Annotated in this window: 49 protein-coding genes, 2 pseudogenes, 1 riboswitch and 1 other annotated feature; of the genes and pseudogenes, 17 read left to right on the top strand and 34 right to left on the bottom strand. The window is 40.4% G+C overall.

Going from position 1 to position 55,742, the window contains the following annotated elements; genetic code table 11:
- Both IEX12_RS16345 and IEX12_RS16340 read right to left on the bottom strand, forming a co-directional pair.
- Positions 1–275: pseudogene (locus tag IEX12_RS16345) on the bottom strand (hypothetical protein); the annotation flags it as partial.
- 276 nt (positions 276–551) lie between these two features.
- On the bottom strand, positions 552–1,964 hold the full coding sequence (locus IEX12_RS16340) for a glycoside hydrolase family 18 protein (RefSeq protein WP_188725497.1): 1,413 nt from the start codon (positions 1,962–1,964) through the stop codon (positions 552–554).
- A 204-nt stretch (positions 1,965–2,168) separates the two neighbouring features.
- Here IEX12_RS16340 and IEX12_RS16335 point away from each other — a divergent pair, with 204 nt between their 5' ends.
- Complete coding sequence (locus IEX12_RS16335; RefSeq protein ID WP_088051316.1) at positions 2,169–3,407, top strand: Nramp family divalent metal transporter; 1,239 nt, start codon at positions 2,169–2,171, stop codon at positions 3,405–3,407.
- Between the two features lie 38 nt (positions 3,408–3,445).
- Here IEX12_RS16335 and htpX read toward each other — a convergent pair whose 3' ends face one another.
- The 4 genes from htpX to IEX12_RS16315 form a co-directional block, all read right to left on the bottom strand.
- Complete coding sequence (gene htpX / locus IEX12_RS16330) at positions 3,446–4,339, bottom strand: zinc metalloprotease HtpX (RefSeq protein WP_102416055.1); 894 nt, start codon at positions 4,337–4,339, stop codon at positions 3,446–3,448.
- 12 nt (positions 4,340–4,351) lie between these two features.
- Entirely contained in the window at positions 4,352–4,900 is a 549-nt protein-coding gene (locus IEX12_RS16325; RefSeq protein WP_088051317.1) for a LemA family protein, read from the bottom strand.
- Positions 4,901–5,054: 154 nt separating this feature from the next.
- On the bottom strand, positions 5,055–6,485 hold the full coding sequence (locus IEX12_RS16320; RefSeq protein ID WP_088051318.1) for an aldehyde dehydrogenase family protein: 1,431 nt from the start codon (positions 6,483–6,485) through the stop codon (positions 5,055–5,057).
- A gap of 73 nt (positions 6,486–6,558) precedes the next feature.
- Entirely contained in the window at positions 6,559–8,193 is a 1,635-nt protein-coding gene (locus IEX12_RS16315) for an acetolactate synthase large subunit (RefSeq protein WP_102416057.1), read from the bottom strand.
- 228 nt (positions 8,194–8,421) lie between these two features.
- Between IEX12_RS16315 and IEX12_RS16310 the strand changes: the two genes are divergently transcribed.
- Both IEX12_RS16310 and IEX12_RS16305 read left to right on the top strand, forming a co-directional pair.
- Positions 8,422–9,201: a DUF3891 family protein gene (locus IEX12_RS16310; RefSeq protein WP_230856137.1), complete on the top strand. Its 780-nt coding sequence runs from the start codon at positions 8,422–8,424 to the stop codon at positions 9,199–9,201.
- A gap of 231 nt (positions 9,202–9,432) precedes the next feature.
- Positions 9,433–10,191: a TerC family protein gene (locus IEX12_RS16305; protein WP_088051321.1), complete on the top strand. Its 759-nt coding sequence runs from the start codon at positions 9,433–9,435 to the stop codon at positions 10,189–10,191.
- Positions 10,192–10,247: 56 nt separating this feature from the next.
- Here IEX12_RS16305 and IEX12_RS16300 read toward each other — a convergent pair whose 3' ends face one another.
- The gene (locus IEX12_RS16300) at positions 10,248–10,844 is read right to left on the bottom strand and encodes a lysophospholipid acyltransferase family protein (RefSeq protein ID WP_088051322.1); all 597 of its coding nucleotides are present in this window, start codon (positions 10,842–10,844) and stop codon (positions 10,248–10,250) included.
- A 169-nt stretch (positions 10,845–11,013) separates the two neighbouring features.
- Positions 11,014–11,058, top strand: a riboswitch (PreQ1 riboswitch).
- Between the two features lie 6 nt (positions 11,059–11,064).
- Here IEX12_RS16300 and IEX12_RS16295 point away from each other — a divergent pair.
- Together IEX12_RS16295 and IEX12_RS16290 are read left to right on the top strand one after the other, a co-directional pair.
- The gene (locus IEX12_RS16295; protein ID WP_088051323.1) at positions 11,065–11,556 is read left to right on the top strand and encodes a QueT transporter family protein; all 492 of its coding nucleotides are present in this window, start codon (positions 11,065–11,067) and stop codon (positions 11,554–11,556) included.
- Positions 11,557–11,645: 89 nt separating this feature from the next.
- The gene (locus IEX12_RS16290) at positions 11,646–12,248 is read left to right on the top strand and encodes a YgaN family protein (RefSeq protein WP_088051324.1); all 603 of its coding nucleotides are present in this window, start codon (positions 11,646–11,648) and stop codon (positions 12,246–12,248) included.
- 20 nt (positions 12,249–12,268) lie between these two features.
- Here IEX12_RS16290 and IEX12_RS16285 read toward each other — a convergent pair whose 3' ends face one another.
- Both IEX12_RS16285 and IEX12_RS16280 read right to left on the bottom strand, forming a co-directional pair.
- Positions 12,269–12,754 carry an NUDIX hydrolase gene (locus IEX12_RS16285; RefSeq protein ID WP_088051325.1) on the bottom strand — a complete coding sequence of 162 codons (486 nt, stop codon included), beginning with the start codon at positions 12,752–12,754 and terminating at the stop codon, positions 12,269–12,271.
- A 140-nt stretch (positions 12,755–12,894) separates the two neighbouring features.
- Positions 12,895–13,821, bottom strand: coding sequence for a S66 peptidase family protein (locus IEX12_RS16280; protein WP_102416058.1), 927 nt, complete (start codon positions 13,819–13,821; stop codon positions 12,895–12,897).
- A 159-nt stretch (positions 13,822–13,980) separates the two neighbouring features.
- Between IEX12_RS16280 and IEX12_RS16275 the strand changes: the two genes are divergently transcribed.
- On the top strand, positions 13,981–14,619 hold the full coding sequence (locus IEX12_RS16275) for a pentapeptide repeat-containing protein (protein ID WP_088051327.1): 639 nt from the start codon (positions 13,981–13,983) through the stop codon (positions 14,617–14,619).
- Between the two features lie 41 nt (positions 14,620–14,660).
- On the opposite strand, the gene IEX12_RS16270 is transcribed toward IEX12_RS16275, so the two are convergent.
- From IEX12_RS16270 to IEX12_RS16250, 5 genes are all read right to left on the bottom strand, one after another.
- The gene (locus IEX12_RS16270) at positions 14,661–15,386 is read right to left on the bottom strand and encodes an EcsC family protein (protein WP_088051328.1); all 726 of its coding nucleotides are present in this window, start codon (positions 15,384–15,386) and stop codon (positions 14,661–14,663) included.
- A 37-nt stretch (positions 15,387–15,423) separates the two neighbouring features.
- Positions 15,424–16,347 (bottom strand): DUF4097 family beta strand repeat-containing protein, encoded by a 924-nt coding sequence (locus tag IEX12_RS16265; protein ID WP_102416059.1) that lies wholly within the window; start codon positions 16,345–16,347, stop codon positions 15,424–15,426.
- The gene (locus IEX12_RS16260) at positions 16,340–16,900 is read right to left on the bottom strand and encodes an HAAS signaling domain-containing protein (RefSeq protein ID WP_088051330.1); all 561 of its coding nucleotides are present in this window, start codon (positions 16,898–16,900) and stop codon (positions 16,340–16,342) included. Before IEX12_RS16260 ends, IEX12_RS16265 begins: the two co-directional genes overlap by 8 nt.
- Positions 16,893–17,219, bottom strand: coding sequence for a PadR family transcriptional regulator (locus IEX12_RS16255; RefSeq protein ID WP_088051331.1), 327 nt, complete (start codon positions 17,217–17,219; stop codon positions 16,893–16,895). The genes IEX12_RS16260 and IEX12_RS16255 overlap by 8 nt, the downstream gene beginning before the upstream one ends.
- Positions 17,220–17,352: 133 nt before the next feature.
- Positions 17,353–18,123, bottom strand: coding sequence for an arginase family protein (locus IEX12_RS16250; protein WP_088051332.1), 771 nt, complete (start codon positions 18,121–18,123; stop codon positions 17,353–17,355).
- A gap of 162 nt (positions 18,124–18,285) precedes the next feature.
- Here IEX12_RS16250 and IEX12_RS16245 point away from each other — a divergent pair, with 162 nt between their 5' ends.
- Entirely contained in the window at positions 18,286–18,996 is a 711-nt protein-coding gene (locus IEX12_RS16245) for a phosphatase PAP2 family protein (RefSeq protein WP_088051333.1), read from the top strand.
- 105 nt (positions 18,997–19,101) lie between these two features.
- Here the strand turns inward: IEX12_RS16245 and IEX12_RS16240 are convergent, their stop codons facing one another.
- Positions 19,102–19,272, bottom strand: coding sequence for a hypothetical protein (locus IEX12_RS16240; RefSeq protein ID WP_155555031.1), 171 nt, complete (start codon positions 19,270–19,272; stop codon positions 19,102–19,104).
- A gap of 407 nt (positions 19,273–19,679) precedes the next feature.
- Between IEX12_RS16240 and IEX12_RS16235 the strand changes: the two genes are divergently transcribed.
- Together IEX12_RS16235 and IEX12_RS16230 are read left to right on the top strand one after the other, a co-directional pair.
- Complete coding sequence (locus tag IEX12_RS16235; RefSeq protein WP_088053447.1) at positions 19,680–21,278, top strand: catalase; 1,599 nt, start codon at positions 19,680–19,682, stop codon at positions 21,276–21,278.
- 235 nt (positions 21,279–21,513) lie between these two features.
- Positions 21,514–22,137 (top strand): DUF3298 and DUF4163 domain-containing protein, encoded by a 624-nt coding sequence (locus IEX12_RS16230; protein ID WP_088051335.1) that lies wholly within the window; start codon positions 21,514–21,516, stop codon positions 22,135–22,137.
- Positions 22,138–22,218: 81 nt separating this feature from the next.
- Here the strand turns inward: IEX12_RS16230 and htpG are convergent, their stop codons facing one another.
- The gene (gene htpG, locus IEX12_RS16225; RefSeq protein ID WP_088051336.1) at positions 22,219–24,102 is read right to left on the bottom strand and encodes a molecular chaperone HtpG; all 1,884 of its coding nucleotides are present in this window, start codon (positions 24,100–24,102) and stop codon (positions 22,219–22,221) included.
- A 237-nt stretch (positions 24,103–24,339) separates the two neighbouring features.
- Here htpG and IEX12_RS16220 point away from each other — a divergent pair, with 237 nt between their 5' ends.
- On the top strand, positions 24,340–25,002 hold the full coding sequence (locus IEX12_RS16220) for a GntR family transcriptional regulator (protein WP_088051337.1): 663 nt from the start codon (positions 24,340–24,342) through the stop codon (positions 25,000–25,002).
- Between the two features lie 202 nt (positions 25,003–25,204).
- On the opposite strand, the gene brnQ is transcribed toward IEX12_RS16220, so the two are convergent.
- Positions 25,205–26,560 carry a branched-chain amino acid transport system II carrier protein gene (gene brnQ / locus IEX12_RS16215; protein WP_088051338.1) on the bottom strand — a complete coding sequence of 452 codons (1,356 nt, stop codon included), beginning with the start codon at positions 26,558–26,560 and terminating at the stop codon, positions 25,205–25,207.
- A 229-nt stretch (positions 26,561–26,789) separates the two neighbouring features.
- Between brnQ and pdxK the strand changes: the two genes are divergently transcribed.
- Entirely contained in the window at positions 26,790–27,605 is an 816-nt protein-coding gene (gene pdxK / locus IEX12_RS16210; RefSeq protein WP_188725496.1) for a pyridoxine/pyridoxal/pyridoxamine kinase, read from the top strand.
- A 197-nt stretch (positions 27,606–27,802) separates the two neighbouring features.
- Here pdxK and IEX12_RS16205 read toward each other — a convergent pair whose 3' ends face one another.
- From IEX12_RS16205 to csaA, 6 genes are all read right to left on the bottom strand, one after another.
- Complete coding sequence (locus IEX12_RS16205) at positions 27,803–30,487, bottom strand: UPF0182 family membrane protein (protein WP_088053448.1); 2,685 nt, start codon at positions 30,485–30,487, stop codon at positions 27,803–27,805.
- 198 nt (positions 30,488–30,685) lie between these two features.
- Complete coding sequence (gene cydC / locus IEX12_RS16200) at positions 30,686–32,404, bottom strand: thiol reductant ABC exporter subunit CydC (protein ID WP_088051340.1); 1,719 nt, start codon at positions 32,402–32,404, stop codon at positions 30,686–30,688.
- Positions 32,404–34,137, bottom strand: coding sequence for a thiol reductant ABC exporter subunit CydD (gene cydD, locus IEX12_RS16195; RefSeq protein WP_102416376.1), 1,734 nt, complete (start codon positions 34,135–34,137; stop codon positions 32,404–32,406). The genes cydC and cydD overlap by 1 nt, the downstream gene beginning before the upstream one ends.
- Before the next feature lie 48 nt (positions 34,138–34,185).
- Complete coding sequence (locus tag IEX12_RS16190; protein ID WP_102416062.1) at positions 34,186–35,199, bottom strand: cytochrome d ubiquinol oxidase subunit II; 1,014 nt, start codon at positions 35,197–35,199, stop codon at positions 34,186–34,188.
- Positions 35,196–36,545 (bottom strand): cytochrome ubiquinol oxidase subunit I, encoded by a 1,350-nt coding sequence (locus IEX12_RS16185; protein ID WP_188725498.1) that lies wholly within the window; start codon positions 36,543–36,545, stop codon positions 35,196–35,198. Before IEX12_RS16185 ends, IEX12_RS16190 begins: the two co-directional genes overlap by 4 nt.
- Positions 36,546–36,844: 299 nt before the next feature.
- The gene (gene csaA / locus IEX12_RS16180) at positions 36,845–37,174 is read right to left on the bottom strand and encodes a chaperone CsaA (RefSeq protein WP_088051343.1); all 330 of its coding nucleotides are present in this window, start codon (positions 37,172–37,174) and stop codon (positions 36,845–36,847) included.
- Positions 37,175–37,685: 511 nt separating this feature from the next.
- Here csaA and IEX12_RS16175 point away from each other — a divergent pair.
- A complete protein-coding gene (locus IEX12_RS16175; protein ID WP_088051344.1) occupies positions 37,686–38,534 on the top strand; it encodes a serine/threonine protein kinase in 849 nt (282 codons plus the stop codon).
- A gap of 174 nt (positions 38,535–38,708) precedes the next feature.
- Here IEX12_RS16175 and IEX12_RS16170 read toward each other — a convergent pair whose 3' ends face one another.
- From IEX12_RS16170 to IEX12_RS16155, 4 genes are read right to left on the bottom strand one after another with little or no spacing between them, the layout of a single operon-like run.
- On the bottom strand, positions 38,709–39,206 hold the full coding sequence (locus IEX12_RS16170; protein WP_088051345.1) for a PadR family transcriptional regulator: 498 nt from the start codon (positions 39,204–39,206) through the stop codon (positions 38,709–38,711).
- A 12-nt stretch (positions 39,207–39,218) separates the two neighbouring features.
- Complete coding sequence (locus IEX12_RS16165) at positions 39,219–41,690, bottom strand: ABC transporter permease (protein WP_159457791.1); 2,472 nt, start codon at positions 41,688–41,690, stop codon at positions 39,219–39,221.
- Positions 41,659–42,372 (bottom strand): ABC transporter ATP-binding protein, encoded by a 714-nt coding sequence (locus IEX12_RS16160; RefSeq protein ID WP_088051347.1) that lies wholly within the window; start codon positions 42,370–42,372, stop codon positions 41,659–41,661. Before IEX12_RS16160 ends, IEX12_RS16165 begins: the two co-directional genes overlap by 32 nt.
- A gap of 5 nt (positions 42,373–42,377) precedes the next feature.
- A complete protein-coding gene (locus tag IEX12_RS16155; protein WP_088051348.1) occupies positions 42,378–43,025 on the bottom strand; it encodes a hypothetical protein in 648 nt (215 codons plus the stop codon).
- A gap of 746 nt (positions 43,026–43,771) precedes the next feature.
- Here IEX12_RS16155 and IEX12_RS16150 point away from each other — a divergent pair.
- Complete coding sequence (locus IEX12_RS16150; protein WP_088051350.1) at positions 43,772–43,981, top strand: hypothetical protein; 210 nt, start codon at positions 43,772–43,774, stop codon at positions 43,979–43,981.
- Positions 43,982–44,168: 187 nt separating this feature from the next.
- Positions 44,169–44,519: a VOC family protein gene (locus IEX12_RS16145; RefSeq protein ID WP_088051351.1), complete on the top strand. Its 351-nt coding sequence runs from the start codon at positions 44,169–44,171 to the stop codon at positions 44,517–44,519.
- 113 nt (positions 44,520–44,632) lie between these two features.
- Here the strand turns inward: IEX12_RS16145 and IEX12_RS16140 are convergent, their stop codons facing one another.
- The 5 genes and pseudogenes from IEX12_RS16140 to IEX12_RS23500 form a co-directional block, all read right to left on the bottom strand.
- Positions 44,633–45,391 carry a class I SAM-dependent methyltransferase gene (locus tag IEX12_RS16140; protein WP_088051352.1) on the bottom strand — a complete coding sequence of 253 codons (759 nt, stop codon included), beginning with the start codon at positions 45,389–45,391 and terminating at the stop codon, positions 44,633–44,635.
- 40 nt (positions 45,392–45,431) lie between these two features.
- Complete coding sequence (locus tag IEX12_RS16135) at positions 45,432–46,154, bottom strand: hypothetical protein (RefSeq protein WP_088051353.1); 723 nt, start codon at positions 46,152–46,154, stop codon at positions 45,432–45,434.
- Positions 46,154–46,971 (bottom strand): annotated as a pseudogene (locus IEX12_RS16130) (ATP-binding cassette domain-containing protein); the annotation flags it as partial. The pseudogene IEX12_RS16130 and the gene IEX12_RS16135, both read right to left, overlap by 1 nt.
- A 215-nt stretch (positions 46,972–47,186) precedes the next feature.
- The gene (gene ileS, locus IEX12_RS16120; RefSeq protein WP_088051356.1) at positions 47,187–50,279 is read right to left on the bottom strand and encodes an isoleucine--tRNA ligase; all 3,093 of its coding nucleotides are present in this window, start codon (positions 50,277–50,279) and stop codon (positions 47,187–47,189) included.
- Between the two features lie 52 nt (positions 50,280–50,331).
- Positions 50,332–50,584, bottom strand: a binding site (T-box leader).
- A complete protein-coding gene (locus IEX12_RS23500; RefSeq protein WP_268811324.1) occupies positions 50,553–50,684 on the bottom strand; it encodes a hypothetical protein in 132 nt (43 codons plus the stop codon). (Overlaps the previous feature by 32 nt.)
- A 123-nt stretch (positions 50,685–50,807) precedes the next feature.
- Here IEX12_RS23500 and IEX12_RS16115 point away from each other — a divergent pair, with 123 nt between their 5' ends.
- Both IEX12_RS16115 and IEX12_RS16110 read left to right on the top strand, forming a co-directional pair.
- Positions 50,808–53,057, top strand: a complete 2,250-nt coding sequence (locus IEX12_RS16115; protein WP_188725495.1) for a bifunctional 2',3'-cyclic-nucleotide 2'-phosphodiesterase/3'-nucleotidase — start codon at positions 50,808–50,810, stop codon at positions 53,055–53,057.
- 97 nt (positions 53,058–53,154) lie between these two features.
- On the top strand, positions 53,155–53,505 hold the full coding sequence (locus IEX12_RS16110) for a DnaJ family domain-containing protein (RefSeq protein WP_088053451.1): 351 nt from the start codon (positions 53,155–53,157) through the stop codon (positions 53,503–53,505).
- Between the two features lie 33 nt (positions 53,506–53,538).
- On the opposite strand, the gene IEX12_RS16105 is transcribed toward IEX12_RS16110, so the two are convergent.
- Together IEX12_RS16105 and IEX12_RS16100 are read right to left on the bottom strand one after the other, a co-directional pair.
- Entirely contained in the window at positions 53,539–54,390 is an 852-nt protein-coding gene (locus tag IEX12_RS16105; protein WP_155555642.1) for a DUF72 domain-containing protein, read from the bottom strand.
- 161 nt (positions 54,391–54,551) lie between these two features.
- Positions 54,552–55,133, bottom strand: coding sequence for an LOG family protein (locus IEX12_RS16100; protein ID WP_088051358.1), 582 nt, complete (start codon positions 55,131–55,133; stop codon positions 54,552–54,554).
- An 85-nt stretch (positions 55,134–55,218) separates the two neighbouring features.
- Between IEX12_RS16100 and IEX12_RS16095 the strand changes: the two genes are divergently transcribed.
- Positions 55,219–55,536 carry a MazG nucleotide pyrophosphohydrolase domain-containing protein gene (locus IEX12_RS16095; RefSeq protein WP_102416065.1) on the top strand — a complete coding sequence of 106 codons (318 nt, stop codon included), beginning with the start codon at positions 55,219–55,221 and terminating at the stop codon, positions 55,534–55,536.
- Positions 55,537–55,742 lie beyond the last annotated feature (206 nt).

The raw sequence follows: 55,742 nt of genomic DNA, 5'->3' as shown, positions 1-55,742 counted from the left end.
ATTTTTTTCAGTTCGTCCAGACTTTTTAATTGAGCCTTGGCAGCTTGAACAGCACTATTAGCGTAATAGTCGTCCAATTGATATTTTTCCTTGACGTTTACATGGATCGATTTTTCCCGTCTACTCTGGCCCGAACGCTTTTCCTTGACCAAGGTATTCAAGACGAACTGTTTTGCACGGTTGAAGCAGGATAAGCAATCGCGAATAGCTCCAACAACTGAATTGGAAAGTGTATTTTTATAGATTCGATTAGAGAAATATGCCTTTGTGCTCATCCCTTAAAAGCCCCCTTTTCTACCATCTATGCCTATTATCACTCGAATACACGTTCTTGTCAACTTCAAAAAATCTCTCTTGGAGAGGCGATTCATCCCCTACCTACTCATTGGATTTCACCCTATACATTCCTTGAGGAAGGGGTCTTCTCGCCAATGGAAGATAAAATGATGCTACTAATCCTATATACTTTGGCTATATTTGAAAGCAGCGTACACTTAAGGACCCCTATATCACAGTTATACAGGGGCATTTTGTAAATAATATCATATTTATTACAACTTCCTCACTCTAAAATTATCCCCCAAAACCGCCCAGTTTTGCGGGAATGGGTTTCCTAACACCCAGTAGCTTGCTCCTCTTAGACCATATTCCTTTAACACATCGTATTTTGCTTGAACACTGCGGGCATCTTCAAACCATACTTCATGCTGCTGACCAGTCTCATCAGTATAGCGGAAAAATGGCGACTGGTAGGTTGTATTATACTGAATACTGGCGCCATAGTTTGCTGCCATCTGGACGGCTTCTTTCGGGCTGATCGTTCGAGCGATTGTCCCCTCTTGCCACGGAATTTTCCAATCACGGCCGTATAATGGTATCCCCATCATAATTTTATTGCGGGGAATGACGGTAACAGCAAAATCCAATACTTCACGAACTCTATTAATTGGTGCAATAGCTAATGGTCTGCCACCGGCCCAGCCCCATTCGTATGTCATAATGATAACGAAATCAACAATCTCTCCATGTGCAGCATAATCATGTGCTTCGTACAGTAATCCTGGTTGATCTGCACTGATTTTTGGTGCAACGGCTGTTGAAACAAGCAATCCTTCAGGACGCAGCCTTGTCACTACTCGGCGTAAGAATGCGTTATAATTTTCTCTGTCTTCCGGATAAACGTATTCAAAGTCAAAGTTTACTCCTGCATATCCTTTTGCCCTTATGGTTTCTAAAAGATTTGCAATTATCCTTTCCTGCAGGTCTGGATTTCTTAAAATCGTGGCAGCCAAGTCTGAATCAAAGTTTCCCCCGGAAAAGTTTGTTAAAACAAGGAGTGGGGAAACACCGTGCACTCGGGCTGCCTCCAGCAAGGCGCCTTCCTGCATTTGCGTAATTGTCCCGTCTTCTCTCATACTGTACATAAATGGGGAAAGATAGGTGAAATTTCTCCCTAACGCCAGTACCTCCGCTCTCCCTTGTTCATTTATTTGTGTAATATAAGCATTTATTTCTGTTACCGGCCGATTGCTGTGAGGAATTCGCAATGTTTGGCCTGGGTGTAGCACAGATGTTGGTGTGATATTATTCGCCTGTGTAATTTGATTTACGGTTACACCATACTTCCTGGCAATTGACCAAAGCGTATCACCTGCTTGTATCGTATAGGAAAAATAAGGAAGTACAAGCATTTCACCTACATAGATGAGTGATGGATTTGTAATATTGTTTACCGCGGCAAGCTCTTGGACAGTTACACCATGCCTATCCGCGATTGACCACAATTGATCACCAGGCTGCACCACATATTCACGATAAGGAATCGGAACAACCAGTGTCTGCCCAACGACTAAGACATTTGGATTATCTAACTGATTTACTAATACAATTTGGTAGATATTTGCATCATAGCTTTGTGCTATCCCCCATAACGTTTCCCCCTGCTTAACCACATGAATTTGCATCGTTATTTCCTCCAATTTTCATTTCTATATCCATGCTATTCATGTGACATCCGTCCTGTTAATGACTAGTTGAAGTGTCAAACGAGGGTTGACATTTATGCCAATTTGGGATAAACTAATTTCGAAAGTTGCATTAGGTAAACTATATTTTATTAATCCATATAACTGGTTGGAGGAAAACAATTAGAAAAGAAGGAAAAAATTATGGGAGCAACTGAAAATATTTTTAACGGGAAAACAAGAGGATTCAAGCGGATATTACCCTTTTTAGGGCCTGCCTTTATAGCGTCCGTTGCCTATATTGACCCAGGTAACTTTGCGACAAATATTACTGCCGGATCAAAATATGGTTATATGCTGTTATGGGTTATTGCAGCTTCTAATTTAATGGCGGTATTAATACAAACCCTGTCTGCAAAATTAGGGATTGCAACTGGAAAGAACTTGCCTGAGATAGCACGACAGCGGTTTCCAAAAGGGATTTCCTATTTTTTGTGGGTACAAAGTGAACTAGTGATTATGGCGACGGATTTAGCCGAATTTATAGGTGCTGCATTAGGTCTTTACTTGCTTTTTGGAATACCAATGCTACCCGCTGCACTGATAACGGCGATTGTCTCATTTGCCATACTGGAGTTGCAGCGCCGGGGCTATCGTTCACTTGAAATAGGAATTGCAGCAATGGTTATGATGGTTGTACTTGCTTTTGCATTTCAAACATTTTTAGCAAAACCGGATGCACTTCAAGTTTTAAATGGAATGGTCATACCGCGTTTTGATGGAGTAGAAAGTATCTTGCTCGCAACAGGCATTCTCGGAGCAACGGTAATGCCACACGCGATCTATTTGCATTCATCCCTTATGCAAAACCGGATAGTCGGCAAAAATGATCGGGAGAAAAAACTTATCTTTAAATTTGAATTTACCGATATTGTGGTTGCCATGATAATCGCTGGTGCTATTAACATGGCTATGCTGATTATCGCTGCTGCATTATTTTATAAAGAGGGGTTAGTAGTTGAAGATTTGGATGTAGCGTTTCGTGAGCTAAACCATTTAATCGGGCCATTTGCAGCTGGGGCATTCGGTGCCGGTTTGTTAATCGCTGGGTTGTCCAGTTCTTCAGTTGGTACGTTGTCAGGCGATGTTGTCATGCAAGGGTTTATTAAGAAGCGCATACCCCTATATGTACGACGGTTTGTTACGATGATTCCGCCTTTACTTGTAATTATTTCCGGGGTAAATGCAACATATGCGCTTGTCATAAGCCAGGTGATTCTTTCATTTGGTATTGCATTTGCACTTGTTCCACTAATTATGTTTACAAGTAACCAAACCATTATGGGGGTTCTGGTCAACAAACGTATAACAACTATTGCAGCTTGGATTATCGCTGTTTTAGTTATTTTATTAAACTTGTTTTTGGTGGTCGAGTTAATTTAACTGCAGTACAGGGACAGTCCTAAGACTGTTCCTGTTTTTTACATATTTTCCAGTCGTTCAATTCGACTCTCTATTGGTGGATGAGTAGCCCATAGACTGCCCCGTTTTTTACGCTTATTCCCTAAAGGTCGTGCAATATACATAGATGCTGTTGCCTCTTTCGCGTTTTTAACATCTCGTGGATTCTGGCTGATTTTCGTTAAGGCATTAATCAGCCCCTTAGGATTGCGCGTTATTTCGACTGCAGATGCATCAGCCAAATATTCACGATTTCTGGAAACAGCTAGTTGCACAAATTGAGCCGCAATCGGTGCCAGAATAACAAATACCAGTGCAATAATCATTAGAATAGGGTTGGACTTCTTATTTCCCCCGCCACCCCTTCTGCCACCACTAAAAAATAGCATGCGCGACCCAAAATGGGCAATTAAAACAATAACACCGACTAGTGCTATGCAGAGTGTCATCAGACGAATATCATAATTCCGTATATGTGAAATTTCATGGGCTGCCACACCAGACAACTCTTCACGATTCAACCTGTCCAATAAACCTGTCGTAAATGCAACAGCGCTTTTCTCAGGTTTTATTCCGGTGGCAAATGCATTAGGTGCCGGATCATTCACAATATAAACCTTTGGCACCGGAATCCTGGCAGCCAGTGAGAGTTCCTCCACAACATCGAAAAGTTGTGGATTGTCCTCACGCTTTATTTCCTTCGCCCCGGACATACTCAAAACCTGTGATGTTGCGGACATGTAGGTAATCGGTACATAGAATGCTAGAATGATAAGCGTAATGATTAACCCCGACCAGGAGTCATTATTAAACAGATAGCCGATTGCCCAGCCAATTACCAGCACAAGCACACTAAATACGGTGACCAGCAGGATCGTTTTGCGCTTGTTTTGCAATATTTGTTTATAAAGCATAATTTTCCTCCACTAAAAGGTTACATTTGGTACTTCGCGATCCGCTTCGGGAATCGATAATAGCTGTTCCTTATCAAAACGAAACATTCCAGCCAGTATATTAGTAGGAAAGGATTCCCGTTTAATATTGTAATCAGCTACTGTTTTATTGTATAGCTGCCGTGAATAGGCTACTTTATTTTCCGTCGTTGTCAATTCTTCCTGGAGATTAAGAAAATTCTCGTTCGCCTTCAGATCCGGATATGACTCCGATAATGCAAAAATTGACTTTAATGCTCCTTCAATTTGATTATCTGCCTCAATTCGCTCTTGTGGTGTGCCATTTACTAATTGACTACGGGCCTGTACAACTTTTTCCAATGTTTCCTTTTCATGCTTTGCATATCCTTTAACCGTGTTCACCAGATTAGGGATTAAATCATGACGTCTTTTTAACTGTACGTCAATTTGACTCCATGCCTCTTGTACCCAATTACGGTATTTCACCAACCCGTTATAGGACACAATGGAAAAAATTACAATGATAACCACAACTGCAATCACGATAATAGTCGGTACCATTTCTTCCATCCTCTCTCAAGCAGCTATTTTTTTTCACTATAAGTATATGATTGTACAGATATAGTATAACATAGAAAGTAATCTGTTTTTTGCCTAAAAAACGCAAGTCCCGTGACTTATAAAGCATAAAGTCACCGGGACTGACTTCGCCCAATTATTCACCTGTTTTTATACTGATAAATTTCTGCTCCATCATTTCTTCCATTGCATATTTGACTCCCTCTCTGCCGACACCACTGTCCTTCCAGCCACCGTAAGGCATGTTATCGATTCGGTATGTTGGAATATCATTTACAATAACGCCTCCTGTTTCCAAACGTTCAGCCGCATAAAACGCCCGCTCTAGGCTTGGAGTCATAACGCCTGAATTTAATCCATACCGGGAATCATTGGCTTCATTAATCGCATCGTCCAACGTATCGAACGGAGAAATACAGACAATTGGACCAAAAACTTCAAAGCGGGATACCTTGGAATCACGATTTACATTTGTCAGAACAGTTGGCATCATAACGTTTCCCTTTACATTGCCGCCACATTCAATTTTAGCACCTTCCTCCACAGCTTCGGTCAGCCAGCTTTGCAGGCGTTCCAGCGATTTTTTTGAAATAACTGCTGTTATATTGGTTTTCTCATCAAGCGGTGAACCAACGACCAGCTGTTTCGTTCGGGTGACAAACCGTTCTAAAAAGTCGTGATACAATGATTGGTGAACATAGATTCGCTGAACCGAAATACATACCTGACCATTGTAGGAAAAAGCCCCCATTACACTGCGTTCAGTGATTTTATCAATATCTACCCCTTCGTCAATAATAAAAGGAGAATTCGATCCAAGCTCAAGTGTCAGCTTCCGGAAGCCGGCTTGCTGCTGGATCAGATGCCCAACCTCAACGCTACCGGTAAAGGTTACCTTTTTTACGTGTGGATGGGTGGTTAATGCCTCACTTAGCACATCCCCTTTACCCGGAATAATATTCAAGACCCCATCCGGAAGACCAGCCTCCTTAAATACCTCAGCAAGAAACAATGAACTTAACGGGGTTTGTTCTGCGGGTTTTAACACAATGGAATTCCCAGCAGCGATTGCGGGTCCGACTTTATGGGCAACAAGATTAAATGGAAAATTAAACGGTGTTATCGCTGTTACTACACCGATTGGGGTTCGTTTAGTAAAACCAAAACGGTTTTCGCCACCCTCTGCCGCATCCATGGGAATTCGTTCACCGTAATTGCTCTTGGCCGCCTCTGCGGAAAAACGATAGGTTTGTACAGTACGGCTTATTTCCTCCTGAGCATTGCGGATTGATTTAGCACCCTCCAGCGCAATAATTTTGGCACACTCATCACTGCGCTCTTCCATAATCGTTACAACTTTAGCTAAAATTTTCGCGCGTGCATGTGCAGGGTAGGACCGGAATTTTTGAAAAGCAGCGTGCGCCTCCACAATGGCTTCCACAGCATCCTCCGGTTCCGCTTGTCCAATTTGTGCCAGTTCTTCTTCCGTATGCGGGTTATTTAAAGGTTCATATGCCTTGGCTTCCCGCCATTTCCCGCCAATCCACAATTGCCACTTCTTTGTCATCTTGCGTTCCTCCCATTCTTGAGGTGCTGTCACTTCCCGAATAATATTACGGGGTTTGTGCAGCCTCTTAGCATTATAGTTTACAAATATAATCACCAAGTGTTTTGGTTAGCTCGACATTTTCTGAGTAATCTACATCTACATCAACTAATACAATCGTTTCGCTGGCAAGTGCCTCTTCCAAGGCAGGTAATAGTTCATCTGAATGTTTTACCTTAATCCCCTTACAACCAAAGCTCTTAGCGAACGTTAAAAAGTCTGGATCGGTAAAAGCAATCGCATTTGTCCGGTCATATTTATTCAGCTGCTTCCATTCGATCAATCCATATTTTTCATCGTGGAAAATAACGATTACCATAGCTACCCCGAGCCGCTTTGCTGTTGCTAACTCAACACCATTCATTAGAAAAGCGCCATCACCCGTAACAGCAACTACTGGTTTATCCGGATTCGCAAGTTTTGCTGCAATTGCCCCTGGAACAGCAATACCCATGGCTGCCCAGCCATTCGAAATGATCGTATGATTCGGTTTTTCCGGCTGATACAGACGAGCAACCCATAATTTATGTGCTCCGACATCGGAAATAACAATTGCTTCGCCTTTTTCTGCCTTTTTCAGATCAGCAATAATACGTTGTGGTTTCACAGGACTACTTGATACTTCATCAGATGCATGAAGTTTTTCTACAAGCTGTGATTTCAACGCTTTCACTTCTGGCCAAAGTTCTTTTGCTTTCACATGGGGGCTTAATGCTTTTAACGACTCCCCTACATTTCCTACTAACTCTGCCTCAAGTGGATAATAGGCATCAATTTCTGCAGGTAGACTGTCAATATGAACAATTTTATTCATTGCCTCATCATTCCAGTATTTTGGCAGATACTCGACAAAATCATATCCAACTGTGATAATACAATCGGCAAGATCGAAGCCGCACAGCACATAGTCTTTCGACTGCATCCCAACCGTATACAATGTCAGCGGATGATCGGATGGGAGAATGCCCTTTGCCATAAACGTGTTTACAACTGGAATATTTTTAGCTTCAGCAAATTCTCTTAATGCTTTGGCTGCATCATTGCGAAACACACCGTTTCCAGCCAGGATTATTGGCTTTTTTGCTTGATTGATCTTCTCTGCAGCCTTTCTTACCTCATCCTCTGCCGGTTGTGATATTGGCAATGGTGTGACAGGGAGCACCTCCCCATTCGTGTCCGTCATGGCAATATCCTCGGGAAGCTCAATATGAACGGCACCAGGCTTTTCCAAAACAGCAGTCTTAAATGCTTTCCGAATAATTTCCGGAATGGTGTGGGCAACGCGTATTTGCTGATTCCATTTCGTTATTTCTTCAAAAACACCGATAATATCTACATATTGATGTGATTCCTTATGAATACGTTCAAGCCAGGCCTGTCCTGTAATGGCAACAACTGGCGCATGATCAAGATAAGCATCACCAATTCCTGTCAGCAGATTGGTGGCACCTGGCCCAAGTGTAGCTAAACAAACGCCAGGATTCCCGGTAAGTCGGCCGTAGACATCTGCCATAAACGCTGCTGCTTGTTCATGATGAACAACAATAAATTCAATATTAGAACCAATGAGCGAATCAACCAGATCCGTATTTTCCTCACCAGGAATACCAAAAATATATTTTACGCCCTCATTCTCTAAACACCTTACAAATAAATCCGAAGCCTTCAAGTCGTTTAGCCTCCTCGTTGTTTATTTTTTTATAGTGTTCCGTGACAGTAGAAAAATTATGTAGTAACTAGACTTTTCCGGGTTGGAGCGAGGTTTATAGAAGATTTTGTTGCTGGTTGACTTATAGCTAGCTGTTTTATTAACATCTTCGGTACAGCTTGAACGGTACAAACGCAATGAGCTATAATAATTTAAAATGCGGGGTGGAAAGGGTGGATAAACTTGATTGTGCGGGATCACTCGGATCGTTATATTTTAATCGAACAGGATAACCATGCCCATATATCTGGCAAGCTCGCGGCGAATTGGCAAGAGGCACTTTTTCAGGGAGATAGGGTAAGAAAAGCAGTTGAATTTGCTATTTATCATCATGATCTTGGCTGGAGACTTCTAGACAAACAACCATTCTGGAATGATAAAAGCAACAGGCCATATACATTCTTGGATTTCCCCGAACTTCCGAAAACCGTTTTTTACAAACATGGAATTGATGAGGTTGAACAAAACGATACCTATGCAGGTCTATTATGCAGCCGGCATTACACGCGCTTTTTGGAGAATAGCACACTAGAAGAAGCACGGTTATTTGTTCAGCATGAAAAGAGGCGACAGCAGCGGATCAAACAATCACTACCCGCATTCGACCAAGCAAGCTTCGACTTTCATTACGGGCTGCTGCAATTTTGTGATAATGTATCATTGTATATTTGTTTGAATGAACCTGGAGCTGCCAAAGAACAGGAACACCCTTTTTTTAAGGATGGTATTCCTATCCCCGATTCATTTGCTTTCTTAAAACAGAAAAAGGCAGAAGTCGCTTGGATGAACGATCAGACTATCATGATGGACGTGTTCCCCTTTAACGGTTCTGTAGACGTTATGCTAAAACAAAAAACAGTAACGAAAGAATCTATTTTGGAAAAAGGGGTGATAGAGAGCTATCAAAATGCCCCGTTACAACAAACGACTATTATGATCGAGGCAAAAGAAGGTTACATTACGAATTGACATATTCTCAGAAAAATGGTTAAATAAAAGTAGATTTTCAAAGGGGAGTAGCTTTAACAGTAAAGTCGTCATTACAGAGTGCGTTTTAGACTCTCGGCTTTACCGGCAACTTACGGCGTTGTTAGCAAGACCTTTGCCAATGTGGTAAAGGTCTTGTATTTTTTTTGAGGCCTTTACCATATTAACTGGTAGAAGCCTCTATTTTTTTATTTGGAGAAGGGAGCAGTCGATATGGATTCACTTTGGCTGGAATATGGATGGACATTATTAGTACTAATCGGATTAGAGGGTATATTATCTGCTGACAACGCACTCGTTCTGGCAGTAATTGCTAAACACCTGCCAGATGAACAAAAGAAACGTGCCATAAATTATGGTATTATCGGTGCGTTTATTTTCAGGTTCGCAGCCCTATTTGCGATATCTTTTCTAGTAAATGTGTGGCAGGTCCAAGCAATTGGTGCAGCCTATCTTATTTACTTGGGTTTAAAGCATGTATTTGGAAAGGAAAAGAAGAAAGAAGTATCAACCGGGAATGGTTTTTGGCCTACAGTAGCCAAAATTGGTGTTGCCGATCTTGCCTTTGCAATTGACTCGATTCTTGCAGCTGTTGCACTTGCCGTAGTCCTTCCTGAAACACCGTTACCGACGTTTGGCGGGATGGACGGAGGTCAATTTATAATTGTAGTTATTGCGGGGATTGCTGGTTTAATCTTAATCAAGTTTGCTGCAAACTGGTTTGTTACACTTCTAGACAAGCGCCCCGGGCTGGAAACAACAGCTTATTTAATTGTTGCTTGGGTTGGCGTAAAACTCGCTGTTATTACGCTTGGTCACAAGGATGTAGGCATCCTGGATGAGCACTTTGCCCATAGCACTGGCTGGAAAATTACCTTCTGGGGAATCCTTCTTGCTATAGCAGTCATTGGATGGTTTGTTTCAGGAAAGAGCAGCTCACAGAAAGGTTCCATTGAGGAAGGATCTTCTTAATATAACGATATAACGCCCTGTCGCTTCAGATGGTTTCAAGCGACAGGGCGTTATATTCATCTTGACCCATAAAGTCCCTGTTTCAATTTGTTCAATTCATCATTCAGCTGATGCATCATCGCTTCAGAAGCAACTTTTTTAGGTAGCCCTGTATCTAAAAAGATTGGCTCTCCGAAGATAATACTTGGCTTTTTACGCTTGAACAAATCTTTAAAGTTATTTGGACCGACATAAGCAACAGGTACAATTGGAACCTTTGAATGACTCGCAATGGTTACTGCCCCTCTTTTCAAAGGCACTTCATCACTTGTTCTCGTACCACTTGGAAATATACCGACAACTTCCCCTTCCGCCAGTAATCTACGCGGGATTTTAATGGAGCTCGGACCGGGATTTTCCCGATCCACGGGAAAGGCATTTAACTTTCTCATCAACCAATTTAACAAACCAGCTTGGAATAACTCCTTTTTCGCCATATAATGAATTTTCGTTGGCAATACGGATACTCCTAGCCACAATATATCTACCCAGCCTGTATGTGTGCAAGCTATAACATACCCTCCAGACTGTGGTAAATTTTCCTTATGATAAATTTTTATTCTGCCAAAAATGCTTAATACTATTTTTAAAACATAGGCTGCAAAATAATACATAACGATCCCCCTCTTCTGTAAGAGCTTATCCCTGCTATCACGTACAATATCGACTCAGGAATAACGCTTTTAAACTTATTTTAACACATAGTATTATGATCTGGTACTAATTATTACTATTGCTTTTTTCTTAAAAAGATTTATAATGAAATGGTTTGATAACCGTATCAAACACGTGGTTCGCAACCATCCCACGATAAAAAACTAAGGAGTGACTAAGATGAAATTAAAAACGCTGGTAATAAATGCGGTGATTGCGGCGCTTTATGTTGCGGTCTCATTAGTATTACTAATCTTTCCGCCGCTCGCCTTTTCGAATGTGCAGTTTCGTATCCCGGAGGTGTTCAATCACCTGGTTGTCTTTAATAAAAAGTATTTTGCCGGGATTGTTACAGGTGTCCTGTTAACAAACATCTTTTCCCCGACAGGAGTATTTGATTTGGTGTTTGGTGTGGCCCATTCAGCATTATCATTAGGAATTACCATCTGGCTTGGTAAATTCATTAAAAACCATTTAGCTCTTATGATTGTTAATACACTTGTATTCACATTTAATATGTTTATCATTGCCTTTGAATTGTACGTAGCTTTGGATTTCCCATTCCTGCTCACCTGGCTGACAACTGCTGCAGGAGAAATTGTTGTGATGGCAATCGGAATTCCAATTATGCATGCATTGAATAGGAAAGTACAATTTGGCAAATTGGTTTAATCAACGCAGCCTGCTATCTAAATGAACAGCAGGCTATAATTTTCTTTTTTGTTTGAGATATTTATACTTTTTTATAAGGGGCTGAATACATGAAACGATTTAGCTTAATGGTTATGTTAAGTTTAGTTTTTGTCCTAAACGCATGTGGCAATGATCTAAAAGGGGATGCACAGCTTAATGATGCTGACTTAACCGAATTTGAAAATGGCCTGCTTGATCTGATGAGTGGTGGTGCATTCGCATTTGACCTGGAAGTAAATAACGATGATCTTCAGGAAATACATAGTACAGTTGATTATTATACGAATGGCACATTTAATCGGCACGTACTGGACTTCAATACGGCGATTGATCCATCAAAAGGGCAAGATCCCGTTCGTATCATATTCATTCCACAGCAAATAGACGATCAACATGTACAATGGACTTCCTCGATTATGTCGAATGGGGTAGATACGGCCGAACAATCAACATTTACATCAGAGGCTATTCCTATTGAAACAACGTCTTACGCCTCTGGTCCAACTGGATTACCAGCGCCTCTTGTTATAGACAAGAAGAAAATCGTTGCTTCTACTGTATATTCTGATAAAAATGGAATAACTACCTATCAAAGCATTGAAACTGAGCAAGATATTCAGCAGGCTACCGACTATGAGGATGTTTTTCTGGTTACAATGGAATTGCACTAAAAGGAGGGTTAACCCTCCTTTTAGCTTCGTGACAACAAACTAAAAAAATTTTGCAGAGTAGGAACGATTTCCCCTTTTTGGATCATCTTTTCATATGTATCTTTGCTTACCCATTTAGCATCGATTACTTCGTCAGGTTGAAATTCCAGATCATTAAGCTTAGCGTTGGAGATAAACAGCCAGTTGTCGGAATGGTGATTGCTTCTCACTTCGCTAAAAAGAAGTTGTCCACTTTCTGGATTCAGCTCAATGCCCAGTTCTTCTTTTGTCTCTCTTAAAGCACCTTCCAAGCTGGTTTCCCCGGTCAATACGGAGCCCCCTGTACACTCCCACAGGTTTCCATAATGCTTGTTCGGATGCCGCTTTGATAGCAGGAGTTTCCCCCGATCATTTTGAATCCATACATGAACAACGATATGATAGCATCCTTCAGGCAGTGGCTCACCTCGTGTATGTGTCTTTCCAATCTTATTACGGTCATAATCGTATAGATCCCATTTTTCCAAAAGATCACCTCAGTTTTATTATGCTAATGGATAGGTAGCTTTACCGGTATGATAACAAAGCTTAGTTTATCATGTTTTACCAAAAACCTAAATAAGCATAAAAACTCTGAAAGTATATTTTTTAACCTGCGTTACAGCTACTAAGTCAAACTAATCACAGGCTCCATTACTGTCAACGTATTATTCACCGTATCCAGGTTAACGGTTGCACCAATTGGAATTGCCGCTTTATACGTGCCATGTGCAGTCGTAACATTGGTCATCAATGGTTTACCAAGTGGCACAAGGAAATCATTAATCAGATCTTCATAGGAGGTTCCGTAAGCAACCGGGCATTCCGTACATTCTCCAAGTACAATCCCAATGCAATCCTGAAATTTTCCTGCCAATTTAAGATGGTTAAGATATCTGTAAACCGTGTTAATTGGCTCGTGCGTTTCTTCCAGCAGCAGGATTTTCCCTTTCGTATCAATTTCGTAAGGGGTTCCAAGCGTACCTACAAATGATGTGAGGTTGCCTCCAACAATAGATCCGGTCACATTGCCCGGGACTCTGCTTATTTGCGGGATTCCAGGAGGATTTTGTATTTGTCTTTGTGCGCTTAATACTGATGTTGCAGAAAAAAACTGATTATAATTATAAGCTGGCGTGTTCATGGTAAAATCAATCAGCAACAGACTTTGGAATGTAATTAAATTTGCATACTGGGCCAGGACATTTTGTAAAACGGTAATGTCACTGTAGCCGGTTAGAATTTTTGGGTGGTTTTGGATAAAAGTGAAATCAAGATAAGGAAGTATCCCTGCGACACCAACACCACCTCTTGAAGGCAAGATCATTTTCACTTGGTCATCGGCAAACATATTCATCAAGTCAGAAGCACGTTCTTGATCCGTACCTGCAAGAAAGCCATCTTCCGCATAGACATAGTCACCTAACACAACCTGAAACCCAAGGCTCCTCACCGTTTCAATTCTACTGTTTATTACGCTGGCAGGTAACGGGCTTCCGAGCGTAACAATACCGATCGTATCACCACTTTGCAGTATCGGTGGTTTTATCGCCAACAGAGACACCCCCCTTAGTTAAAAATAAAGATCAATCTAGAATATTCATAAATAGTTGAACGTGTTCCTTTCTATATGTTTTGGCAACAAGCCGTTTTGCAGTTTATGCATTGATATGCAATGATAGTAGTAAATAAAATGATGGGAAGTGCAATGCGGATGACAAAAAAATATACATTACAACAACCAAAACTCCCCCATGAACTACCTGAAGAAACTTTTTCAATTAGCGACGATCCTTTTTTCAAGGGAATTACCATAAAAGATTGCTCCATTACCGGGGAAGAAATGAATCGCTTGGCCTTTGACCAGGTTATATTTAAAAATGTCTTATTTGAAGAAGTGGTATTTCGGGACATTGAATTAACCGACGTCATTTTTACGCACTGCGACCTTTCTAATGCGGACTTCAGTGGCGGAATTATCCATCGGGTAGAGTTTAGAGAATCAAAAATGCTCGGTATTGATCTTTCTGAAGCGACGTTAGGAAATGTCATGTTTACTACGTGTCACGCCAATTTAAGTTCATTTCGATTTGCCAGATTAAAACAAGTACTATTTCAGGAATGCTCTATGGATGCAAGTGACTTTTACGAATGTGCGTTAAAAAATATTCAATTCCAGCAATGTCATTTAAATGAGGCGACGTTTGCGAATGCCCCATTAAACGGAATTGATTTGAGCACCTGTAAATTTGAACGGTTGAATATCACGATAAATGATTTGGAAGGATGCATAGTATCAGCGGATCAAGCAATTGGATTTGCCAGATTACTGGGATTGAGGATCAAGGAATAAGCAGCTCCTATTGCAAATCCAATAGGAGCTGCAATGTTTTCCTAATAGTCCCGGGGCTTTGTTGCTAAAATTCGCATTCGGTATATATTCATCGCCGTTTCCCCCAATTGGTCGAGAAGATTATAGTTTGCATAGGCTCCTACAATCGCTCCGAATCCCGGGACGAGCTGAAGCATTTTTACCAGATCAATATAATCCCGGTATTCTTGCTGAAATGCTCGCCAATCCATATCGACGAGCTTTTCCTTTTCTATCTCCCAATTTTTCAATATATGAAGCGTTTCTCTTCGTTTCTCGTCATTTGAGAAAGCAAGCTGAAACACGTGCAGGATAAACAAGCGTTCTTCATATTTATTCGCATCAAATCCGTATACAGCAGCGGCATCGAACAAAAACTTCATTTTTATCGATAATAAAAGCGGAAAATCGGCAATCCCAAGAAAAATACCACCAGCACCAGTTCCGGCTCCCTCAACAACAGCGGTCTTTCGATAGGTGGCTAACTTTTCCTGAAGAAGTACATCACGTTCCTGCAAGCCCATCCCTGCTGATTGTCCTTTGTTTTGAATCAGGTTAGAACCAAACAGCGTTGCTTTGACCATGTTTTTGATACTCTCCGTTATCACACGATGAACCTTTTCCGGTATCATCCCATTTAACTTTGTCTGCGCTTTTTTTGACAGCCGGTTAAACAGACCCGATTGCTTTACTATTTTTCTTTCCCAGGCTTGAATCTCTTCATATACCTTTCGTTCATATTCAGTCATTTCATGTCATCCTTTGGTTTCTAATCGGTGATCGTTCCTATTTATCACTCACAACTGTAATACTCCCATTATCAGTAGTCAACTTTATGACGTTATCCCCATTGCCAATTATTGTGCTGCCATCGTATTTATTTAATATATTCACTTTACCATTACCCGTTTTCACAATAAACGTTGCATTTTGAGGAGCTTTTTCCGCCGCAACATTGATCCTCCCATTATTCGATTCTAATTCGAGCGGCTGATTCAGATCATGGATGGAAAGTGAAATACGTCCATTATTTGTTTTACCCACAATTTCACCGTTTACATCGTCCATCGTAATTTTTCCATTATCGGTTTCTGAACGAATAATCGATGCCGCAGCTTGCTTTAATTCCACTGTTCCATTATCGGAGTGGACATCCACTTCTTTAACCTCGAGTCCTGTCAGCTTAATTCGTCCATTACTTGTTTTTGCATTTAGCTTGGAGCCAGTGATTTCGTTAAATTCCAGCCGGCCGTTTGATGTCACAGCATTTATTTCATCGGCATTTACATGATTTACAAAAATTTTCCCGTTATCATTCGACACAATTAGCGAATGATATTGTTTTTCCGGTACATATACCTTTAGCGTTAAGGATGGTGAAAAGAAATCAAAGCTAAAAAGTTTGCGTTGTTCATCAGCTAACTTTATGGAAAGTATATGGTTGGTTACATCAACTGTGAATTTTTCTGTACCGTTTTTAAGCCGTTTTCCCGTCAATTCTGCTCTTGGCTCCGAATCGTCGGTAGCAATGAATTCTACTGTAGAATTGTCTGTTTGGATATCGATCGTCTTAAATTGGTCATCCGCTATCATTTTCTTTTCTGAAATAGATTCCTTTTGAAAAGCGGAATGATAGGTTAGGACGACCCCTATAATTCCAACAGCCAAAAGCAGGACACCAATAATAGATAAACCTTTCATGTTAATCATTAGTTAAACCACCTTTCACGAGGGAGGTATTCAGTTTCAGATAGCGGATAAATCCACGCGTTAGTATGTTTGTCAGATGATACATGCCAATTGTAATCAGTAGCCCTAATCCGCATAGCGCTATCGAGGCAAATAAGTCAAAAAGCACAAATGATCCGGGATAAATAACAACATTTATTAAAACAAGAAGCGGTGATAAACTAAAGGCTAATCCAATCACCCAACCGGCAGCAACAACTGCCAGCAAAGCAATAAAAGGCCCAAGTACGATAATTAGATTGAAAAATCCTAGTCCGATTCCTGCCCAAACCGCGCGAAACATATTTCCGGCGGTTACATTCGTCTCCGCCTTTTCCAAGTGATACATTGCAAGCAGTTCTCTGGCTATTTTATTTGGCGAGCCAAGCGCATCGGCAATTTGCTCTTCCGTTTTCCCCTCTGCTTTGCCAATAGCAAAATGCTCTTGATAATCCTGCAAAATATCTTGCTTTTCTTCTGTTGAAAGCTTTTTTAAAGAAGCATTTAATTGATCCATAAATTGCTTTTCAGTCATTGTTTTGCACACCTTCTTCGATTAATTGATTGACAGCATTGGAAAATTCCTTCCACTCCTGCATTTGTTCATGAAGATAATCCTTTCCTTTATCTGTGAGCTTATAATATTTACGCGATGGCCCCTCAGAAGATTCTTGCAAGTAGGTTGTAAAATAACCTTCTTTTGTTAATCTCCGTAGCAGCGGGTACATGGAACCTTCGGCAATTTCAATTTTATCTGAGATCCTTTGTACCAATTCGTAGCCGTAGCAATCCTGTTTCTCTAATAATACAAGGACACAAATTTCCAAAATACCCTTCTTAAATTGTACATTCACTATTGTCACCTCATCTTAACAATCTTCACTACCTTGCTATGAACAGTATCTGTCAAACGTTAATTTATCATATAGTACTGTTTAATGCAAGGTAGTGTGATAAAAATTTTTAAAACTTGCTGATATCCAATACTTACATGCAAGTTTGCTTTAAGCATTCCCAAATAACACGATTCGCATATTCATTTTTGTTTACTGCCTCGATTGTTTGTTGATGATATTCATTAGCTGGGGTAATTGGATATTCACCACAAATGTCAATACCACAAAACGCCTTTTCCCGAATAATTTCTTTCACCATTCCAATAAGCGGTTGCAGTCTCAATGTCCCGTGATCCCAAGCTGTTACCGCATCTCTTGAGTCAAGAACATCCTTATCAACGCTTATATAAACGGAATCTGTAGGTATTTCATCCATGATAGATTTTAAAATAGTGGATTCGCTGGTATGAAGGGATTGTTCCGAATATACCGCTACTTTTTCCACCATAGCAGACGGTATTTGCTGCTTCCAGTCCTCCTTTACACCAATAAGGATGACCTTCTCAAGCAAGGGGAGTTTTTTTACTGATTCGCGCACCCATGATCCGCATGAAATTAAAGATTCATTCGGACTTGGAAACATGTCCGTATGATGATCGAATAAAACTAATGTAAAAGGCTTTTGTATCACTGATAATAACAGGAAGGAAACATAATGGTAATTTCCGCTTCCCAAAAATGTCATCTGATTTATACCGCTCTGCTTGAGTTTCTGTTCAATCAGAAATAAACCATCTTTTTCACAAAACAAATTAGTACCTGGTATCCCTTCAAGGTCAAGCCACTGACAATTTTCTGTTTGAAGAAATGCCTGCTTACGGTACGTCTGGTCAAAATTTAATACTGTCACATGACTACCCATTTTTCTGATACTCCTATCGAAACATATTTAGGTAAGCTACAATAAATATTATAGCATTTCCATTATCAAAATTGTTGGAATTCATTTTGTCGATTGTTTTCCAAACAAAAACTGATAATATAAAATGGTAGCTATTTTCATAGATTAAGAAAGAAGGGCAACATGTTGAAAATAAAAGAACTAACTGCGTATCCATTTATCCTGACGGGAATCGTGTTTTTGTTATTATTCGGCGTTATTAGCTGGGGTGTGTATGTTGATAGCAGCTGGGTTCATACCTTTGATTTAACTTGGATTGACCATTTCCAATCCTACGTATCTAACGGAAAAACATCCTTTATTATGAAAATAACCGAGTTAGGAAATATCAGGCTTGTCATTGCATTGACCATCATCCTCGTTATTGTACTCTTTTTCAAGCGAAAGTATGCGGAAGGTCTTTGGTTAGGCGGGACAATTCTCGTCTGTGCAGCTATTGCAGTTAAACTTCTTAAACATCTGGTTGATCGGGATCGTCCTGAATATCTGCAGCTTATTACAAAGACAAATGAAAGCTTTCCAAGTGGACATGCGACCGCAACGACTATCTTTTATGGTTTAATCGGTTTGCTGCTGTTCCTTGCCGTGAAAAAAGGATGGACAAAATTTATTATAGCTTTTATAACATTGGCATGGATTTTGTTCATCATGGTAACCCGTATTTACCTTGGGGTTCATTATCCAACAGATGTGCTTGCTGGATTTCTTTTCGGCATGGCCTCCGTATTTATTTCGGTAGGGGTTTATTTAATTGCCCGGGATCCACTCCGTAATCTTCTGGGAAAACTAAAATTAAAGGATAAGAGCGAGTTATTGGAAAGAATGAGAGGGTAAATGAATGATCGCCTGCACGAATATGTGCAGGCGATCATTCATTTTATGACTGTCCCTATGATCCTTCGATATCCCGCTTGTTATATCCAATAAATCCGCCAATCACTAAGGCAACAGCATTAAGGTGGTTAATCTGGAGCGTTCCTGTTTTAGCTTCCGTTTGATAGAACGGATTTGTGCTGACTTATTTTCGATATAGATTTTTTTCAGCTCGTCCAGACTTTTTAATTGGGCCTTGGCAGCTTGAATAGCACTGTTGGCGTAATAATCGTCCAATTGAAATTTTTCCTTGATGTCTAAATGGATCGATTTTTCCCGCCTATTCTGGCCCGAACGTTTTTCCTTGACCAAGGTATTCAAGGCGAACTGTTTTGCGCGGTTGAAGCAGGAAAGGGCGTCGCGAATAGCCTTAAAAAGGAAATCACCCGTCTTTTTATTGACCGACTAACCTCACTATTCAGTTGATATTTCCGTTTGGCTAGTCAAGTCCGCTTGATCAGCGGCTTTTTGTGTTTGATCAGTGATTTTTTCTTTTTAATAAGCGGGAATTCCTCTAATTTCTTGTTGATGTTCCGCTTTTTTACTACATCAGAGCAAAAATAAGAATGATTCACCGCCTTTTGGGTAGTATATGGGTGGATATTAGTATTGGAAAAATAGTAACAGAAAGCGAGATGAACATAATGAAAGATCAGCCAAATCATGATAACCATCAGACGAACATCGAGAACAAAGATACGTTAACGAACAGACAGGGACATCCAGTTACGAACAATCAAAATGTCAGGACGGTTGGCAAACGAGGGCCTGCTACATTAGAGAATTATGATTTCATTGAAAAAATCAGCCATTTCGACAGGGAACCCGTTCCTGAACGAGTTGTCCATGCTCGCGGAGCCGGTGCTCATGGTTATTTCGAAACATATGGAACTGTTGGGGATGAACCAGTTGCAAAATATACACGGGCAAAGGTTTTTCAGGAAAAAGGAAAACAAACTCCTGTCTTCGTACGTTTCTCAACGGTAATACATGGCAGACATTCCCCGGAAACAGTCAGAGACCCACGCGGATTTGCGGTCAAATTTTACACAGAGGATGGGAACTGGGATTTAGTTGGCAACAATTTAAAAATCTTCTTTATTCGTGACGCAATGAAATTCCCTGACATGATTCATGCCTTTAGGCCAGATCCCGTTTCTAATGTTCCAGACAGTGAACAGTTTTTCGATTTCTGCTCGAATTCACCGGAATCCTTTCATATGGTGACATTTGTCTACTCCCCATGGGGTATTCCAGCAAATTACCGAATGATGCAAGGGTCTGGAGTGAATACGTACAAATGGGTAAATAAAGACGGTGAAGCGGTTCTTGTCAAATATCATTGGGAACCGAAGCAAGGCATTAAAAATTTGACGGTGAAAGAAGCAAATGAGATCCAGGCAACTAACTTCAGTCATGCCACACAAGATTTATATGAGGCAATTGAAAAAGGGGACTATCCCGAATGGGAATTGTTTGTGCAGATCATGAGTGATGATGAACACCCGGAACTGGATTTTGACCCGCTTGATGACACCAAACTATGGCCGGCAGATCACTTCCCATGGCTTCCAGTTGGGCGAATGGTGCTAAATAAGAATCCGGAAAATTTTTTCACCGAAGTAGAGCAAGCAGCATTTGGCACAGGGGTTCTTGTTGACGGACTGGATTTCTCTGATGACAAAATGCTGCAAGGCAGAACATTTTCTTATTCTGATACACAACGTTATCGCGTTGGCTCCAACTACTTGCAGCTGCCGATCAACGCTGCCAAAAAACGTGTCGCAACAAACCAGGAAGGCGGCCAAATGCGTTATCAGGCTGAACATCCTAAAGGAAACCCGCACATTAACTACGAGCCTTCGATTTTGGGTGGTTTAAAAGAAGCTGAGCAAATTGGCAAAGAATATACACCAAAAGTAGAAGGAAACCTTGTCCGAGAATCAATTGACCGCCAGAGTAATACGAAACAGGCGGGAGAGACCTATCGCAACTTTGAGGAATGGGAAAGGGACGAACTCATTTCCAATCTGGTAGGTGACCTTTCCCAATGTGACAAGCGAATCCAGGATAAAATGATTGCACTAGCTGAAGAAGCAGATGAAGAATACGGCCGTCGTTTACGTGAAGGTTTAGCAACTGCCGCAAAAGACGGATCAAGCAAAAATCCAATTGGTAATAAAGATAGCGAAAAAGCTCCACAGCAAGCTGTTGAAAAAGGTCATGACGCTGATCCTTATTGATTGAACTAAGGCGCTGGAGCCGGACGTGGCCTACCCCGGGTGCAAGCTGAATAGACCTGGAATTTTATACTTTCCTACCCCCTTAAAAAACAGTCTCTTTGTAAAAACCAGGGATAGCGATCCCTGGTTTTTACTTTGACTATGCCGATAGCATCATCACATCATTTAAAATATGGACATTATCCTAGACCGTGAATAAGATACATCATAACCTTCATAAAAGGAATGATGTGAAATGGCTAATCAGCCTTTACCTGTTTCAATCCGAACAATGCTTTATCAACAACAAGGTACCACCATCCATTACCCACAACTATTTGGTTTACAAAACCCCGAGGTACAGCAACAAATTAACCAGGAAATCGTTCAACAGGTACAAACATTGATTAATCTGCAATACCAGAAGCAAGGTGCGGATTCATTTACTGAGATGATCGGTAATTATGAAATCAAAACGAACGAAAGAAATGTACTTAGCCTCTCCTCCACAAATTATGCAATCGCTTATCATTACGCACACGGGTTAACTATCATGAAGTCACTAACCTTCGATACGCAAACTGGCAAAAACTTTAATCTAAAAGACTTGTTTAAGCCTGGCAGTGATTATGTGGACGTACTGTCAGAGATTGTCCAAAAGCAAATTCAGGAACGGAATCTGGATCTCTTGGATACGTTTAAAGGAATAGAACCTGACCAGGACTATTACATTGCTGACAAAGCCCTTGTTCTTTATTTTCAGCCATACGAAATCACACCGTATTATGTCGGCTTTCCAATGTTTCCAATCTCCGTTTACAGCATCCAGGATATAATCAATGAAAATGGGCCGCTTGGGCAAATGGCAGGCAATCAATGAAGTCCATTCTGCACCCGTCCAAGTTTATGTAAAAAAAGAAGATCAACGCAGTGATCGCATTGATCTTCTTCTAGTCAGGAATTAAGAAACCATTACTTTACAAATGTCGTTCGTAAATTCAACCGGATCGTTAATTGGCATTCCCTCAATCAGTAGTGCTTGGTTAAACAATAGTTTAGTGTATAGATCCAATTTGCCATTATCTGCTGCAAACGCATCTTTTAACGATTGGAACACCTCATGATTTACGTTGATTTCCAGCACCTTATCAGCCTTGATTTGCTGGTTATCCGGCATGGCATTGATTACCTTTTCCATTTCCAGCGATATTTCCCCATCAGCAGCTAGACATACAGGATGTGATTTTAACCGTTTGGATGCCCTTACTTCCTTTACGTTATCGGCTAAAATAGTTTTCATCGCTGCAAATAACTCTTTATTGTCCTTCTCTGCTTTTTCGCTGCTTTCTTCCGTTTCATCCTCATCAATACCTAAATCGCCACTAGATATCGATTTAAATTCTTTTTCTTTATAGTTCATCAACATTTTAATCGCAAATTCATCGACTTCCTCGGTGAAATATAAGATTTCAAAGCCTTTATCTTTTACCATTTCAGTCTGTGGCAGCTTTTCAATCCGTTCATTCGATTCCCCTGCAGCATAATAGATATACTTTTGTTCTTCCGGCATTCTGGAAACGTACTCGTCCAACGTTACCATTTTCTTTTCTTTGGAAGAATAAAACATCAGTAAATCCTGCAATGTTTCTTTGTTTTGGCCAAAGTTATTGTATACACCGAATTTCAGCTGTCTGCCAAAGGATTCATAGAATTTTTCATACTTTTCCCGGTCATCCCTTTGCAAACTTAGCAGCTGATTTTTAACCTTTTTAGTAATATTTTTCGCAATTAATTTCAACTGCCTGTCATGCTGCAGCATTTCCCTCGAGATGTTTAACGATAAATCCTCAGAATCTACCATTCCTTTTACAAAGCTGAAGTGATCCGGGATGAGATCGGCACATTTTTCCATAATTAAAACACCATTAGAGTATAGCTCCAGCCCTTTTTCATAATCCTGTGAATAATAATCGTAAGGTCTATTTTCCGGGATATACAAAATAGCGTTATACCGTACTGTTCCATCAATATTAAGATGAATATGCTTTAACGGTTTATCAAATCCATACCGTTTTTCCTGATAAAAGTTCTCATAATCTTCCTCGGTCAGCTCATTTTTGTTCTTCTTCCAGATTGGAACCATACTATTAATTGTTTGTTCCTCAATATGGTCCTCATATTCGTCTTCACTGCCTTCTTTCAGCTTGCTTTCCGTTACATCCATTTTGATCGGATAACGAATAAAATCGGAATATTTTTTGATAATTGCTTTTAAACGATATTCTTCCAGAAACTCATCATAGTTTTCATCATCGGTATTCTCTTTTATTTTTAAAGTAATCGTTGTACCTAACTGATCCTTTTCAACTGGCGTAATCGTATAGCCGTCGATGCCTTTGGATTCCCATTTATATGCCTCATCACTACCGTATGCCTTACTTTCCACCGTAACAACGTCCGCTACCATAAAGGCGGCATAAAATCCGACACCAAACTGGCCAATAATGTCATAGCCATCCTTTAATTCATTTGCATCTTTAAAAGCCAACGAACCACTCTTGGCAATGGTACCTAAATTATTTTCCAGTTCTTCTTTGGTCATACCAATTCCGGTATCGATAACCTTCAGTGTTCTATTTTCTTTATCTGCTTCCACTCTTATATAGTAATTTTCTTTATTAAAACTTAAATTGTCATCCGTTAATGCTTGATAATAAATTTTATCAATCGCATCACTAGCGTTCGAAATCAGCTCTCGTAAAAATACTTCACGCTGCGAATAAATCGAGTTAATCATCAATTCCAACAGCCGCTTAGATTCTGCTTTAAACTCTTTTTTTACCATGCCGCTTCTCCCTTTCAATTGTTTATATAACCATTTTAGCACTCTGACTATACGAGTGCTAAGCTCTATTATTTTAATATCACATCCTTTTATTGCTGTCAATTAATCGCGTTTCCCAAGCTGCCATTTTCTAAAGGTAGTAGTGTATCCTGATATATTGCATATTCCCATACAATTGTTTTTCATGTATAATATAGGTGGCCCACCTAAAAATTTATTTAATAAGGATGAATTGATATGCCGATACCCTCCGATCTTACCAAACCAGTCCGCAAATCAGCAAAAGAAAATGCCTTCAGCCAGCTTCAACAATGGATTATAGATGGGACACTGCAGCCAGGAGAAAAATTGAACGACACTGAACTTGCCGAAGCACTAGGTGTCAGCAGAACACCAATCCGTGAATCTCTACAGCTGCTTGAAGTAAATGGCTTTGTTAAAATGTACCCGGGAAAGGCAACACAAGTAACAGAAGTCAGAAAAAAATCGATCAATGAGCTTCTTCCACCCTTAGCCGCGTTACAAGCATTATCCGCTGAATTGGCCATTGCTCAGCTAACGGATAAAATTACTGCATTACTTGAAACAACAAATGAGCGTTTTGCCGAAGCTATCCGTTCGGAAAATTATTATTCTGCACTAAAAATTGATGAGGAATTTCATCAAATCATTGTTGATACTGCAAATAACCAGTATATTAGCTCGATCGTTGCATCACTGCAGGCCCATGTCAGGAGACTATTCTTTCACAATTCAATTGTCTTAACGGAGAAATCAATCGATGAACATGCGGCAATTATAAAACTCATGAAAGAACGTGATAGTGAAAAAGCAGCTAAAATTATGAAGGAAAATTGGCTTCGGGCGATTGATGAGTTTTACTTTAAAAATTCTGATTAAATATATAAGCCGACCCTCTATTTATCAAAAAAGAGGACCGGCCATTTTTATCCCGCCTTAACGGGCAGTAAAACCCCCACATCAATTTTCGAATGTAGCAATGAAAAGTAAGTGGGGGATTAACTGCCCATAAAGGTCCGATTCTGTTCAACTAACATTTGGTGGGGGAGGTAAGGAAACCCCCACCAAATGAAGTTTCACTTTATGCATTTGCTGTAGATAATCGTTGGATACGAATCATAGCACCCGTAATCACTATGACTGCCAGAGCTGGAAGCAGCCATCCAAGTCCTTGATTGTACATTGGCAGCGCCCGCTCATAGAAGGAAACAATCGGTGTCATCCATCCAAAATAATCTATCCCGAGTGAATCACAAAGCGATTTCAATCCATCAAAAATACTAATTATAAACGTAACAACTGTTGCAGAAACATAGACAACACGTGAATGATTAAACAGCGGTGACAAAAATGTTAAAAGCATTAGGACGATTGCCAGTGGATAGAGAAACATTAAAACCGGAACCGAATAAGTAATAATGTTGGCAAGTCCAAAGTTTGCGATCACAAATGTTAATGTCGCAAATAATACAACAAACATTTTATAGCTGAATTTTGGAAATAACGTGTGAAAATATTCCGCACAAGCCGTTGTCAGTCCGATGCTCGTTGTCAAACAGGCTAATATAATCACAACTGCCAGCAGAATAGAGCCCAATGTTCCAAAGTAATACGATGCTGCACTGCTTAGAACCGGTCCCCCGGTCGTAAAAATCCCAAAGGCTTCTGTACTCGTAGCTCCTAAATAAGCAATTCCAACATAAATAACACCTAGTAATGCAATTGCAACAAGTCCCGACTTTGCTGTTGCATGAAGTATTCCACGATTTGATGAAATACCCATTGCACGAATCGCGTTGATAACGATGATACCGAATACCAGGGAAGCAAGTGCATCCATCGTATTATATCCTTCCAGGAAGCCTTGTATAAATGCCCCTTCATTGTATGCCTCCTGCGGTGACTGAATAGCCCCCATTGGTCGGGTAATTACCATGAATAACAGAATTCCCAACAGAATAACAATTCCTGGTGCTAATATTTTACCGATATTATCAACCAGTTTTGCGGGATTTAATGAAAACCAAAGGGTAACAGCAAAAAACAATAAGGTAAACAGTAACAAACCGCCTTGCTGAAATCCTTCCCCTACAAATGGCGCAATGCCAACCTCGTAAGCAACCGTACCTGTCCGTGGTGCCGCGAAGAATGGACCTATCGTCAAATAAAGCAGGGAAGTAAAAAAGATTGCGTAGACTGGATTAACCCTGGTTGCCAGCTCCTGCAAATTCCGGCTTCCCGAAAAACCCATTGCTAAAATTCCAAGTAACGGTAGTCCAACCCCAGTAATCAAAAAACCAATTACTGCCGGCCATATATTCGTTCCAGCATTTTGTCCGAGCTGTGCTGGGAAAATAAGGTTTCCCGCACCAAAAAATAATGCAAACAACATGACCCCGACTACGAAATAAGATGAGAATGATAGTTTAGTTTTCAATACAATCTGCCCCTCTAAGTTGTGTTTGTGCTTCTGGATCTACTGCACGTATATGCAATATATTAGTGGTTTATATATTACTAGACTTTACAGAGAAATGCAATATATTGTAATTCAACTTATAAGTTCCCCTCACTATAATACCCGACAAGAACTGTAAACAATAATTCTTTAATTTACAGGGAATTTGTTATATCCTATTTATATTAAATAATAGGGGGGAATTTATATGGCAATGAAAAAAACACTTACACTTGCTGGTTCTGATTCAAGCGGCGGGGCTGGCATTCAAGCAGATTTAAAAACCTTCCAGGAGCTTGGAGTATACGGCATGAACGCCCTTACATCTATTGTAACGATGGATCCGGATAATGGCTGGAGTCATGATGTATACCCAATTGATGTCGATGTCGTAGAAAAACAATTGAACACCATCCTATCTGTAAAAATCGATGCTATGAAAACCGGTATGCTTGGCTCAGTAGAAATCATCGAACTTGGTGCACGGAAAATAGATGAATTCAACTTGGATAAAGTTGTCATTGACCCCGTAATGGTCTGTAAAGGTGAAGACGAAGTACTGCAGCCGGAAAATACCGATGCAATGCGTGAATTACTGCTTCCCCGCGCAACCATCACAACACCAAATTTGTTTGAGGCTGGACAGCTCGCGCAAACGGGGCCAATTAAAACAATTGACGGCATGAAAGATGCTGCAGTAAAAATACATGAACTTGGTGCCAAAACGGTTGTCATCAAAGGTGGAAAAGCACTGGATCATGAAAAAGCTATTGACCTTTTTTATGATGGCAAGGAATTTACTCTGCTTGAAGAGAAGAAAATTTCCACAACCTATAATCATGGGGCAGGTTGTTCGTTTGCCGCTGCCATTACAGCTAATCTCGCCAATGGAAAATCAGTAGAAGAATCCGTTGCCGCTGCCAAAGATTTTGTTGCAGCAGCAATTGCACACGGATGGAAGCTGAACGAGTACGTTGGTCCTGTTATGCATGGGGCGTTTAACAAATTCGGGGGCATTGAATAGGAGATTTGTATAACTACCACCGAATAAAATATTAGCTGACAGCTTAGCCTATGAATTTAACGGCACCTTTCCAATTTCCCGCGGGGCTCGATCGTTTTACGGAACTTCTCCGTCACATACCAAGCACATCTAAAGTCAGGGGAACCGGCCGTTTGCCGATTCCCCTGACTTTGCTTTCCGAAATCTATCTTCTACGATTACTTATATTCCTTCAGCTTAGACTCCATTTCAGTCATAAGTTTTCCGGCTTCCTCCCAATTTCCATCTGATAATGCTTTCTGATAAGCATCAAATAGATCGGCAAACTCCTGCAATTGTTCATCTGCTTTTGTAAGTGGCTGTGCAGGCTCCTCTTGTTTATTGGCATCACTTTTATCATCCTGCTTACCATCTTTTTGGCGCTTAGGATCAATTAAATCCAGCATACTATCAAGTGCTGTTTTAAAGTCTTTTTCCATCACGATCTTGTCACCATAAGCCAAAACAACCCGCTTGACTTCTGGAAGTGACGTGGCATTGGACGATTCAATATAAATCGGCTCCACATACAAGAGCGTATCTTCAATTGGAACTGCAAGCAAATTGCCGCGAATAACATCGGATCCACCCTGCGACCATAAATTCAATTGCTTGGAAATATCACTGTCCTGATTGATCCGATTTTCAATTTGCTGTGGACCGTAAATATTCTTCTGCTTGGGAAAGCGGTAGACAAACAACTCTCCGTAATGGTCACCGTCATTACGAACTCCCATCCAGGCAATCATATTTTGCCGCTTTTTCGGAGTGTATGGCATCATTAAAATAAACTCTTCCTGATCTTCCTCCTGCAGCTTCATTGTCATATAATACGGTTCCATTTCGATATCTTCATTAAAATATTTCTCCGTTGGGAACTGCCAAAAATCCTCCCGATTATAAAATACCTCCAAATTTTTCATATGATAGGTTCCGTACATGGAAGCTTGAACCTTGAATAGCTTCTCAGGGTACCGGAAATGTGCCTGAATGTCTTCTGGTATGTCTGTCGTAAATAACTGCGGGAAGATATTTTGATACGTTTGCATCAATGGATCATCTGGCTGAACGACATAAAATTTCACTTCACCAGTATATGCATCAACACTCACCTTTACCGGGTTTCGTATATAATTCGAATCGCCCTGATAAGGCTCGGCGTATGGATAACGTTCCGCTGTCAAATAAGCATCAACGATCCAGACAAGCGTTCCATCGTCCCGAACGACAATATACGGATCCTTGTCATAGGAGAAGAACGGCGCAATCCGTTTAATGCGATCCATAATATTTCTTGTGTCAAGTAATTGACTTTCATCCGTGATTTGATCCGATACGAACATCCGGAAAGAACCTTCATTCAGCGCAAACAATAGTCGTTTAATGCCCTTCAGCGGAATTCCACTGTCAGCCTCAAACCGGGTTTCCTCATTTTCATCCCCTGAAGGATAATCAAATTCATCAACTTTACTGTTCACAATTACATTTTGATAGGATTCCTCCCCAAAGTAGATTTGTGGACGTTTAATATCCAACACACCCTCCGGGGGGAGATTCTTCATCATATATTCCGGCTGCCCCTGTTCGGTAACCTGGTTCACGTGGCTCATTGCAACTCCATATCCATGCGTATAGCGCAAATAACGGTTCACCCACGTTTTTGCCTGATCCGGAAGATCCTCTGTGCTAAGTTCCCTCGATCCAAGAAAAACCTGTTCATAATCCCCATCTATCTGATAGCGATCAATGTCAACATCATTAAATTTATAGTACGTTCGAAACGTCTGTAATTGGTTATATACTTCCAAAAGCGGTCTCGCATCGTTCATCCGGATGTTATCAATAGTTTGTTTATTCCGGTCAATCATGGCTTCACTAAGCGAATAATTTCCCGGGTGTTCCTTTTCTTTAACCTTATCGAGGTCATATGCAGCCCTCGTTAATGTCAAATTATGTTTCAAATAAGGACCTTCTTTGGCAAATTCATTTGGCGAAACGATAAAATTCTGTACGACAGCGGAAGCTCCCTGGCCTACAAGCAAAAGCGCAATATAGACGGCTGCAGGAGTTACCATCGACCGCAATTTTCCGCGTATTAAAGCGATAATCATCCAAACGGAGCCGGCCACTGCAGCAAATGCAAGCACGTAGGCCTTAGGGATGTTAATAACTTTATCGGTGTAACTTAATCCATGAATTACGCTGTCCTGAAAAAGGTTCACCTTACTAGTTAAAAGGGTCTCATAAGGTGCCAGCAAATGATTCCCGGCTAATAACAATCCAATTACAGCAAGTGTTATCCCAAGGTGCAATTGCGCGAAACGGCTTAATCGGTACATGTGGAATACCGAGTACGCACCGATTTCAATCAACAAGAAAAAGATGGTTAATGACAATAGTAGCGAGACAACAAATTTTAAAAACGGCAATATAAACATGTAAAACGAAACATCCAGATTAAAATATGGATCCGTTTGTTCAAAAGAGGCATAGTGGATTAGCTTCAACGCTCTTTCCCAGCCAAATCCTTGTGTGAGCATACTCCCAAATAAACCAATAAAAATGGAAATACCAAGCATGATAAGCATTATCCATTTTCGCGTCAACAAAATTTTGGGCAATTGATGACGATCAAAATGACGTAAGTATGACTGCAAAATCCAGTACAATGTGATAAAAGTACCAGCCGCAAATAGGACAAATCCAATTGCACCAAGTACTATTTTGCTTCCTAAAGTCGTTGTAAATACTTGCTCAAATCCAAGCGAATCCATCCATATGTAATCCGTCAATATTTTAACGGAGGATAAACCAATCACGGCAAGTAATATAACAATAAGAATGATGTAGCCAATCCAGTTCATTGGTTTTTTCCATTTAATGAACGAATTGCCATGAAACAATTTATTCAGATTCAAAGTAATCCCCCTTCCCTTAAATCTTTCCTTTCCAATAATACTCGAATTATAGTAAGAAGCAAACCATGTTCAACCGGTTTCTCCTTAATAGTACGAATGGGAGGGGGAAAAGTTTCATTAGTAATGGTTATAATAATAAAAGCACTACAGCAAACCTTTTTCTATTTCTTTCATCTTGTAAAAATAGCCTTTTCGTTCAATTAGTTCTGCAAATGTACCAGATTCAATAATCTTTCCTTGCTCCATTACGATAATCTGATCCATTTTTTCCAGACCAGTTAAACGATGGCTCACTAATACGAGTGTATCGTCTTTCGCTTGTTTAAAAAGCCGCTCATAAATGGCTTGCTCGGTCAGAGCATCTATAGACGAGGTGGGCTCATCCAACAGCCAGAGCCGCCCTCCCTTCAGCATTACACGGGCAATCGCCAGCCTTTGTTTTTCACCACCTGACAGATTTTCTCCCTTTTCAAAAATAGGATCAGCTAAGGAAAGATGCTCCAATCGCACGTTGGCTAGTGCATTTTCCATCTGTTCATCAGTCAAGTTATCTTTAGCCAAAAGCAAGTTATCCCGGACGGTACCAAAGAAAAAGTGGTTTTCCTGCAAAACAACTTTAGCTACATTCCAGATGCTCGTTTGATCAATTGTGCCGATGGAAACACCATCGAATAAAATATTTCCCTGATCAGCCTTGTATATTTTTAAAAGCAGCTGTAACAATGTCGATTTCCCCGAGCCACTCGGCCCAACGATAGCTGTCTTGGAACCTGCTGGCAAACGTAAAGATACATCTTGAAAAGCTGTTCTCCATTCATCTGGAAAACGGAAAGTAACATCATTCAATTCAATCGAGGGCGCTTTATGATGCTCCAGCTGTTTCAGATCTTCCTGTATCTCTTCCTCCACTTTTTCCTCACGAACAATAGAGAATAGGCGAGTTGCTGCTCGTTTGCAGTCTTGCAAATAGATAGGAAGAACAGCCATTGGCGATGCATCCTCAAAAACCGTCAATGAAATCATTACAAGCATCGCAAGGAATATCCCTTCCAGCTCGCCTTCCACTACAAAATAGGCACCCAGCGCCAGGATAAACCACGATACTATTAGTGATATAAACGTATTTACAGATTGGCTATACATCATGTTGATGCCTTCCTGTTCTTGCTCTTTAATATACGCCTCAGATGAATGGATTAGTGATCGCTCTTTCTCCTCTAGCTTCTGGTAGATTTTCAAATCACGAAAACCGTGGAGAAATTCAGTAACCTCCGTCGATAGTTCTCCCCTTCCCTCGCGTATTCGACTGGCAATTTTCGCCTGCCTCACTGCAAATAATACAGGGACAACAAAAACTGTTATTATAAGTCCAATAAGTAAGGCGAGCGCTGCATAAATAGAAAAGAAGGATGTGAATAGAATGGTACTCAAAAACACGATCGTCAACACAATCGGTGGATAAAAAATTCGTAAAAAGAAATTCTGTAAACGTTCCACATCGCCAACAATTCGCGCCAGCAGATCCCCGCTTCGGTAATTTTGCAAAATTCCCGGGGCTAATGGTTCCAGTTTTTCAAAGAAAAAAATACGCAAATTACTTAAAATCGTAAATGTCGCCCGGTGGGAAAAATACCGCTCCAGATAACGGCTAATCGCCTTGGTAAAACCGAGCAGCTTCACTGTAGACGTTAAAATAATTAACGCATAAATAGGAGGGGCCAAGGCTGCTTTGGAAATCAAGTATCCACTTGCAGCAAAAAGCCCGACAGCAGCTATACCAGCAACAAAGCCAAACAGAATCGAATAAAAAATATCCTTTTTTTCCGCCATCATTAACTTAACAACAATTGCTAAATCTTTCATTATTCTGCAATCCCTCCCTGTTGAACCGACACCATGTCACGATATGCTGCCACTGTGTTCATCAGCTGATGATGGGTACCAGCTGCAATCAACCGGCCATTTTCCAGGAAAAGAATGCTATCTGAATGCTTAATAGTATGAAGACGGTGGGCAACGGTAATTACTGTAGCATTCTTGGACAATTGCCTCATCGAACGTTGTAACATTCGTTCTGTATAAAGATCAAGCCCGGTGGTTGGTTCATCAAAAAGAATCACCGATGGCTGCTTCAAAAACGCTCTTGCCAGGGCAACCCGCTGTTTTTCACCGCCCGAAAGTCCTCTGCCCGCCTCCCCGATAGCTGTATCATACCCTGCATCAAGTGATTGAATCATCTCCGCAATTCCCGCCTGCTCAGCAGCCTGCTCTACTTCACTACGGGATGCATCATGATTCCCGCCGATGGCAATGTTTTCTGCTATCGTACCGGAGAAAATATACGGATGCTGCGAAATATAACTCAATTGATTAAACCAGTCCTTTTCTTTGTAAACTGATAACGGCTGCCCATTAACAAGAATACTTCCGGTTGACGGCGCAACTAATCCAGCGAGCAAATGTAATAGTGTTGTTTTCCCCGACCCACTCTCGCCGACAATGGCAATTTGCCCGTATGACGGTATCTCTGCGTTTATATTCTTTAAGGCAAACTGTTCTTCTCCATAGCTAAAGCCTGCGTCTTGTAATACAATAGCTGGCGGGGTCGACTCTATTTGCAAGCTTTGATTCTCCCATTGAACGCCAGAGTCTTTTTCAGCTAATTCAGCAAACACCTTATTGGCTGCACCCATACTGCTTTTTCCGTTATGAAAAGCACTTCCCAGTTCCTTTAAAGCATTATAAAACTCGGGTGCAAGCACTAATACGAAGAAACCGATAAAAAAGGAAATGCTTTCATAAATAATTAATTGGATAGATACCTCAAGGGCAATAATCCCGATACTGAGCATTGAAATCAGCTCTAACATGAACGACGAAGTAAAGGCAATCTTTAAGATCTTCATGGTCGCATCACGAAACCCGATACTGCTTTGTTCGATCGCTTGTTTTTGCTGTGTTGCCCGTCCAAATAATTTAAGTGTGACAAGCCCCTGTAAAATATCAAGAAACCGGCCTGAAAATGCCCCAAGCTGCTCCATCTGCTCTTCTGACTTTTTCTTCGTTTGCATACCAATAATGACCATAAAAATTGGAATAAACGGTGCTGTAATAGTCATAATCAGGCCCGTATTGACATGCTGCGTAAAGACCACAATCAGAATGAAAAGCGGAATAAAGGAAGTGCGCATCACTTGTGGAATGTATTGACTAAAATAGCTATCCACTTGATCAACAGCGTCCATCATAACACTCACTCTTTCACCCGATTGCCCACGTAATGAGGCCTGTACAGGGTTACTTGCGTATTTATTTAAAAGGGCCTTGCGAAAATCAGCCTTTGCTATTGCAGCCATCCTTACACCTGTCCGACTACTTACATAAGCAGATATGGTTCTTATCAACAGAACGATCAGCAATCCCACCAAAAATGGCAGGATCGCTTTATAGGATTGCCCTTGTAAAAAAACACCATCAACAATCCGGACAAAAAGATAAGCCTGTCCAATAATAGCCCCACTGGTTATGACAGCTAAAATCAGCAAAAAAACCAGACTGCTTTTCTGTTTAAATGCTACTTCTTTTAAATTACGCACCATTGATCAATTCCCCTATTTTAAAATCGTCAAATGTTAGTTACACTATTATCTTTTGCCTTTCACGTAATCCGCATCGAATAAAAACAGCCTCATTAATAAAATCAAGGAGGGAATTAACAAACACAATCCCGCAATAAATGCAACTATCAATGCAAATCCCATTGACTGATGTGTAGCACCCTCTGTAATCGTAATATACGGATCAAGGATATATGGCAAATGTCCCGCTCCATAGCCGAAAAAGGCAAAGAAGAATTGGAACATCACGCTTATAAAAGCAAGTCCATAATGTTTTCCTTGATAAAGCAGGGCCATTGCAATCAGGAAAAATCCGACAGATAAGCCGAACATCCACCATAAATCAAGCATTGCTTCATAATGTCTTTGGTTATGCTGACTTAATGCAATAAATGCCGTAAGACTGGCAATGATCGTTGGAACACTCCAAAATAAAGCGTATTTCCTCACGAGCGTTAATGCCGGCCTGTCATTTGCCCTTGCAGCATAAAACGTTAAAAATGTAGCACTGATAAAAAGCACCGATACGATCGCTAAAAATACCACACTCCATGAATATGGATTGGTAAATAACTTGAAATACTTCAGGGAAACAACCCCATTTTCTTCAACGATAAAGCCACCTTCTGATAATGTTAATGCCATAGACAATGATGCCGGAATCAACAAACCTGTTGCGCCATACAGAAACATGTATACATTGCTCTTTTTTGAGCCATAATTTTCAAATGCATAAAAAGAACCCCGAATCGCCAGCAGTATAATCGCAATACTTCCCGGAACCAGCAGCGCGGTACCGTAATAATGAGCGGTATCTGGAAAGAACCCGACGACACCGACAAAGAAGAATACGAAAAATACGTTCGTCACTTCCCATACCGGTGATAAATATCTGGAAATTAATTGATTCATCACATGATCTTTCTTCGTAATTTTGGCGTAATATGCATAGAATCCCGCGCCAAAGTCTACGGAAGCTACGATCAGATAACCGTAGAGAAAAATCCATAAAACGGTAATTCCAATCATTTCATAACTCATGAATCATCACCCTTTTCTATCGTTGGGTACAATTTTTCCAATTCCTCTTCAGCAGGATTCGAACGAAACATTTTCCGTAAAGTCACAGTACAAAGTGTTCCCAACACGATATACAAACCTAAAAACAACCAGAACATCAGTCCAATATAAGGGGAGGATGTTGCGGCCTCCTCTACCGTCATATAGCCCCGAATAATCCACGGCTGGCGGCCCTCTTCGGCAAGAATCCAGCCAAACTCGATCGCCAAAAATGCTAATGGTCCAGATAGAAAAATTAATATAAGCAGACCTTTATTATGTTCATTCCACTTTTTCACCTTACTTAAGATGAGATAAAGCATTGACACTGCTAAAAGAAAAATGCCAATAGCGGTCATTAAGTCAAACATATAATGGATCCAAAGCGGTGGTCTTACTTCTTCAGGAAATTCCTCCAACCCTGTTACTTCACTATTAAAGTCGCTGTGTGCCAGAAAGCTCAACAATTTAGGGAACCGAAACTCGTACCTCGGTTCGTTCTGCTCGTCAAGCCAGCCAAACATTATCAAGTCTGCCCCTTTTTCTGTTTCAAAGTGCCATTCAGCTGCAGCCAATTTTTCTGATTGGTGTTCAGCAAGAAATTTAGCCGACAGGTCTCCGGCTATAGCGGTTAGGGATGCAAATATGAACGTAACTGTAACGGTAAGCTTTAATGCCTTTTTATGATAGTCAGAAGCTTTTTTTCGTAACATCATAAAGGCAGAAATTGCTGCAAGAATAGCCGCACACGTTACATACGCCGAAGTTAATACATGAAACACTTTAGATGGGGTGGCTGGATTAAACATTGCGGTAATTGGATTGACCGCTGCAAACGCGCCATTTGCCATTGTGAATCCTTCCGGTGTGTTCATAAAGGCATTAACAGTAGTAATAAATATCGCGGAAAGCCCGCCGCCTATGACAACCGGTAGCGATAACAACCAGTGGGTGAACGGCTTTTTAAACCGATCCCAAGTGTATAAATACATGCCAAGAAAAATGGCCTCAAAGAAAAACGCAAACACTTCCATAAACAACGGCAGACTAATCACATTGCCAGCAACCTGCATAAATTCCGGCCATACAAGCGATAATTGCAAACCAATAGCGGTTCCGGTTACAACACCAACTGCAACTGTAATCACAAAGCCGCGTGCCCAGCGCCTGGCTAGCATCCTATAGTGCGGGTCCTTTTTCTTGACTCCTATGAATTCTGCAATCGAGATCATTAATGGGATCCCTACTCCAAGCGTTGCGAATATGATATGAAAGCCAAGCGTCATCGTTGTAATCAACCTGCTCATCAAGACCGGATCAACATTCATCACGATAAAACCTCCCTGCTCATTTGCTCACTACTGATCAAAGTCTATTATATCTTTTAACTACTACCCCTAAGTTTCCCCATTATGAGCGGAATTAAGCAATAAGGATAATAGTTGAAATAAACCTATTTACACTTTACAGATAGTATAAACCATTTTGCTGGAAAAGAAAGATCATAGTCATGACAAATAAGTGACATTTAAGAAAGTGCCATTTTTATCCACGCCTGGCAAGTGGAAAAGGAAATGGCCGAAAATACAATTTGCATGTTCAGCCATTTCGTATAAACGTTATGCTGTTATCCAACAGGCGAACCATTGTCAATTGCTTCATCCGGTCTTAGCAGTACTACATCGCCTTCCCCTGGCATACCGCCGAGAACCAGTACCTCCGACTTAAAACCGGCAACACGCATTGGCGGAAAGTTTACTACCGCGGCTACTTGACGACCAACTAGCTGATCAGGCTCATATCGTTTCGTAATTTGCGCCGATGATTGTTTAACACCAATTTCCCCAAAGTCAATTTCTAATTTAATTGCCGGTTTTCGCGCCTCCGGAAATGGCTCAGCCTTTAGTATAGTACCTATACGAATATCCAGCTTCATGAAATCCTCAATTGTTGCCATTACTATAGCCTCCCATTTTAATTTGACCCAATTTTACACCATTTCAGTGCTAAATGGTATTCTGCAAGCCGACAAAAGGTAATGGGAACCCATTTAAAAGACCGCTATACTATTAAATGTACTATGCTATCCTCTATAGTTATTCGATTCAATTCTTCATTTTTCGGTCATTTTATTCATTCGAATTGATAATCCCTGCCATACGATAAACTGCATTGATAAAGTCAACGATGGCAGAAAGGTTCAACTTTAATCAATGCAGTAGGATTCAATCAAATAAAGGAGGGAAAACGCACATGACTTACTTTGGTGAAGTAACTCCAGCTGCAACAAACAGCTCTTCTGTAACCGGAACGAGTAATAGCGGTACCTCAGCTGATGGCGAAACTGATTAACTAGTCATCATCAGGAAAGGGATGCTAGGTGTGTGGATGATCCTGGTCTTAGGGGGTCGTCCACTCCCTGCTAATTCCGATCCTAAATCAGATGACAGCAAGGAGGAGTTTAAACCATGACAACTGACACCGAAGGAAACCAAACTAACGGGCAACTAACCGATAATCCTGCGTTCATTAAGGAGGGGGATTATCTTTTTCCCAGGTATACCGTTATAGAACTCATGCGTCGTGGAAAAGACTGCGACGTCTATCATGTGTGGAGTGAGGATCGTTACTGTAGCTGTATTGGAAAATGCCTGCGACCAGACCGGTTGGAAAAGCGTGCTGCCAAGGAACGGTTGATACGGGAAGGAGAATACTTAAAAAGATTAACCCATCCAAACCTTGTTCGTGCCTATGAGGTTCACAACGATCCTTTCCCGATCATGATACAGGAAACGCTAACCGGTCAAACGCTTCATCACCTGGTCAAGACACAGCAGAACCGTCGTCTGTCCGTGAAGCAATTGGCTCATTTGGGTGCTCAATTATGTTCTGTTATGCATTACCTTCATCAAGAAGGAATATTACATTTAGATTTAAAACCATCCAATATCATTAATCAACCTCCATTGGCTAAAGTAATTGACCTTAGTATTGCAGCTCAACCAGGGGAAATAAAAAAAGGTGCTGGGACACGCCAATTCATGGCGCCCGAACAAGCTCGCGGTGACCAATTGACCACTGCAGCAGACATATGGGGAATCGGTGCAGTACTATTTTTTGCTGCTACCGGGAATGCGCCATTTCAAACCTATGATGGCAATCGATATGATCAATTAGAACGGTGTGCGGAAAAAGTTCAAACCTGTCGCCGCTTACCAGCTAATTTCGCTAACATCATTAACCGCTCGCTTCACCCTAACCCATTGCAACGTCCAAAAATCGAGGAAATAGCATCAACCATGAAGCAGCATTACTAATTGAAAATGCTGCTCCTTCGGTTAATTTAAATTGACTGGTCTGGGCGGGAGTTTATTTTTTAAAAACCTTCTTGAACGTTTACACACCAATTTTTATGCTAACTAATATGGTGTCCTGAAAAACAGGCTGAAAAAAAGTGCCCAACCTAATTTCAGTTTGAGCACGACCTATCGTTAATCCTTCGCAATCATATCCAGCCATTTTATGTCCGCTTCCAAATGAAGCAACGCCCCTTCTACAAGCAGCTTCATTGTTTGATTCCCAGCTTGGTTCATCTGTTTTTTAAATTGCGTAAGGTGCAGGACATCTTTTATAATTGTCTGCTTCTGCACCTGAATCATATTTTGTTTTTCCTGGTAATCTACGTGACTGGCACAGAGGTATTTAAAATAAAACTCGTCTTTGAGCAAAGAACGCTCTACAGGATTTTTTAGCCAGTTCCATAGTTCTTTTTTTCCTTGTTCGGTGATCGTATATAGTTTACGATCCTTCTTATCATGTCCCGGTGATTCAACGAGATTATCCCGCTCCAACCTGTCAAGTGTCGTATATACCTGACCGGCATTGAGCGGCCACATGCTTTGAACAAGTTCATCAAAACCTGTTTTTAACTCATAACCATGGCTCGGTTTCTCATATAGTAATGCGAGTAATGAGTGTTTTACAGACATAAGTATCCCCGCTTATTCATAAGATATCGCTTCCTTAACCGGAACTCGTGATGCCGTGATGCTTGGCAACCATGCTGCAACCATTGTAAATAGTATACCACCTGCAACTGCCAAAAATAAACTTACCCACGGAACCGTAAAACTTAATAGTGCCTGCGCTTGATCAGACTGTGCGTTTAAGTAGGTAGCAAGAATGCCATAAACAACCCCTACAACCACACCGGTAACCCCAATAATTAATCCCTCTGCAATGATCATAAATTTGACTTGCCGTTTTGTAAAACCGATTGCCCGCATCGTACCAATTTCCTTTATCCGCTCAAGTGTATTCATAAATAGTGTATTACTAACCCCTATAGCGGATAGCGCTATAACTAAAAGAAGCAGCCCCTGCATAAGCTCATTCATTCCAGTTAACGCGTTGGTCGATTGTTCTACCCGTTGCGATAAACTCGATATACTTGAAAGTTCCTCCCCATAATTTTCCGATAGCTTCGAATATATGAATGGAATACTTGCTTTTCCGTTTGTAACTATCGCCACGTGAAACAGATGGGACCAATTTAGAACCTCCCCAAGTATTGACTCTTCTACAAATGCTACATAACTTGTATAGTGGGAGGTCTGCACACTCCCTTTTACATAGAAATCCGTCTTTCCAGCGGGAGTATTTAATGTAATATGATCTCCAACTTCGCCACCCCACTCAGCCAATGCGCGTTCTCCGAGATAAAGTTGCGGGAACCCGGCCACTTCCTTGGCTTCATCTGAAATACGAAAGAATGCAGCTTTATCTGGATCACCTGAGTAGCTCATGATGGAAAATTCCCTGTCTTCACCAGCTTTGGTTTGCCACGTAACATTTGGAATGTCTGCAAATCGATAAACATTTGCAGTACCTTCGATTCCTTGAATAACATCTAGATCATCATCCTGCCATGGTGTTTCCTTCATGACATGGATATCGCCACCAAATGTACTGCGAACTTCATCCTCCATTCCATCTGGAAGTGATTCAAGAGCCGCACTCATAAACATTGCCAAACTAACACCAATTGCTAGCATTGCGGATGTATTTGCATTACGATTTTCAAACAGGCTGACTGATCGAACTGCCTGCTTTCCAGCGAACCGAAAAGTGATCTGAAATAAGGGATTGATAATTCTTAGAATTGCTCGCATAAACAATGGGTACAAAAGGACAAGCCCGACAAAGAGCAGTAAAAATGCCCAAGCGTTATCAATCAATCCTATTCCGGTACATATAATACCTGCGATTATCCGGATAATACTTGCTCTTTTGCCGCCCTGCCGTGATACTGTCCGATCAACCATTGCTTCCAAAACTGGTGTTTTACCCGCCCGATAAACAGGGATAGCAGCAGCCAAGAAAGGAAATAGAAGCCCAACTGTTGCCGAAATAGTAAGCGGTGCCGCCAATTCCATATCGTATGTAATATCCTGCGAGGCAATTGCTGACATCAGCATTTCCTGAAAGAAATCACCAAACCAAATACCAAGCGGGAGCCCAACAACAGTTCCTATTAAGGAAAGAAGTCCGATTTCCTGAAGAACCAAACGATAAATACCTTTAGTTGTATAGCCTAAACTTTTCATCACAGCGAATTCTTTTCTTCGTTCAATAATACCCGCATAAATCATGTTAAACGCAATAAACCCGCTGATAAATATAGATAAAATGGCTATTATATCGAACGTATAGTATAGACCTTCCACATCATTATTTTGCCTGTCATCCATAACGACTGGCTGCACGAATAAATCAGATAATGCAAGCTCTGCTTGATAAGCAGCAAGAAGCTCATCCTTTTTTGAACCATCGTTTGTTACAAATCTATAGCTGGTAATCTGCCCTTTTGCTCCAGTCCATTCTTGCAAAATATCAAGCGGAACCATAACTTGTGAAGAACTGACACTCGCCTGTTCCTTTGTCCGGGGACTGCTTAGCATCGAGCCCTCATAAACAATTGCGGTAACGTCCATACTGCCCATATTTTTAAATGTAACCGTATCGCCTATTCCCTTTTTCCAAAGCTTTGCAGCATTCTCCGTAATAATAAGCCCTTCCTCGGAAATATCACCCTCTTTTACAGGAAGTTCAAATAAACCATTATCGAAAGTTGATACACCTGTGAACCGTACAGATGTCTGCGCCGGATTCATTCCATCTATTTCTGCAATTCCTCGTTTAAGTAAAATGGCATTTTCCTTTTTGACTTCATCTCGGGTGAATAACCAGTCTAGTTCCTTCTGTTGAAAAACACGATTATTACTTTGAATCCAAAAATCCGTATCACCCATATACATTTTTTCATATCTTTCAAGTGTACTTGAAGTTGTCTGTTTTGCAATGAGCATTGCTGTCATAACAACCACGCCAAGAATGATGGCAATAAGCGTAAAGAGAAAACGTTTTTTATACCTGGTCAAATTACGCCATGAAACGCGAAAGGAACTCAGCATAATCATCATCCTCCCTTTTTACTTCGGTCTCAATGATCCCATCTTTAAACAGGACAATACGATCCGCATAGCCTGCGGAAAACATGTCATGTGTCACCATAACAATTGTCTGCCCTCTGTCCTGATGAAAGGAGGACAATAACTCTAAAATATCGCTTGAATGCTCCCTATCTAAATTACCAGTTGGTTCATCTGCAAGCAGAATGGCCGGTTTGTTAATTAGTGCACGGGCAATTGCTACGCGCTGTTGCTGTCCCCCACTCAATTCGTGCGGAAATCGTTTGCCATAGCCTTTTAAATCCACAGCATCCAAAAGATCATAAATAGCCTCTGTATCAATCTTTCTGCCACTCGCATGCATTGGAAACGCTATATTTTCATAGACTGTTAATGTTGGAAGGAGCTGATAGTTTTGAAACACAAAACCTATCTTTTGGCGTCTTATAATGGTCCGTTTTTTTTCTGATTTTGTTTCTAATTTTACACCATCCAGTGCAATCGAGCCTTCCGTTGGGATATCCAACCCACCAAGCAGCTGAAGAAGCGTACTTTTCCCTGACCCACTTGGCCCCATAATGGCTACAAACTCACCTTGTTTGACAGAAAAGTCAACACCCTTTAGTATGGGTATCACCTCTCCCCCAGCTTTATACTCTTTTTTAACACCTTTCGTATGAATCATACTAGTCACCCTTTCGAATTAGATGGAAATATTGTATATGACCACGAATAAATAAAATCGGCGATAAAAGCAATCCCCCAAACCATCGAAATACCATAAATCGTCTCATTTGCATATGGTGTTTCCATAACATTTTCTGTACCGATCCAAGATAAATCCTTTATATATTCCAGGGATTGGGCTGCGCCACCGGTTCCGTAAATCCAGAACGCTATTTGAAAACCAACAAATACAATAAGATGTGCAATGGAACTCCAACGGTATTTTTTGGCCATATACTGTGGATCTTTCTGTCTATTCATGATTTCTATGTCCTTAGCTGAAAGAAGTTGGACATTGCGCCATCCTCCAATTACTTTACGCATCCAACGATCTAATTTCATAAAGTCAAAAATTCCAAACGTACACGCATATACTACAAAAACCGTAATAATGATTTGAAATTTTGATATTTCACCTGTCTCCCCATAGATAAACACTGCTAGTATAGCCTCGAGAACCAATAGTGCAACAAAACAAAAAAGGAACAACAGACTAACGTTACGCTTATCAAAAAGGTAACGTACAATCCCGAACAGAAGCAGGGAAGCAAAGGATAACACTTCTATTGCGATGAACAATTCCCATTGATAGGAAAGAATTAGATCCACCATTCGATCACCTACATTCATTATATACTGAGTATCTATTTACTTAGTATATAGATACTCAGTATATAAATCAAGATGAATTTTTATTTGTAATGCAAAAAATTTCAGCAAAAAAAGACTAAACCCGAACGGATCCAGCCTTGAATGAAGGTATTCTATTTTTATTCAAAGGAAGGTAGTAAAATTATTTGTTTGACCCAATCGTGAATCCCCTGTTTAAGAGGAACTTTGCTCCTTTTTAACTGGAATCATCATTACAAATTCTGGTTAGCTGAATATGGATCTTGATTCATCGGATATTTTTCGAAATGGGTTAAGTTATTTACATTGTTTCCCCGGTATTCCTCTTGCTCAATCCATTGATACAAATATTGGTACGACTTCTTAATGTTTTGGTGTTTATCGTGTTTACAGGTTGCGTAGGTTAAGGCAGGAACTGAGATAGTCACAGGATTAATATTTCATAACCGTACAATCTCGACTCCCATCGTTTCAAAATGATAGTCAAACGCAAAGATTTTATGAATTTGTTGTTCTTTGATCATTGCTACACTTAACGCATCACAATAAGAAATTTTGTGGTTTCTATATTGTTCAAGAAGTTGAAGTGTATTATTTCTGATTGTAGTGGTCACACCTGCAATAATAAATGAATATTTCAAAGAGACGGTTACTATATGAATAATTTTCTCACTTAAAATAGTATAAAAAACAGGGTGGTACAAAAGCTATTTGATGAGGTGAAAAAAATGCCAAGTAACCAAAAAAAGAAATTCCCAATCCCGACAAAAGCAAATACTGACGGTAAAATTAGTGTCAGTAGCGGGCTGGGGACAAATAATCCGCTGAATGAAGAGGATAATTTTGCGGGGGATTCGGTTGATGAGCATAAGGAATTGGAAGCGGCTAATGAAGTGATTGCGGAAAAGATTATATCACAGGTAAATAATAATTCTTAATACCCTGCGTTACCTAACTGAAAAAGTGGCATGAATTCATTTTCATACCACTTTTTTGTTATTGTTACATCGGGTTATTTAGCTCACGAAATAGAAAACATTTTATAAAGTTCGGACTTGTAAAAAGGAAATATGGAACCTCACGGCGAATTAACTATACATACAGTATTCTCTTGGGGGTTTTATCATGAATCCAATATTAAAACAAATTGGTGCAATTTTTATGCCCGTTAAAAATATAGAAGAAGCTCGCAAATGGTATTGTGATATATTAGGAATACCAGCAGATGGTAGGATAGTATTTGGACATTTATATATCATAACCATGAGCGGAACAGAGATTGTACTGGATAGCAAGATTTTTTCAAAGGATAATGTATTTAGAACCCCACCATTCCACTTTAATACCACCGATATCGAAAAAGCATATAAGTATATGAAGGGGAAGAATGTCGAAATTGTAACAGAAATTCAGTTCGATCAATGGTTTAATTTCAAAGACCCTGATGGAAACCATCTCATGATATGCCAGTGCTAAGCTTGGTTGTTACAGTTACCTTTTTCATGTTCAAAAAATAGTACCCTATTAGGAGAGCCTCTTAATAACTTCTTCTAAAGGGTACATATTATTTTCCAAACTTATTGGACACTTTACCGAACCTCTGCCTCAAACGTAATAACCTCATCAGCACCGGTTGGATATTTATCATATACATATCCGGATGAGCAATTGATGTTTATGAACCCCAGTTCTAATAAAATTGATCGGAATTCCTCAATCCCAAACCAAATTAAATTGAATTCCTGCAACTCTGTATCCATACATTTGCCATCCTTCCACTTTTCATATTTTAGATACGTTACTGTTTTTTGGTTAATCCAGTCCATAGCAATCGATTTTCTTTCGAGTGTAATTCCTTCTCCGTTTGACAAAGAAAATGCCTCCGTTGTTACTTCCCCAGCTTTGAAATCGTGTGGCAACAACAAATCAATAATAATGCGACCTCCAGGCTCCAGATGATCTTGGAATCTTCTCAGTACATTTATGACGTCTTCACGGTTATCAAGTAAACATAAAGACCCTGTAGGCATAACAATCGCTTTATATTTATTAGACAGTTGAAAATTCTCCAAACTTGCTTGATATAGTTGGGTTGCTAATCCTCGTTTTTTACAATGCTCCCTGCATACATTGAGCATATCCTTTGAGTAATCGATTCCATCAACGTTAAATCCTTGTTCTAATATCGGAATTAGAAATCTCCCCGTTCCAACACCCGCCTCCAGCACTCTTCCATCCATATGCCTTAGCCGTTCTATATAATATTCAATATCCCCACCAATGGACTTGCCAATCGGCTTTGTTAGGTTGTAGACTTCTGTACTCAATTTTCCATAATAACTGAACATTGTTTCTTCACTCCTTAATAGGCCATACCCAACCGTAATCTCAATGGGTTCCATTATTCATCACATTCCGCTTGCGAATTCGCATAACAAACAAAAAGAACAACACACCTGAGTATATTAATACATACATCCATTCCAGCAATAATCGTGCATTTATTAATAAGCTATCATCCCCTAGCAAATCAACAATCGAAAAGGCCGGGGGAATAACCCAAGTTATATAAGACATGAATTGGGGCAGAACACCTACCAGACCACCTTTTACCAGAGAAATAAGTAACACCAGGACAAGCAGCAGCCAGGAGCTAACTGTTTTCACCCGTGTCATCCAGCTAAGGTAAATGGTAATTGAAATGCTTAACATGGATATAAGCAAATGCGAACAAGCAGCAATGAAAATATCCTGCAATGTGACTGGACGATCAAACGCCCCAATCATGATCGGGTAGAAAATAGCAAAGGCGGATAACATCGAGATGATAACCAAGACCGATAAAATCATACTGCTGAATATCTTAATAACGCTTTTGGCATTGACAATTGTTATCTGTAACTGCACAGAATCTGTTGTTTGCATGATGGTTACCGACATCCAGGCTGAAATAAAATAAAGAACAGCACACGAAACCCCATAACTGCTTAAAACTGGATTTGGTGTATATGTGTAGGAAACGATCGTCCAAAGCAAGAAAAGGCATACAGGGGGAACAAACTGATATGATCGTATATAATCTTGCATGCAGTATTTCACTAAACTTTTCACTTTTTCACCTGCTTTTTCCCATTATCATTAGATCCCAGCATCGGCAACATATCCATCTGACGGGAGACAAATTGAATGGTTCCACCTAATGCAATGATCTCGCCAATTACCTCGTTACTTTTTACAGCATGTACCGAAATAATATGGGGCGATGAAGTCTGACAGACATGCTTCATAATGAATGGCGAACTGCTAACGAAGGATAAGAGAGCCTCGGTGGCACCTGAAAATTCGATTGTTCGATATTGGTTGTTTTCCCTGGACACCATTACTTCTTTTATGTTCTGTTGGGTTACATGAATGCTCCGATCAGCTAGTCTTTCAGCAAAAAACGACTCATGACAGGTAAAGATAATTGTTGTGCCTGCCTTTTTTAATTGGGTCAGAATGTCTACCAGCCTTTTCTGTGAATCAGGATCCAATCCCGATATCGGTTCATCTAGCAAAAGCAGCTCCGGATTAGGTAAAAGGGCTTGAATGATATTCACTTTTTGCTTGTTTCCTTTGGATAAATGCTGTATGCGGGTATGCTGATAGGAATCCAAACCAAATTGCTTCATAAGTTCTCCCCTGCGGATATTCAAAACATCAGCTGAAAGCCCTTGAATTTGACCCATATGCTGTAAATACTCTATTGGTGTAAAACGCAATGACTTAGGCGTCTGTTCCGGGACATAGCCAATATTTTGCGTGAATCGATTTTGACATTCCCCTTATTCGGAACCATTAAACCGGCGATGATTTTCAGCAACGTGCTTTTACCCGACCCGTTATCTCCAGTAATAGCAACACATTCACCATTCTTTAGGGATGTGGTCGCACCTTTAAATATGCATTTTTTATGTACTGAATAGTGGATATTTGTAAGTTCTAACATATTCACATTAGGCTCCTCTGAATCTCTCATATTTCCTCATATTGAAGCATTATTCCATATAATTAATTGCCTAAATAATATTATAATAAAAGCAAGGGTGCTTTAACAGTAGCACCCCCGGTTTTGATGAGGAACTATTCTATATTTGATTTTTATTAAAGAACAATTTCTATCCCAATCATTTCATTCTCAAGCTCAATATATTTCATATTTTGCTTTTTATTAAAGTTAATATTTTTCACCAACAGATTTTGTTCCAGTAGATCTCTAAATTGTTCAACAACATCCTTTAATGAATCACTCATGCAAAAGGTAAGGTCTACCCGCTTTTCGACAGGCAAATTCAATTCTTTACGGTACTGTTGAACAGCTCGAATGAGTTCACGAGCAAGACCTTCCCTACGGAGATCTTCGTTTATGTTTGTATTTAAGAAAACGGTATAGCGTTCATTAGAAGCCATTTCCATTCCCTGCTGCGCTGTTTGATTAATGAGTAAATCCTCTTTTTCAACACGAATGGACTCTCCCGATTGCATTTCCAATGCAACATACCCTTTACCTACCACGTCATTAGCTTCTTCCACTGACATCTGTTTTAAAGCCTTTTGAACAAATCCTACTTGCTTACCAAGCTTTGGACCCGCCGTTGGGAAGTTTAGTTTAATTTCATACTGAATATTTCCTCCAGCATGTTCTTGAAAATAAACCCGCTTAACATTAATTTCTTCCTCAATGATATAACGATATTTCGACAAAAAGTTTATGTCATTTTTTTCATCAACCACAATCAATTTAGATAGAGGCTGTTTTGTTTTAATATTCGAAGCGTTACGAGTATGGCGGGCAAGCTCAATAACCTGAAGAACTCCATCCATCTCCATCTCCAACTGTTCATCAATTAAGGCTTCATCCGGTACAGGGAAGTATTCTAAGTGTACACTTTTCCCCGTTAAATTGATGTGAATTTCCTCGGTAACAAAAGGTGTAAATGGAGCAAGTAGTTTGCTCGTTGTTGTTAATACCTCGTATAACGTATGATAAGCCGCTAGTTTATCATCATTCATTCCTTTACCCCAAAAACGGTCACGGGAGCGGCGGATGTACCAATTACTAATTTGTTCAACTAGTATAGATAATTCTCTTGCTGCAGGATTAAAATCATAGTTATCAAGATGTGCCGCTACACTTTTAGAAACAGAATGCAGGCGAGATAATATCCATTTATCCAACCATGACTTTTCACCTTGGGCATGCTTATTCGGATCGAATTGATCAATCTCCGCATAAAGCACGTAAAAAGAATGAATATTAATTAGTGTGTCAACTAGCTTGGACTTTGCTTGACTGACAATATTAGCTGAAAAACGCTTATTATTCCAAGGCGCACTATCAACAAGCAGTGCCCACCGCAACGCATCTGCCCCATATTTTTTCACAAGGTCCATTGGGTTAATAACGTTCCCTTTACTTTTTGACATTTTACGTCCATCTTCATCAAGGATATGTCCGAGCGAAAGAACACGTTTGTATGGTGCTTTTCCAGTATATAAAGAAGATACGGTGAGCAGGCTGTAAAACCAGCCACGCGTCTGATCCACACCTTCTACAATGACATCTGCAGGAAATTGTTTTTCGAATAATGCAGTATTCTCAAATGGATAATGATACTGCGCAAATGGCATCGAACCACTATCAAACCATACATCGATAACTTCCTTGGTACGAACCATATCTCCTTGGCAAGACGGACAAACAAGAATTATATCATCCACATACGGTTTATGAAGTTCTAACTCATCAGAAACTGGAAGCCTGGCATGTTTATTGAGGTCCTGAATACTATCAGGCGCATATTGATGGTTACAGTTCTTGCAAATCCAAACGTTGAGTGGTGTTCCCCAATACCGATTACGACCTAGATTCCAATCAACCATGTTCTCTAGAAAATTACCAAAACGTCCATGTTTCATATGCTCCGGGTGCCATTTAATGGTTTCGTTATTTTGGATGATCGTATCTTTTATTTCCGTCGTTTTGATAAACCAGCCTTCCGTTGCATAATAGATAAGCGGGGAATCACAGCGCCAACAGTGTGGATAGCTATGTTCGTATTTTTCTTTTGAAAATAATAAACCTTTGTCTGCCAGCATTTTAATTATCTGAACATCACAATCTTTGGCAAATTCCCCAGCTAAATCAGGAACTTCATCCGTATAGCGTCCTGACTGATCAACCACGTTAATAAAATCAAGCCCGTTTGCTCTCACAGCATTGTAGTCATCTTCTCCATGCGCTGGTGCGAGATGAACGATTCCGGTACCACTTTGGTCTGTAACAAAATCCGCCTCAATAACCTCATGCCCTCTTATTAGGTTCAAATAGTCAAAAGGAGCTTGATAGGTTAAGCCAACGAAGTCACTTCCTTTATGCATGCTAATAACCTCATATTCCTCATTGAATACCTGATCTGCCAAGTCTTTTGCAACAATATATAAGTCCGCTTCCTGCCTCACCTTTACATATTCCAAATCCTTATGGACAGCTAAAGCAACATTAGCAGGAAGTGTCCAAGGTGTTGTCGTCCAGCCCAAAAAATATTCATTATCGGTCCCATTAATTTGGAATTTAGCTGTTACGGACAGATCTTTTACGTCTTTGTATCCTTGTGCAACTTCGTGAGAACTTAAGGATGTTTGGCAGCTCGGACAATATGGCGTAACACGATGTCCCTGATCCAGCAGCCCTTTTTTGTGAATCGCAGAGAGGATATACCAAACACTTTCAATATATTCATTCCGTAATGTCACATATGGATCATCCATATCAACCCAATACCCAATAGCTTCTGTAAAAGAACGCCATTGCTTCTCATAATCAAAAACACTTCTTTTACATTCCTCAATAAATTTCTCTATACCATAATCTTCAATTTCTTTTTTTCCGGAGATGCCTATCTTTTTCTCAACACCGAGTTCAACTGGAAGACCATGTGTATCCCAGCCCGCTTTGCGGATAACCTGATAACCTTGCATTGTTTTATAGCGGGCAATGAAGTCTTTTATCACACGACCCAGCACATGCCCAGCATGAGGTAGGCCATTTGCTGTTGGGGGGCCTTCATAAAAGACAAAGGTTTCCGCTCCATCACGATTTGAAACAGACTTTTCAAACGTACTTTCAGCTTTCCACATATTGTTTACTCGCTTTTCACGCTGTTGGGGAAGCTCACTTATATCAACCTTTCTCATCATCTCACTCCTCGTTTGATTTTTTCATAAAAATACAAAAACCCGCCCCTAAAGTAGGGACGAGTTTAACCCGTGTTACCACCCTGATTCCGGAAATTACTTGTAATAAATGTGCCGGCACTCAAACAACGTACTATCATACGCGATCCTTGTAACGGCGGATCCCCGGAAAGGCTTAAAATGAATCTTCAGCTTTTCTTCTCGGAGAGGATTTTCAACATAAACTGAACATTGGTTTTCAGCAAAAGGCACCAACTCTCTGCAGAACAGGATTTATGCATACTCGTTCTCGTCAACGAATTTAATCGCTTTCATATTAAGATATAGCATATGCAGATAAATGTCAATCGATACACCTTCCATATTGCCAATTATCAAGCTTTTGTCTGAAACAGTTTTGTACAACAACCCCGTCCCCTTATTCTAAACCTAACGATTAATTCATTTAACCCATATCCATCGGCCTATTCCAATATGTCTAGCAATCCTTTAATCTAGTAATTGAAAAAACTTAAAGGGGGTTTCAGTATGGGAATTAGAAAAACAGGAAAAATTGCACTTATGCTTTTAGCAGCTCTGCTTGTATCTATACCACTTAGCAACAGCTCGGCAGATGCAGAAGAAGCTGGGGAAGGCACTGTTGACTTAAGACTCATGGAAACGACAGATATTCATGTCCATCTGGCAAACTATGACTATTATCAAGATAAGGAAACAAACGAATTTGGGCTAGCAATGACAGCAACGCTTATCAAGAAATCCCGAAGTGAAGTCAACAATAGCATGTTATTTGACAATGGTGACCTAATCCAAGGCAATCCTCTTGGGGACTATATCGCTCAAAAAGGCCTTGAAGAAGGAGAAGTGCATCCCGTCTATAAAGCAATGAATCTGCTAGATTATGATGCAGCAAATATTGGTAACCACGAATTTAATTATGGCATCGACTATTTGAAGGAAGCAACTGATGATGCTAATTTCCCATACGTCAATGCAAACGTCTATTATGATGACGGTGACGATGATCCAACCAACGATCAACCGTTTTTCGAGCCATACAAGATTTTGCCTAAACAAGTGGTAGATTCAAACGGTAACACCCAAACGATTAATGTTGGGATCATCGGCTTTGTTCCACCACAAATCATGCAATGGGACAAAACAAACCTTGAAGGGAAAGTAATTACCAAAGATATCTATAAAACAGCACAAAAATATATTCCGGAAATGAAGGAACAAGGTGCTGATATTATCGTTGCAATTCCACACTCCGGGCTTGGATCGGTTGAATTAAAGGAACGTGAGGAAAATGCCACTTACAACTTAACTGAAGTAGAAGGCATTGATGCTATTATGTTTGGTCATGCCCACGAAGCCTTCCCGAGTGAAACATTTGCGGGAATCCCAGGAGTCAACCTGGAAAAAGGAACACTCAATGGTGTACCTTCTGTTGAGGCAGGTTTTTGGGGAAACCATTTAGGGATTATTGATCTGAAGCTCCAGCAAAATGGCGACAGCTGGGAGGTTATTGATTCCAGCGCTGAAGTTCAAGCAATTTACGACGAAAATACCGGTGAAGCACTTGTTGAAGCCGATCAGGGAATTCTAGACGCCATTTCAGAAGACCACCAGGCAACTCTTGACTATATTCGCTCTCAGGTCGGTGAAACAACTGCACCAATTTACAGCTACTTTGCACTTGTCAAAGACGATCCGTCGGTACAAATTGTAGCCAACGCACAAAAATGGTACACAGAACAAGCAGTAAAGGAAACCGAATATGAAGGATTGCCAATTTTATCCGCAGCTGCACCATTTAAGGCTGGCGGTCGAGGCGGCGCTGGCTACTATACGTATATTCCAGAAGGGCCGATTGCCATTAAAAACGTAGCTGACCTTTATGTTTATCCAAACACTTTGAAGGTCGTGAAAATCAATGGGGAACAAGTTCGTGAATGGTTAGAGATGGCTGCTGGACAGTTTAATCAAATCGACCCGAATGCGTCAGAGGAACAATCTTTAGTTAACAATGACTTTCCAACGTACAATTTTGATGTTATCGATGGGGTCACCTATAAAATCGATGTTACGGAACCAACCCGCTATAACCGTGATGGGGAGTTAATCAATCCAGAGGCCCATCGCATTGTAAACTTACAATACAACGGTGAGGCCGTTCAAGACGATCAGGAATTTCTTGTTGCAACAAATAACTATCGTGCTGGTGGAGGAGGTAACTTCCCGAATTTAGATGGCAGCCAAATTGTCCTTTCTCCACAGGCGGAAAACCGGCAGGTAGTGATCGACTATATTCAAACGAATGGCACGATTGATCCATCAGCGGATAGCAATTGGTCATTTGCACCGATTGAAGGTAATGCACAGCTAACATTCCAATCTTCACCGGATGCCCAGCAATTCATCCAGCAAGATGGGAATATCGCTTATCTCGGTGAGGGGACAGACGGTTTTGCCAAATACGCGCTTGATCTATCAGAGGCCGAAGAAACTGTGACACTTTCGTCAATTAAACAAGATGTTGCGGATTATGTACAATCTGGTGATATTAATCATCCATTAGCTGTTAAGCTGACAAACAAACTGAAACAAGCAGAACATCAACTAAATAAAGGCCATCATCATCAAGCTGTTAAAAAGATGGAAGGGTTCTTGAAACATTTGAACAAAAAGGCGATGGATAAATTCATCACTAAAGAAGCGAAAGAAGGCTTGAATAATTCAGTTGAGGTTTTACTTAACGACTGGAGAAACAATTAACAGTAAAGATCCAATTTATTATTTAAAAACCCTGTGGTATGATGAAGCCACAGGGTTTTTTACATGCGTTTTAAAACAAAGAAGGCAGGTGAGTCCGATGTATATGTTTGTCGAGGAGAGAATTAAAGATTCCATTGACAAGGGGGAATTCGATAATCTTCCCGGAAAAGGAAAACCGCTGAATCTAAAGGATGATTTACCAGGTATGCGACCGGAAATAAAAATGGGTTATCGAATGCTGAAAAACGCCGGATATGTAACGGAGGAGGCAAAAGACAGCAAAAATAATATGAGTATGAATGATCTTTTAACCATAGCAACCGGTAAAACCCATAAGAGCGATGTACAAAGCAAACAGAAATTTGATGAATTTGTTCACGAAAGGAAATTGCATCAAAATAAGAGGTTTATCGCTTATGCCAAAAAGATTTACCGAAAATTATTTTAAATCCTGCCAGGCTACGGTAATTTCCCCCACCGCTCAGAACAAATTCAATTGCCTTGGGGAAAGTCCTTCATATTCGATACCCAGCATTTTTTGAAATTCCTTAGCATTACCTGCTGCGTCTCCACCAGAGTTATTGTTAAATAGAACAATGATATCGTTGGTATCTTTTGATAGGTTAATGATTCTGTTTTTCCATTCTAAAAGCTCCTTACGATTGTATTTATATAAATAGCGAACCTCCCGCCAATTCGTATCAGTCCCGTTCGGTTTATTCCACCCATGCACATTTCTCCCATGCATCCGTACTAATGTCATGTTTCCATTCGTTGTCACAGGCACAATAGGAATCGATCCGTCACCAGCTTGTGGCTCATCAGCGATGGAATGGATCCAACCCTCCTGTTTCATAAAAGAAAGTGTATTATCACGGTACGCGTCACTAAACCAGGATTGGTGGCGAAACTCAAGCGCAACCGGGATATCCCCCATCATTTGCTTACAATACCGCAAATAATCGACATTCGCTTTTTTGCAATCAAACCATGGCGGGAATTGAAATAGCACCATCGCTAGCTTGTTTGCATCTTGGAATGGCTTCAGAGAATCTTTAAACGCCTGGAACATCTCCGCTTTTGTAACAAACGGTATATCCCCACGCTGATGCCCCGTCATTCCTTGATACGCCTTCACAACAAAGCGGAAATTTCCCGGTGTTTCCTTCACCCACTTTAACGTGTTACGGGCGGGCTGTACCGCGTAAAAGGATGCATCTACCTCCACAACTGGAAAGTGACTGCTATATTCAGGTAATTTATCTTTTCCTTTCGTTTGATTTGGGTACAGGGAATAATGGTCTCCCCATCCTGTTAAGCCTATATAAATCATCAGGTTCCCTCCTTTTAACATTTTAGCACAGGGTTAGGGAATACTGGGAGTTTGTAAATGGTACGAACTATTTTTATAAGGACTTTCATAACCGGCTTTAGCCCTACTTGATTTGACGTATTGTGGCCGCTCGATTTTTATATCTAATCAAGTACCAGAAACTATGTTTGATCTTTTTTAAAATATGTCTTAACAGCTGGTGGTTGATAAGTATAAAACTTATCAATTAAAGCCTCTGGGAAGGTATCCACAATTGCCATGGAACGATATTTTTCGTGTAGAAATTGCTGGTCTGCCATATGGTTGAAGAGTGACACAAGAGGGTCATAATAGTGATTAATGTTTAAAAGCCCACACGGTTTTTGGTGCACCCCCAGCTGAGCCCAGGTGAAGATTTCCATAAATTCCTCTAACGTACCCGGCCCACCTGGTAAAGCAATAAAACCATCCGCTAAATCAGCCATTTTAGTCTTACGCTCATGCATAGACTCAACAACAAATAATTTCGTTAAATTAGGATGTGAAATTTCCCGATCCTCCAGCATTTTAGGGATTACTCCAATAACTTCTCCGCCGTTATCTAAGACAGCGTCTGCTAATGCTCCCATAATTCCAACACTTGCCCCGCCATACACAAGTGTGAGTTCTCTTCTTGCCAGCTCTTTTCCTAACTGTATAGCGCCTTCCTTATATAAATCAGTTGCTCCATAGCTTGACCCACAAAAAATAGCTAAACTTTTCAATAATATCTCCTCCATCATTCCAATCATCTGTTATCATTATATAGATTCCCTTACAAAACTTAAAATCAAAATGAGGAGGCTAATAATGAACTTAACCGAATTTCAATCATGGGTCAAGGAATATTACGAAGCTAATGGCTGGTCCGATCTTGATATATTTATACGAATAGGTTTTCTAGCTGAAGAAACAGGAGAAGTTGCAAGGGCAATAAGGGCTTTGGAAGTTGGACGCGATAGACCCGATGAATTGGAAGGGACCTCCGAAGAACTAAAACGCGAATTGGTTGAAGAACTAGGCGATGTTTTAGGGAATATCATTGTTATTGCAAATAAATATGACATCACCCTTGAAAATATATTTGAATCTCACCGGGGCAAACTGCAAAAAAAGGTATCAAGGTAACTGACCATTTGTTTTCATATACTGATGAACAGCAAGCGCCCGTTTAGCGACGTATGGAGTGCGCCCTGCCAAGCAGGGTGGTTCGGTGTTGCTGCACAAAGCAGCGGTCTTAACCGAACATTCCTACCGTAGGAGATAAAGGAAACATGCCACTAAAAAAGGGGTAGACGTGAGTTGGACGCAAAGTCCGCTTTTAGTCGGCCTTC

Origin of the sequence: Lentibacillus populi (assembly GCA_014642895.1) — a bacterium.
Taxonomy (GTDB): domain Bacteria; phylum Bacillota; class Bacilli; order Bacillales; family Amphibacillaceae; genus Lentibacillus_C; species Lentibacillus_C populi.
Note: the sequence above shows the minus strand (reverse complement) of the source record. Positions and strands in the feature narration are given on the sequence as shown.

Coding starts and splice junctions, on each gene's coding strand:
- IEX12_RS16340 (WP_188725497.1), bottom strand. CDS start 1,964: ATGCAAATTCATGTGGTTAAGCAGGGGGAAACGTTATGGGGGATAGCA.
- IEX12_RS16335 (WP_088051316.1), top strand. CDS start 2,169: ATGGGAGCAACTGAAAATATTTTTAACGGGAAAACAAGAGGATTCAAG.
- htpX (WP_102416055.1), bottom strand. CDS start 4,339: ATGCTTTATAAACAAATATTGCAAAACAAGCGCAAAACGATCCTGCTG.
- IEX12_RS16325 (WP_088051317.1), bottom strand. CDS start 4,900: ATGGTACCGACTATTATCGTGATTGCAGTTGTGGTTATCATTGTAATT.
- IEX12_RS16320 (WP_088051318.1), bottom strand. CDS start 6,485: ATGACAAAGAAGTGGCAATTGTGGATTGGCGGGAAATGGCGGGAAGCC.
- IEX12_RS16305 (WP_088051321.1), top strand. CDS start 9,433: ATGGATTCACTTTGGCTGGAATATGGATGGACATTATTAGTACTAATC.
- IEX12_RS16300 (WP_088051322.1), bottom strand. CDS start 10,844: ATGTATTATTTTGCAGCCTATGTTTTAAAAATAGTATTAAGCATTTTT.
- IEX12_RS16295 (WP_088051323.1), top strand. CDS start 11,065: ATGAAATTAAAAACGCTGGTAATAAATGCGGTGATTGCGGCGCTTTAT.
- IEX12_RS16290 (WP_088051324.1), top strand. CDS start 11,646: ATGAAACGATTTAGCTTAATGGTTATGTTAAGTTTAGTTTTTGTCCTA.
- IEX12_RS16275 (WP_088051327.1), top strand. CDS start 13,981: ATGACAAAAAAATATACATTACAACAACCAAAACTCCCCCATGAACTA.
- IEX12_RS16270 (WP_088051328.1), bottom strand. CDS start 15,386: ATGACTGAATATGAACGAAAGGTATATGAAGAGATTCAAGCCTGGGAA.
- IEX12_RS16265 (WP_102416059.1), bottom strand. CDS start 16,347: ATGATTAACATGAAAGGTTTATCTATTATTGGTGTCCTGCTTTTGGCT.
- IEX12_RS16260 (WP_088051330.1), bottom strand. CDS start 16,900: ATGACTGAAAAGCAATTTATGGATCAATTAAATGCTTCTTTAAAAAAG.
- IEX12_RS16250 (WP_088051332.1), bottom strand. CDS start 18,123: ATGGGTAGTCATGTGACAGTATTAAATTTTGACCAGACGTACCGTAAG.
- IEX12_RS16245 (WP_088051333.1), top strand. CDS start 18,286: ATGTTGAAAATAAAAGAACTAACTGCGTATCCATTTATCCTGACGGGA.
- IEX12_RS16235 (WP_088053447.1), top strand. CDS start 19,680: ATGAAAGATCAGCCAAATCATGATAACCATCAGACGAACATCGAGAAC.
- IEX12_RS16230 (WP_088051335.1), top strand. CDS start 21,514: ATGGCTAATCAGCCTTTACCTGTTTCAATCCGAACAATGCTTTATCAA.
- htpG (WP_088051336.1), bottom strand. CDS start 24,102: ATGGTAAAAAAAGAGTTTAAAGCAGAATCTAAGCGGCTGTTGGAATTG.
- IEX12_RS16220 (WP_088051337.1), top strand. CDS start 24,340: ATGCCGATACCCTCCGATCTTACCAAACCAGTCCGCAAATCAGCAAAA.
- pdxK (WP_188725496.1), top strand. CDS start 26,790: ATGGCAATGAAAAAAACACTTACACTTGCTGGTTCTGATTCAAGCGGC.
- IEX12_RS16205 (WP_088053448.1), bottom strand. CDS start 30,487: ATGAACTGGATTGGCTACATCATTCTTATTGTTATATTACTTGCCGTG.
- cydC (WP_088051340.1), bottom strand. CDS start 32,404: ATGAAAGATTTAGCAATTGTTGTTAAGTTAATGATGGCGGAAAAAAAG.
- IEX12_RS16190 (WP_102416062.1), bottom strand. CDS start 35,199: ATGAGTTATGAAATGATTGGAATTACCGTTTTATGGATTTTTCTCTAC.
- IEX12_RS16185 (WP_188725498.1), bottom strand. CDS start 36,545: ATGAATGTTGATCCGGTCTTGATGAGCAGGTTGATTACAACGATGACG.
- csaA (WP_088051343.1), bottom strand. CDS start 37,174: ATGGCAACAATTGAGGATTTCATGAAGCTGGATATTCGTATAGGTACT.
- IEX12_RS16175 (WP_088051344.1), top strand. CDS start 37,686: ATGACAACTGACACCGAAGGAAACCAAACTAACGGGCAACTAACCGAT.
- IEX12_RS16170 (WP_088051345.1), bottom strand. CDS start 39,206: ATGTCTGTAAAACACTCATTACTCGCATTACTATATGAGAAACCGAGC.
- IEX12_RS16165 (WP_159457791.1), bottom strand. CDS start 41,690: ATGCTGAGTTCCTTTCGCGTTTCATGGCGTAATTTGACCAGGTATAAA.
- IEX12_RS16160 (WP_088051347.1), bottom strand. CDS start 42,372: ATGATTCATACGAAAGGTGTTAAAAAAGAGTATAAAGCTGGGGGAGAG.
- IEX12_RS16155 (WP_088051348.1), bottom strand. CDS start 43,025: ATGGTGGATCTAATTCTTTCCTATCAATGGGAATTGTTCATCGCAATA.
- IEX12_RS16150 (WP_088051350.1), top strand. CDS start 43,772: ATGCCAAGTAACCAAAAAAAGAAATTCCCAATCCCGACAAAAGCAAAT.
- IEX12_RS16145 (WP_088051351.1), top strand. CDS start 44,169: ATGAATCCAATATTAAAACAAATTGGTGCAATTTTTATGCCCGTTAAA.
- IEX12_RS16140 (WP_088051352.1), bottom strand. CDS start 45,391: ATGTTCAGTTATTATGGAAAATTGAGTACAGAAGTCTACAACCTAACA.
- ileS (WP_088051356.1), bottom strand. CDS start 50,279: ATGAGAAAGGTTGATATAAGTGAGCTTCCCCAACAGCGTGAAAAGCGA.
- IEX12_RS16115 (WP_188725495.1), top strand. CDS start 50,808: ATGGGAATTAGAAAAACAGGAAAAATTGCACTTATGCTTTTAGCAGCT.
- IEX12_RS16110 (WP_088053451.1), top strand. CDS start 53,155: ATGTATATGTTTGTCGAGGAGAGAATTAAAGATTCCATTGACAAGGGG.
- IEX12_RS16105 (WP_155555642.1), bottom strand. CDS start 54,390: ATGATTTATATAGGCTTAACAGGATGGGGAGACCATTATTCCCTGTAC.
- IEX12_RS16095 (WP_102416065.1), top strand. CDS start 55,219: ATGAACTTAACCGAATTTCAATCATGGGTCAAGGAATATTACGAAGCT.